The 57,671-nt window shown below is 63.7% G+C and carries 49 protein-coding genes, 3 tRNA genes and 2 pseudogenes (1 of these 54 running past the window's edge); 14 read left to right on the top strand and 40 right to left on the bottom strand.

Going from position 1 to position 57,671, the window contains the following annotated elements; translation table 11 throughout:
• Window positions 1-476 precede the first annotated feature (476 nt).
• A complete protein-coding gene (locus tag K1X41_RS11065; protein WP_220174634.1) occupies window positions 477-4,517 on the bottom strand; it encodes a DUF7507 domain-containing protein in 4,041 nt (1,346 codons plus the stop codon).
• 755 nt (window positions 4,518-5,272) lie between these two features.
• Between K1X41_RS11065 and K1X41_RS11060 the strand changes: the two genes are divergently transcribed.
• Window positions 5,273-6,481, top strand: coding sequence for a helix-turn-helix transcriptional regulator (locus tag K1X41_RS11060; RefSeq protein WP_220174633.1), 1,209 nt, complete (start codon window positions 5,273-5,275; stop codon window positions 6,479-6,481).
• A gap of 135 nt (window positions 6,482-6,616) precedes the next feature.
• On the opposite strand, the gene K1X41_RS16165 is transcribed toward K1X41_RS11060, so the two are convergent.
• From K1X41_RS16165 to K1X41_RS11040, 4 genes are all read right to left on the bottom strand, one after another.
• On the bottom strand, window positions 6,617-6,748 hold the full coding sequence (locus tag K1X41_RS16165) for a helix-turn-helix domain-containing protein (protein WP_220174632.1): 132 nt from the start codon (window positions 6,746-6,748) through the stop codon (window positions 6,617-6,619).
• 63 nt (window positions 6,749-6,811) lie between these two features.
• Window positions 6,812-7,207: a recombinase family protein gene (locus K1X41_RS11050; RefSeq protein WP_166644215.1), complete on the bottom strand. Its 396-nt coding sequence runs from the start codon at window positions 7,205-7,207 to the stop codon at window positions 6,812-6,814.
• Between the two features lie 388 nt (window positions 7,208-7,595).
• A tRNA-Met gene (locus K1X41_RS11045) sits at window positions 7,596-7,669 on the bottom strand.
• Between the two features lie 35 nt (window positions 7,670-7,704).
• Window positions 7,705-7,776, bottom strand: a tRNA-Thr gene (locus tag K1X41_RS11040).
• Window positions 7,777-7,898: 122 nt separating this feature from the next.
• Between K1X41_RS11040 and K1X41_RS11035 the strand changes: the two genes are divergently transcribed.
• Window positions 7,899-8,375, top strand: coding sequence for a hypothetical protein (locus K1X41_RS11035; protein WP_243735953.1), 477 nt, complete (start codon window positions 7,899-7,901; stop codon window positions 8,373-8,375).
• Window positions 8,376-8,524: 149 nt separating this feature from the next.
• Here K1X41_RS11035 and K1X41_RS11030 read toward each other — a convergent pair.
• The 3 genes from K1X41_RS11030 to serS form a co-directional block, all read right to left on the bottom strand.
• Window positions 8,525-8,615 (bottom strand) — tRNA-Ser (locus K1X41_RS11030).
• Between the two features lie 82 nt (window positions 8,616-8,697).
• Window positions 8,698-9,576, bottom strand: a complete 879-nt coding sequence (locus K1X41_RS11025) for an HAD family hydrolase (protein WP_132201428.1) — start codon at window positions 9,574-9,576, stop codon at window positions 8,698-8,700.
• Window positions 9,577-9,580: 4 nt separating this feature from the next.
• Window positions 9,581-10,852 (bottom strand): serine--tRNA ligase, encoded by a 1,272-nt coding sequence (gene serS / locus K1X41_RS11020; RefSeq protein WP_220174631.1) that lies wholly within the window; start codon window positions 10,850-10,852, stop codon window positions 9,581-9,583.
• 101 nt (window positions 10,853-10,953) lie between these two features.
• Here serS and K1X41_RS11015 point away from each other — a divergent pair, with 101 nt between their 5' ends.
• A complete protein-coding gene (locus K1X41_RS11015) occupies window positions 10,954-11,952 on the top strand; it encodes a diacylglycerol/lipid kinase family protein (protein WP_133615431.1) in 999 nt (332 codons plus the stop codon).
• Window positions 11,953-12,522: 570 nt separating this feature from the next.
• Here the strand turns inward: K1X41_RS11015 and K1X41_RS16160 are convergent.
• The 9 genes and pseudogenes from K1X41_RS16160 to K1X41_RS10970 all read right to left on the bottom strand — a co-directional run bounded on the left by K1X41_RS16160 (window position 12,523) and on the right by K1X41_RS10970 (window position 21,222).
• Complete coding sequence (locus K1X41_RS16160) at window positions 12,523-13,131, bottom strand: HAAS signaling domain-containing protein (protein ID WP_396426477.1); 609 nt, start codon at window positions 13,129-13,131, stop codon at window positions 12,523-12,525.
• Window positions 13,132-13,262: 131 nt separating this feature from the next.
• A pseudogene (locus K1X41_RS11005) lies at window positions 13,263-13,571 on the bottom strand (PadR family transcriptional regulator); the annotation flags it as partial.
• 235 nt (window positions 13,572-13,806) lie between these two features.
• Complete coding sequence (pheA, locus tag K1X41_RS11000) at window positions 13,807-14,757, bottom strand: prephenate dehydratase (RefSeq protein ID WP_220174629.1); 951 nt, start codon at window positions 14,755-14,757, stop codon at window positions 13,807-13,809.
• A 107-nt stretch (window positions 14,758-14,864) separates the two neighbouring features.
• Window positions 14,865-16,505 (bottom strand): phosphoglucomutase (alpha-D-glucose-1,6-bisphosphate-dependent), encoded by a 1,641-nt coding sequence (gene pgm / locus K1X41_RS10995; protein ID WP_220174628.1) that lies wholly within the window; start codon window positions 16,503-16,505, stop codon window positions 14,865-14,867.
• Window positions 16,506-16,589: 84 nt separating this feature from the next.
• Window positions 16,590-16,973: a RidA family protein gene (locus tag K1X41_RS10990; protein ID WP_166644214.1), complete on the bottom strand. Its 384-nt coding sequence runs from the start codon at window positions 16,971-16,973 to the stop codon at window positions 16,590-16,592.
• Window positions 16,970-18,001, bottom strand: coding sequence for a dipeptidase (locus K1X41_RS10985; RefSeq protein ID WP_220174627.1), 1,032 nt, complete (start codon window positions 17,999-18,001; stop codon window positions 16,970-16,972). Before K1X41_RS10985 ends, K1X41_RS10990 begins: the two co-directional genes overlap by 4 nt.
• Entirely contained in the window at window positions 17,998-18,708 is a 711-nt protein-coding gene (locus tag K1X41_RS10980) for a hypothetical protein (RefSeq protein ID WP_220174626.1), read from the bottom strand. The genes K1X41_RS10985 and K1X41_RS10980 overlap by 4 nt, the downstream gene beginning before the upstream one ends.
• Complete coding sequence (locus K1X41_RS10975) at window positions 18,705-20,426, bottom strand: hypothetical protein (RefSeq protein ID WP_220174625.1); 1,722 nt, start codon at window positions 20,424-20,426, stop codon at window positions 18,705-18,707. The genes K1X41_RS10980 and K1X41_RS10975 overlap by 4 nt, the downstream gene beginning before the upstream one ends.
• 28 nt (window positions 20,427-20,454) lie before the next feature.
• Window positions 20,455-21,222, bottom strand: coding sequence for an IclR family transcriptional regulator (locus K1X41_RS10970; RefSeq protein ID WP_132201406.1), 768 nt, complete (start codon window positions 21,220-21,222; stop codon window positions 20,455-20,457).
• A 299-nt stretch (window positions 21,223-21,521) separates the two neighbouring features.
• Between K1X41_RS10970 and K1X41_RS10965 the strand changes: the two genes are divergently transcribed.
• The 6 genes from K1X41_RS10965 to K1X41_RS10940 all read left to right on the top strand — a co-directional run bounded on the left by K1X41_RS10965 (window position 21,522) and on the right by K1X41_RS10940 (window position 27,756).
• The gene (locus K1X41_RS10965; RefSeq protein ID WP_220174624.1) at window positions 21,522-23,126 is read left to right on the top strand and encodes an ABC transporter substrate-binding protein; all 1,605 of its coding nucleotides are present in this window, start codon (window positions 21,522-21,524) and stop codon (window positions 23,124-23,126) included.
• A 19-nt stretch (window positions 23,127-23,145) separates the two neighbouring features.
• Window positions 23,146-24,231, top strand: coding sequence for an ABC transporter permease (locus K1X41_RS10960; RefSeq protein ID WP_133615421.1), 1,086 nt, complete (start codon window positions 23,146-23,148; stop codon window positions 24,229-24,231).
• Window positions 24,228-25,115 carry an ABC transporter permease gene (locus K1X41_RS10955; RefSeq protein ID WP_132201400.1) on the top strand — a complete coding sequence of 296 codons (888 nt, stop codon included), beginning with the start codon at window positions 24,228-24,230 and terminating at the stop codon, window positions 25,113-25,115. The genes K1X41_RS10960 and K1X41_RS10955 overlap by 4 nt, the downstream gene beginning before the upstream one ends.
• Window positions 25,112-25,918, top strand: a complete 807-nt coding sequence (locus tag K1X41_RS10950) for an ABC transporter ATP-binding protein (protein ID WP_132201398.1) — start codon at window positions 25,112-25,114, stop codon at window positions 25,916-25,918. Before K1X41_RS10955 ends, K1X41_RS10950 begins: the two co-directional genes overlap by 4 nt.
• Complete coding sequence (locus K1X41_RS10945) at window positions 25,915-26,748, top strand: ABC transporter ATP-binding protein (protein ID WP_220174623.1); 834 nt, start codon at window positions 25,915-25,917, stop codon at window positions 26,746-26,748. The genes K1X41_RS10950 and K1X41_RS10945 overlap by 4 nt, the downstream gene beginning before the upstream one ends.
• Window positions 26,749-26,964: 216 nt before the next feature.
• A complete protein-coding gene (locus tag K1X41_RS10940) occupies window positions 26,965-27,756 on the top strand; it encodes an HAD-IIA family hydrolase (RefSeq protein ID WP_132201394.1) in 792 nt (263 codons plus the stop codon).
• Between the two features lie 143 nt (window positions 27,757-27,899).
• Here the strand turns inward: K1X41_RS10940 and K1X41_RS10935 are convergent, their stop codons facing one another.
• The 10 genes and pseudogenes from K1X41_RS10935 to K1X41_RS10895 form a co-directional block, all read right to left on the bottom strand.
• Window positions 27,900-29,465 carry an MATE family efflux transporter gene (locus K1X41_RS10935; protein WP_220174622.1) on the bottom strand — a complete coding sequence of 522 codons (1,566 nt, stop codon included), beginning with the start codon at window positions 29,463-29,465 and terminating at the stop codon, window positions 27,900-27,902.
• Window positions 29,466-29,632: 167 nt separating this feature from the next.
• Window positions 29,633-30,079 carry a MarR family winged helix-turn-helix transcriptional regulator gene (locus K1X41_RS10930; protein ID WP_132201390.1) on the bottom strand — a complete coding sequence of 149 codons (447 nt, stop codon included), beginning with the start codon at window positions 30,077-30,079 and terminating at the stop codon, window positions 29,633-29,635.
• A 67-nt stretch (window positions 30,080-30,146) separates the two neighbouring features.
• Entirely contained in the window at window positions 30,147-31,667 is a 1,521-nt protein-coding gene (locus K1X41_RS10925; protein ID WP_220174621.1) for a carboxyl transferase domain-containing protein, read from the bottom strand.
• A complete protein-coding gene (locus K1X41_RS10920) occupies window positions 31,667-32,851 on the bottom strand; it encodes a CaiB/BaiF CoA transferase family protein (RefSeq protein ID WP_220174620.1) in 1,185 nt (394 codons plus the stop codon). Before K1X41_RS10920 ends, K1X41_RS10925 begins: the two co-directional genes overlap by 1 nt.
• The gene (locus K1X41_RS10915; protein ID WP_309478085.1) at window positions 32,848-33,780 is read right to left on the bottom strand and encodes an amidase; all 933 of its coding nucleotides are present in this window, start codon (window positions 33,778-33,780) and stop codon (window positions 32,848-32,850) included. Before K1X41_RS10915 ends, K1X41_RS10920 begins: the two co-directional genes overlap by 4 nt.
• Window positions 33,781-33,913: 133 nt before the next feature.
• Window positions 33,914-34,233, bottom strand: a pseudogene (locus K1X41_RS16010) (amidase family protein); the annotation flags it as partial.
• 54 nt (window positions 34,234-34,287) lie between these two features.
• Window positions 34,288-35,088, bottom strand: coding sequence for an ABC transporter ATP-binding protein (locus K1X41_RS10910; protein WP_132201382.1), 801 nt, complete (start codon window positions 35,086-35,088; stop codon window positions 34,288-34,290).
• Window positions 35,089-35,158: 70 nt separating this feature from the next.
• Entirely contained in the window at window positions 35,159-36,001 is an 843-nt protein-coding gene (locus K1X41_RS10905; RefSeq protein ID WP_133615414.1) for an ABC transporter permease, read from the bottom strand.
• Window position 36,002: 1 nt separating this feature from the next.
• On the bottom strand, window positions 36,003-36,806 hold the full coding sequence (locus tag K1X41_RS10900) for an ABC transporter permease (protein ID WP_220174619.1): 804 nt from the start codon (window positions 36,804-36,806) through the stop codon (window positions 36,003-36,005).
• Window positions 36,807-36,833: 27 nt separating this feature from the next.
• Window positions 36,834-37,841, bottom strand: coding sequence for an ABC transporter substrate-binding protein (locus tag K1X41_RS10895; protein ID WP_165875534.1), 1,008 nt, complete (start codon window positions 37,839-37,841; stop codon window positions 36,834-36,836).
• Window positions 37,842-38,003: 162 nt separating this feature from the next.
• Here K1X41_RS10895 and K1X41_RS10890 point away from each other — a divergent pair, with 162 nt between their 5' ends.
• Complete coding sequence (locus K1X41_RS10890) at window positions 38,004-38,981, top strand: AsnC family transcriptional regulator (protein WP_166644211.1); 978 nt, start codon at window positions 38,004-38,006, stop codon at window positions 38,979-38,981.
• Window positions 38,982-39,018: 37 nt separating this feature from the next.
• On the opposite strand, the gene K1X41_RS10885 is transcribed toward K1X41_RS10890, so the two are convergent.
• The 3 genes from K1X41_RS10885 to K1X41_RS10875 are packed head-to-tail and all read right to left on the bottom strand — an operon-like array spanning window position 39,019 to window position 41,747.
• Complete coding sequence (locus K1X41_RS10885; protein WP_220174618.1) at window positions 39,019-40,239, bottom strand: amidohydrolase; 1,221 nt, start codon at window positions 40,237-40,239, stop codon at window positions 39,019-39,021.
• 15 nt (window positions 40,240-40,254) lie between these two features.
• The gene (locus K1X41_RS10880; RefSeq protein ID WP_207907357.1) at window positions 40,255-40,977 is read right to left on the bottom strand and encodes a hypothetical protein; all 723 of its coding nucleotides are present in this window, start codon (window positions 40,975-40,977) and stop codon (window positions 40,255-40,257) included.
• Window positions 40,978-40,997: 20 nt separating this feature from the next.
• Entirely contained in the window at window positions 40,998-41,747 is a 750-nt protein-coding gene (locus K1X41_RS10875; RefSeq protein ID WP_132201368.1) for a DUF5058 family protein, read from the bottom strand.
• A 212-nt stretch (window positions 41,748-41,959) separates the two neighbouring features.
• Here K1X41_RS10875 and K1X41_RS10870 point away from each other — a divergent pair, with 212 nt between their 5' ends.
• Together K1X41_RS10870 and K1X41_RS10865 are read left to right on the top strand one after the other, a co-directional pair.
• Window positions 41,960-43,378 (top strand): amidase, encoded by a 1,419-nt coding sequence (locus K1X41_RS10870; protein WP_220174617.1) that lies wholly within the window; start codon window positions 41,960-41,962, stop codon window positions 43,376-43,378.
• A gap of 47 nt (window positions 43,379-43,425) precedes the next feature.
• Entirely contained in the window at window positions 43,426-44,379 is a 954-nt protein-coding gene (locus K1X41_RS10865) for an Lrp/AsnC family transcriptional regulator (RefSeq protein WP_133615408.1), read from the top strand.
• A gap of 9 nt (window positions 44,380-44,388) precedes the next feature.
• Here the strand turns inward: K1X41_RS10865 and K1X41_RS10860 are convergent, their stop codons facing one another.
• The 10 genes from K1X41_RS10860 to lysA all read right to left on the bottom strand — a co-directional run bounded on the left by K1X41_RS10860 (window position 44,389) and on the right by lysA (window position 55,792).
• Window positions 44,389-45,171, bottom strand: coding sequence for a sulfite exporter TauE/SafE family protein (locus tag K1X41_RS10860; RefSeq protein WP_220174616.1), 783 nt, complete (start codon window positions 45,169-45,171; stop codon window positions 44,389-44,391).
• 68 nt (window positions 45,172-45,239) lie between these two features.
• A complete protein-coding gene (locus K1X41_RS10855) occupies window positions 45,240-46,784 on the bottom strand; it encodes a gamma-glutamyltransferase family protein (protein WP_220174615.1) in 1,545 nt (514 codons plus the stop codon).
• Window positions 46,768-47,514, bottom strand: coding sequence for a FadR/GntR family transcriptional regulator (locus K1X41_RS10850; protein ID WP_220174614.1), 747 nt, complete (start codon window positions 47,512-47,514; stop codon window positions 46,768-46,770). The genes K1X41_RS10855 and K1X41_RS10850 overlap by 17 nt, the downstream gene beginning before the upstream one ends.
• Window positions 47,515-47,577: 63 nt before the next feature.
• On the bottom strand, window positions 47,578-48,291 hold the full coding sequence (locus tag K1X41_RS10845) for an ABC transporter ATP-binding protein (RefSeq protein ID WP_166644210.1): 714 nt from the start codon (window positions 48,289-48,291) through the stop codon (window positions 47,578-47,580).
• Window positions 48,292-48,293: 2 nt separating this feature from the next.
• The gene (locus K1X41_RS10840; protein ID WP_220174613.1) at window positions 48,294-50,150 is read right to left on the bottom strand and encodes a branched-chain amino acid ABC transporter ATP-binding protein/permease; all 1,857 of its coding nucleotides are present in this window, start codon (window positions 50,148-50,150) and stop codon (window positions 48,294-48,296) included.
• 2 nt (window positions 50,151-50,152) lie between these two features.
• Window positions 50,153-51,058: a branched-chain amino acid ABC transporter permease gene (locus K1X41_RS10835; protein WP_133615402.1), complete on the bottom strand. Its 906-nt coding sequence runs from the start codon at window positions 51,056-51,058 to the stop codon at window positions 50,153-50,155.
• Window positions 51,059-51,131: 73 nt separating this feature from the next.
• Window positions 51,132-52,298, bottom strand: coding sequence for an ABC transporter substrate-binding protein (locus K1X41_RS10830; RefSeq protein WP_220174612.1), 1,167 nt, complete (start codon window positions 52,296-52,298; stop codon window positions 51,132-51,134).
• A 25-nt stretch (window positions 52,299-52,323) separates the two neighbouring features.
• The gene (locus K1X41_RS10825) at window positions 52,324-52,821 is read right to left on the bottom strand and encodes a RidA family protein (protein ID WP_207907355.1); all 498 of its coding nucleotides are present in this window, start codon (window positions 52,819-52,821) and stop codon (window positions 52,324-52,326) included.
• An 883-nt stretch (window positions 52,822-53,704) separates the two neighbouring features.
• Window positions 53,705-54,259, bottom strand: a complete 555-nt coding sequence (gene pyrE, locus K1X41_RS10820; RefSeq protein WP_133615400.1) for an orotate phosphoribosyltransferase — start codon at window positions 54,257-54,259, stop codon at window positions 53,705-53,707.
• Between the two features lie 192 nt (window positions 54,260-54,451).
• A complete protein-coding gene (gene lysA, locus K1X41_RS10815; RefSeq protein ID WP_220174611.1) occupies window positions 54,452-55,792 on the bottom strand; it encodes a diaminopimelate decarboxylase in 1,341 nt (446 codons plus the stop codon).
• Between the two features lie 84 nt (window positions 55,793-55,876).
• Between lysA and K1X41_RS10810 the strand changes: the two genes are divergently transcribed.
• Both K1X41_RS10810 and K1X41_RS10805 read left to right on the top strand, forming a co-directional pair.
• The gene (locus K1X41_RS10810; protein ID WP_220174610.1) at window positions 55,877-57,535 is read left to right on the top strand and encodes a PucR family transcriptional regulator; all 1,659 of its coding nucleotides are present in this window, start codon (window positions 55,877-55,879) and stop codon (window positions 57,533-57,535) included.
• 75 nt (window positions 57,536-57,610) lie between these two features.
• Window positions 57,611-57,671, top strand: partial view of a Sir2 family NAD-dependent protein deacetylase gene (locus tag K1X41_RS10805; protein WP_220174609.1) — the beginning only. Its footprint extends 752 nt past the window's final position; only the first 61 of its 813 coding nucleotides appear in the window; it begins with the start codon at window positions 57,611-57,613; its stop codon lies off the right edge, out of view.

Below are 57,671 nucleotides of genomic sequence, written 5' to 3'. Positions count from 1 at the left end.
CTAGCTCACATCCAGCTGGTAAACCTGCCGTCTAGATGATCGCCAGCCTAAACTCCGGCCCGCTGTACTTAGGGAGGCTTCAGCCTCTGATGAGCAGCTGGGTGAAATCTGGTTGCGTCATCTCATCGCGCAGACAGATCAAGCTCACCCCGTGCGGCGATTTGGGTGCGCGATGCAAACACTGGCCCGGTTCGTGTTTCAGGCTTTAGCTGGAGATCGACTGCTCCTATAAAAGGTGTGTGCCCCGTATCGGACTAGGGTCCGATACGGGGCACACAAACGCCGCCTTGGCTCGCAGGGGGGGGAGACCCGGCGGCGTTGGACGCCACAATCAGCACTTATGGAACTCCACCAAGCGGCGGCGGCCATTGTCTGTGTGGCGGGTCTTAGCGCGGCTTTGACCCACGAGGCACCGACTCAAGCCCTTGCGGGGGGGGGAACCCGAGGGCTTGAGACGGTGCCCAATGAACTCGTTGCTAGCTCAGCTCAGTGAGCTCGCCAACTGCGCGGCGCTTGCGCACCATCAGCAGCAGGAGCGCTCCGCCGCCGAGCAGCAGACCTGTGGCGAGGATCCCCGTACCGACATAGTCAGAACCGGTGATCGCGAGCGACCCGACGACGATCTTCACGTCGTCTTCGTCGGTCACTGACTGTCCCGAGGGCGGGTTTCCGACAGCTGTGGCATGGTTGTCCACTCGCCCACGGTCTCGGTCAGCACGAGTGACCATGTACTCTGCGGAAGCAGTGACTTGCTCGCCCGGGGCGAGTACACCCGCTTCGGTCGGCCATACGCCGTAGGTGATCTCCGACAGGCCCGCGAGCTTGTCAGTGATTTCCACTCCAGTGAGCGTGACATTGCCAGTGTTGGTCACGGTGAAACCGTAAACGATCTTGTCACCGTTCAGCTTCCCGGTCTTCACCAGCTCGATGGATGGAGACTGCGGCAACGGCGTCTTCTCGTCGTCGTCATCGTCCACCGGGTCACCGGTCGGCGGGGTGCCGCTAGTGATCGCATGGTTATCCACGCTCCCAGCGTCTACATCAGCTTGGGTGAGCGTGTAGGTCGCTGTCGCGGTCACCTGCTCACCTGGAGCGAGAATCCCTGTTTCGCCGGGCCAGGTGTAGCTCAGCTCAGACAGACCGTCCATCTCATCGACGATCGTTACGCCTGTAAGCGTTACGTTGCCGGTATTGGTGGCGGTGAAGCTGTAGTTGACGGTATCGCCCGCAACTGACCCGGCTCCCTGTTCGAGGCTGCTCGACTTCCGCAGGTCGATCCCTGGGCCAGGGGCGACAGGTACGGTCACGTCGTCCGTATCCGTCACGTTCTCACCGTTCGGCGGGGTACCGGTCGCGGTTGCAGTGTTGTCTACGCTGCCCGCATCCACGTCAGCCTGGGTGAGGGTGTAGGCGGCACTGGCTGTGACGCTCTCACCCGGGGCAAGAACTCCAGCCGTTCCGGGCCACGTGCCGAACACGATGTCTGACAGGCCTTCCAGCTCGTCGGCAATCGTGACATCAGAAAGCGTGACATTGCCGGTGTTGGTGACAGTGAAACCGTAGTTGACCGTATCGCCTGCGAATCCTTCACCGTCGAGCTCGCCGGTCTTCACCAGATCAATCCCGGGCAGCTGTGTGAGCGGCACGTCATGCTCATCCTCGTCCTCAACTGGCTCACCTGTCGGCGGGTTGCCAGTCGACATTGCGGAGTTGTGGACAACACCCGCGTCGATATCGGCCTGGGTGATGGCGTATGTCGCGGTTGCAGTCACCTGCTCACCGGGAGCAAGGACGCCTGCTTCACCGGGCCAGGTGTAGTTCAGCGCCGACAGGCCTTCTAGCTCGTCAGCGATTGTCACGTCAGTGAGCGTTACATTGCCCGTGTTCTGCGCGGTGAACGAGTACTCGATGAGATCACCCGGGACTACGGTTGCACCGTCTTCCAGCCCACCGGCTTTCACAAGAGTGATCACAGGTGAGGGCTCAACGGGAACAATCACGATGTCGTCATCCTCCACCGGATCACCCGTTGGCGGGTTGCCAGTAGCGGTTGCAGTGTTCTCCACCCGCCCGCTATCTACATCGCTCTGCGTGAGGACATACGATGCGGTCGCAGTCACACTCTCTCCGGGTGCAAGCACACCAGCGTTAGCAGGCCACGCACCGTACGCGATCTCTGACAGGCCGTCGAGCTCGTCCGAGATCGTGACACCCGTAAGTGTCACATTGCCGGTGTTCGTTGCGGTGAACGAGTACTGAACTGTGTCGCCAGCCGCGCCGGTTGCGCCGTCTTCGAGACCGCCTGTCTTCACAAGATCGATCGCCGGGCTTGAATCCACAGGAACAGTCACGTCGTCCTGGTCTTCGACAGGTTCACCCGTTGGCGGGTTACCGGTGGCGGTGACAGAGTTGTCCACGCCGCCTGCATTCATATCTCTCTGGATAAGGACATAGTTGGCCGTAGCCGTGACGCTCTCCCCGGGTTCGAGAACGCCAGCCTCAGCAGGCCATGCACCGTACGTGATGCTGGACAGGCCGGGAAGCGGATCGTCGAGCTCGACACTAGTGAGGGTCACTGAGCCGGTGTTGGTGACAGTGAAGCCGAACTCCACAGTGTCGCCAGCTCGACCAGTCGCGCCCTGAGCAAGCGCACCCGTCTTTTCTACCACGATGCGCGCATCCTGCGGCAGCGGAACGATCGCATCGTCGGCGTCCGTAACGTTGTCGCCGGTCGGCGGGGTGCCAACAGTCGTAGCTGTGTTGTCCACAGCTCCTGCGTTCACGTCGGCCTGATTCACTGTGTAGTTCGCGGTGGCGGTGATGTTCTGGCCGGGCGCAAGAACACCTGTTTCACTTGGCCATTCGCCGTACACAATGTCCGAGAGGCCGGGCATTTGATCGGCGATCGACACATCAGTGAGGGTCACATTCCCGGTGTTAGTTGCCGTGAACTTGTACTCGATGGTGTCACCGGGCTTACCAGTCTGCCCCTCAGCGATAGCACCGGTCTTGACGAGGGTGATTGCGGGGTTGGACGCCAGCGGCACGTCGTGGTCAGCGGTGTCGGTCACGTTGTCGCCGGTAGGCGGGGTTCCGGTGGCGGTTGCGACGTTGTGGATGTTGCCAGTGTTCACGTCCAACTGCTTTACCGTGTACTTGGCGTTCGCGGTGATGCTCTGGCCGGGCTCGAGAACGCCCGGTGCGCCTGGCCATTCGACATAGGTGAGGTCCGACAGTCCAGGGAGCGGATCAGTGATTTCAACACCGGTGAGGGTCACCCCGCCGGTGTTCGTTGCGGTGAACGAGTACTCAACGATATCGCCGGCAACGCCGGTCGCGCCGTCAGAGAGGCCACCGGTCTTCACAAGCTCGATGGCAGGGTCGTTGGGAAGGAGTACCTCCGCGTCATCTTCATCCGTAACCGGAGGGCCTGTCGGCGGGTTTCCGGTGACGCTTGCAGAGTTCTGGACCACCTTGTTGTCCCGGTCCGACTCAATGATCGTGTACGTTGCTGTCGCTGTGACTTGCTGACCAGGCTCAAGCACTCCTGGCTCACCGGGCCAGCTGTATACCAAGTCCGATAGCCCTGGCTTCGGATCTGAGATCTCAACACCAGTCAGGGTGACGTTGCCAGTGTTCGTCGCGGCGAACGAATACTCAACGGTGTCTCCGGCAAGCCCGGCTGCCCCGTCGGCGAGTGCGGCGGTCTTCACGAGCTCGATCGCCGGATTCGATGCTGCAGCACAGTTGTCCGAGATGAGGGCGAGGAGAATGTCCGAGAGCCCCTCGAAGTTCGTTGACAGGTAGTCGCTGCCTTCACCGGGACCCGAGATCTGGGACATGTGCTCACGGAACTCGTTCATGTCAGTGATATTGTCCGTCAGGCCGACACCGACGACACGGGTGCCCTGAGCCTTGACAGCGTTCGCGCTCGTCACCGCAGCGTTAATCGTGGCAGTGTTGGTCGAGTTGCCCGGTCCCTGTGCGGGGCTGCCGTACTGCGTCGGGTTTCCGTCAGTGACGAACAGGAGCGCGTCATAGGTGTCGCTGCTGTTACCAACTGCAGCGAAGGCTCGGTCCCAGTTTGTGCCACCCTGCTGGCTGGAGGGGCGCTGGATCCCGTTGACCCAACCTGTCACCGCTTGCACGCCTGCGTTGTCGAGCGCTGTGATCGGCAACGGAGCGTTGCTGCCCGCGCTAGTCGCCGGTGCGTTCGAGGCGAAGTTTTGAAGCGACAACCGCACGGGATACTCGCTCAGGGACTCAGCCAGTTCTGCCACGCCGTCGCGCATCTGCTGCAACTGCGCGTCATCGACGCTGTTCGAAAGGTCGAGGCTCATGACGAGGTCGAGTTCGCACTGGGCTGGCATGGGTGGGTTGTCAGCGGGCGGTACCTGTGCTTGAACTGCTTGCGCAGCCCCTGCGCCGCCAAAAGTCAGAAGGGAGGCTGCAAGCGCAGTTGCGAGCACTTTCTTGATGCCTCGCCCAAACCCACGGTAGGAATGGTCGGACCCCATAGTCACCTCCTCCGCCGTAAAGGGCACTTCTTGGCCCCGCAAAGTATTCCGTTGCACGTTATTCCTTTCCACTTTCAGTGGAGGCTTTGGTTTGGGTTTCATCGAGGATCCTCATTTCGTCGGATTCGGAATCCAGAAACGACGTACCCTCTTTGAACCTCGATCGTGACCAGTGGGAACGCACGCAAGGCACGTCAACGCGCATGCGAGGGAACTGGATCTAGAGGTAGAGCCTCCGGCACCCAGTATTCTTGGATTTTTTGCTGCTGAGCAGGGATTTCACCCCTTCTCCGACGACTTCACCCTTACTTCACCCTGGGTGTTCCTCGCCCCCACCCCTGAGTCGTGTGAGCATGAACTCCAGGTTCAGCATGTGGAGAGGGGCGTGTGAATTGTCTGTCGAGGACATCGCGTTGAAGGGTAGTGCTTCCCGAACTAGCAGCCGGAGCATTGCCCCGGAATTAGAAGAGGCCCTGCGCTCTCGGGATTGGAGCAAGGCGGCTGAGCTGCTAGTGGATACTCCTTTGTCACTCGTACACACTCCTGGGGGCCTGTCCTTGATGCAACGCGCCTTGGAGCAAATGCCCATAGATTTTCGCCACGCTCGACCCGACCTGCGATTCCATTTGGAGTTCACTGGCCTAGTACCAATATCGGACTTCAGAGTTGAGGCTGCCAACTACCTTGCGCCCGGGTCCCCTACGTCACGCGCTGCGCTCGTGCGGGGTGTAACTCTTGCTGTAATTGCGCGCAGATTGAACGGACTAGTCGACGAAGCACTTGAAGTCGCTGGCTGCTCCGAGGCCTGGGTACTTGCCGAGGCAAACAAGATCGGATCTGCTGCCGAAAGTGCCGCGTCCGCATACTTTGCCCAAGTAGCCAAGACACACCTGTTAGCAGGAAACCTTGCGAAGGCGCTCGAAGCATATCTGCAAGCATGGCGCTGGAGGTATCAAGATGAATTAGGGTTCATAGCGCACGAGGCAGCAGGGAATATTGCGCTGATTCATGCGCTCATGGGCCGACTCGAACAAGGAAAAGAGTGGGTTGCCCGCTCGCGCGCATGGCCCTCATCGATTAGCCCGGACTACTCCCCTGTAGTGCAGTTTGCAGCTCCGCTTGCTGAGTTCATCATTGCCACCGAGGATTTAGATCTTGTGGAGGCTAAAGCCCTGTTTCCAGGCCTGGCGCAACCGACACAAGGATTCGAGTTCTATCATTTGGTTGTTGAAGCGCGAGTGAGGTTCTTGCTCCTTTCAGGACAAACCCTCCAAGCTCGGCAGCAAATCTCCGAAGCGTCTAGCTGGCTGCCGCATGACCTATTGCGGCGGTTGAACGCCGAAGTTCTCATCAGTTGCGGTGACCTCGAAGAAACTTCAGTGCAGCTGCATTCAATCCGTGACACTGCATTTATTCAGCTGTTTCGCGCACGAGTCGCGGCACTCAGTGGCGAGTACCAACTCTCGCTCGATGAGTTGGCGGCGGGCGCTATCGAGGCCACGGGCCGAGTGGAGCTGGACTATCTAGCCCTACAAGCGAGTTGTCATTTGGCGTTGGGCATGAGGATCGAGGCTAAGGAAACATTTGAGGCACTATTGATTCGCCTCAACGGCTGCATTGCGGTCTTCGCCTCAGCCCCATTGGATGCCACGCGGGCTCTATTTGATCTCGTTCCAGACTCTCCCTGCACTACCGCTATCTACGAGAAATGGCGGTCCAGTGGCGTTGGCCCCCAACTCAACTTTCCGAAGGACACTGCCCGAGCGCCATTGACTGGCCTCACGTCCCGCGAACTCGTCATTCTTCGGCAGTTACTGAAAGGTTCCTCGAGAAAGCAAGTTGCTGCTCGTGAATCAGTATCTCTAAATACCGTAAAGTCTCAGAGCCGTTCGGCGTTTCGGAAGCTCAGGGTTTCAAGCATCCAAGAGGCGCGTACTAAGAGTATTGAACTGGGGATTTTCTAACCCAGACCGCAAGCCGGGAGGCGTGTGGTGGTACCTCATGACAATAGAAGCTGGTGGAGGCGGGGAGGCACGCTTCAGAAAAGTGCGTCTCAACATTCTGCACCCGACACGTTGGAGATCAAGGGTTTCTGTACGCTACTCGACTTCCCCCTCCCTGTACCCACCAGCCCTCTTCAGCACTCGGTAGAGCGTCGAGCGCAATACTCCGAAGCGTGCGGCGATTCGCGTCTTCGGCGCTTGGGAAGCAACCAGCGCCTTCGCTTCCACGATCTGCTCCTGTGAGAGCTTTGGTGCCTGATCATACGCTCCGCGCTTCTTCGCGGCACGGATTCATTCTGCTTGGTGCTCCCGGATCAGCACGCACTCGAGCTGCGCGATGGCACCGAGCGTCGCAAGCATGAGTTGATCCATCGGTGGCTCATCGGTACCGGGCCCAAATTTGGGCCCTTCTTGCACGAACTCCACACCGATCCCCTCACCGGTGAAGAAGTGGATCAGCTCGTGTAGGCCATGGGTGGAGCGTGCGGGTCGGTCAATGCTCACAACACGGATCCGAACGCCAGCTCTCGCATATCCGATGCGTTTACGCAGTTCTGGCCGGCCGGTACTGCCGCCGGACGCGTAGTCAGTGAAGCTCCGATCAGTCGGACCGATGCTTTCGACCCGCCGTTCAGGGTTCTGGTCAGTGCTACTGACTCGTAGATATCCCACGAGTTGAACGGCCACGTCTAACCTCAATTCGAAAACGTGTTTTATTGCGGAATGCCACCCCGTAGAACACACCTTCAGGCAGCACGGTCACGAAGAAGACCACGGCACTAGGACATGTTCTCCGGGAAGAAAGGTCACAACAGCGGCCGCTCCGAGAAGAGCCCCATACGAAAACGGGCCGTGTGCAAGAAATGTGCACGCAATACATAACGGCGAGCATTTGACGCCCGCCACCCACATCGCACAAATCTGCGATCCTGCCGGAACCGGGCCGGAGCATCGCCCCGGGGAACGTTCGATATTCCGCCTCTTCGTGGAAGCAATCGCTGCCCCAGACAAACAGACAGCATCCCCGCAACGCAAAAACCCCCGGCGAAAACCGGGGGTTCTGTGTGACTCTCTGTAGCTGAGGCGGGGCTCGATCCCGCGACCTCACGATTATGAGTCGTGCGCTCTAACCAGCTGAGCTACTCAGCCAAACTGGCCCGCACAAGTGCGAGCCAGAGAGTCAGAGCCCCGACCGAGATTTGAACTCGGGACCCCTTCCTTACCATGGAAGTGCTCTACCACTGAGCTATCGGGGCGTAGCCACCTTGCGATGACAACCGTTTGAGAATAGCAGATTCCACATCGCGATGCGAAATCTGCTTGGCTAGTGGGGAGCGTCGCGCGAGTCGTCGCCAACATCGAGCACAAAGGAGCCGGCGTGAATAGCCGCGTAGTGGGAATCGTCGGGGTCGCATTGGCGCTGTGGATGGCGCTGGGGCGGTGGCCGTTCGGGATCGGGGGCTCACTCTCCTGGTGGTACGTGCCGACAATCGGCCTGATCTTTGCCGCGCTCCAGCTCTGGCTTGCGCACCGGATCGCGGTGACGCACGGGCGCGGCAAACGCACTGGGCGCAGCACCGTCGTGGCGCTGATCCTCGCGTGGGTGTGCGCTCTCGGCTTCGGGCTCACGGTGCCGGATCTGGCGGGCGGGGAGCTCGCATCGATCCTGAGCCTGATCTCCGGTTCCGCATTCTCCGCCGAGATGTCGATTGCGCTCTGTAACCCGCTGGGAATCATCGCGTTTGCGCTCGCGATCGCGGCCATCGCGTTCGCCTACGCGGACGCACGCGACCCGAAACCGGAAGAGGACGAGGACCTCGACGAGGTCCCCATGGCGCCCCACCCACTCGGGTAGGAGCCACTGCGCGGCGGGGCACACTCGAGTGGGGTCCCGCTGCTCCGGAATACCCGCGAGCGGCAGCCAGTCCCCGCGGGCAGCGCAGGTGACGCTGCGCACACTCCCGCCCACGAGAAAACCCCCTGTCGCGCGGCGAGAGGGGGTTTTGGCGGAGGGTAGGGGATTTGAACCCCTGATGCAGGGTTACTGCATGCTTGTTTTCAAGACAAGTTCCTTCGGCCGCTCGGACAACCCTCCGCGAAAGAGCCTAGCAAACTCCGAGGGGTTCCCGCGTCCACGTCCGCTCACGTCCGCCCGCGTCGCTCCCGCGAGAGTCCGGCTAGCCGAGTTCAGGGAAGCGTTCGCGCAGCGCGACGAGCAGGCCGTTCTCCTCAATACTGAGGGTGACACGCGAGGCGACCGCCTGCACATCAGGCTCTGCCTGCCCCATCGCGACCGCGTCACCGCGGTGTGCGGCCCAGCGCAGCATATCGATGTCGTTGCGGCCGTCGCCCGCCGCAAACACGCGCGAGCGGTCGATGTTGAGCCGCTCGCGTACGACTTCGAGTGCGCTTGCTTTCGTCACTCCGTCTGGCGCAATATCGAGCCAGGACGTGGTGCCCACGGCATACGAGACGTGCGTCAGACCGAGCGAGTCAACTGCCCCGAGGAACTCCTCGAGCCGGTGATCCGGCGATACCACTACGACGCGCGAGGCTTGCACCCCGAGCAACTCCTCGAACGGCACTCGGCGCTGCTGCGACGGCAGCGTTCCCGTGGGGATGTCTTCTGTGTAGAGGAATCCACCGTCGGCAAGCTCCACCGCAAATCGTGCGGTCACGAGCTGCGTGCGGATCTTGCGGAGCGCGTCACTCGGATCAAAGGACTCGACCATTTCGCGGCGGTAGGCCCGCGGCGCGAGCGCATCACGCTTCAACGTGACGGCGCCGTTCGCCGCGATCACCCACTCGGGCCGGATCTTCAGCCGCTCCACGATCGGGAGCGTGGCGTCGACCGAACGGCCTGTTGACACGATTACCTCGTGACCTGCTTCGTGCAGCGCACGGACGGCGGCTCCGAGATCCGGATCGATCCGCCCGCCTTCAGGATCGTCGCCCGCGCCCTCCCCAAACCCGTGGCTCAGCACGGTCCCGTCCAGGTCGAGCGCGATGAGGTGCCGATCAGCCGTGGCCACGGGAGAGAGGGAGGGCGTCGTCATAGAGTTAGGCTCCTGCGATTGGGGTGAGTACTTCAAGGCCACCAAGGTAGGGGCGCAGCGCTTCTGGCACGGTCACACTGCCATCGGCGTTCTGGTGCGTCTCAAGGATCGCCACCAGCCAGCGGGTCGTTGCGAGCGTGCCATTCAGCGTCGCGACCGGCGCGGTCTTGCCACTTTCGGTGCGGAACCGCGTAGCGAGCCTGCGCGACTGGTACGTCGTGCAGTTGCTCGTTGAGGTGAGCTCGCGGTACGCATCCTGAGTCGGAACCCAAGCTTCGATGTCAAACTTTCGGGCGGCACTGGATCCGAGATCTCCCGCGGCCACATCGATGACCCGGTAGTGCAGTCCGAGTGACTGCAGCATGTCTTCCTGCCACCCGACCAGTCGATCGTGCTCCGCCTCGGCATCGGCAGGATCGGTGTAGACGAACATCTCCAGTTTGTTGAACTGGTGCACCCGCAAGATGCCGCGGGTGTCTTTCCCGTGCGAGCCGGCTTCGCGCCGGTAGCAGGTTGACCACCCGGCATAGCGCAGCGGCCCCGGAGTCAGGTCGACGATCTCGTCCGAGTGGTATCCCGCGAGAGCAACTTCGCTCGTACCGGTGAGGAACAGGTCGTCCTCCGGCAGGTGATACACCTCAGCGGCGTGCTCCCCGAGGAAACCGGTTCCGCGCATGATTTCGGGCTTCACGAGGGTCGGGGTGATGAGCGGCGTAAATCCATGGCTCAGGGCCCGATCCAGTGCCAGATTCATGAGCGCAAGCTCGAGTCGTGCCCCGATTCCGCGCAGGAAGTAGAACCGGGCGCCAGAGACCTTCGCACCACGCTCCATGTCGATCGCACCGAGCAGTTCACCGAGATCGAGGTGATCTCGGGCTGGGAAATCGAACTCGGGCCGCGCGCCAACTTCTCGCAGCGTGACGAAGTTCTCTTCGCCACCCTCGGGAACGCCGTCGATGATGATGTTCTCAATGCGCAGCGAGAGTGTGACGAACTCGGCCTCAGCCTCCTTGGCGCGGGCGTCGGCGGCCTTCACGGCGGCAGCGAGCTCCTGTGCACGAGCGATCAGTGCGGGTTTGTCTTCTTTCGAAGCGGCCTTCACCTGCTTCCCGAACTCGTTCTGTTCGGCGCGCAGCGTCTCGAACTCGGTGAGAGCGGCACGGCGGGCAGCATCAGCGGCGAGTGCAGCGTCTACGACCGCCTCATCACTTCCACGCGCGCGCTGCGAGCGCTTTACGGACTCAGGATCAGTGCGGAGCAAGACTGGATCGATCACGCTCCCAGCTTAGTCCTGCTGGCCTGGGCTGTCGCCGGATCGCTTCCGGGGCTCCACTGTCAGTGCTCCGAAGAGCCACGGGCTAGCACTACGCTGGTGCCATGTCCGTCTCCCCCGCGCGCCACCAACCCAGTGCGGCGGTCGTCTATCACCCGTTCAAGACCGACCTCACTGCGTTGCGCGCAGCGATTACCGAACACGAGCGACAGGCAGGGTGGGCGCCAACGCAGTGGTACGAGACTGAGGCGGAGGACGCCGGTGTCGCGGCTGCGAAGAGCGCGATTGAGCATGGCGCAAGCGTCGTACTCGCCAGCGGCGGAGACGGCACGATCCGCGCGGTCTCCGAAGCGCTGCGTGGTTCCGGTGTTCCGCTCGCGATCATTCCGCAGGGCACCGGCAATCTGCTGGCGCGCAATCTTGGGATCCCGCTGAACCGGATCGCGGACGCGGTCCGCGCTGCATTCTACGGCCGCAATCGCGCGATTGATGTTGGGATCCTTACCATTACCCGCGAGGACGATTCGGAGAGCGATCACCTCTTCCTCGTGCTCGCCGGCATGGGCCTCGATGCACGCACCATCTCTGCGACGCGCGCCACCCTCAAGCAGCGCCTCGGATGGCTCGCCTACGTCGACGCCGGGGTGCGCACGATGCTGCGCGATGGCCCGCTGCAGATCCTCTACTCGATCGATAATTCAGAGGTCAAACCGCTTTCGGTGTACACCGTCATGATCGGGAACTGCGGCCTGATGCCTGGCGGCGTGCTATTGATTCCCGACGCCAAACTCGACGACGGGAAGCTCGATGTGGTGGCACTACGCCCGCTTGGCGCGTTCTCCTGGCTCCGGATCTGGAACAAGATCGGTTGGGAGAACGGCGTGCTTCGGAAGTCGAAGGCTGGCCGAAAGATCATCGACCTCGTCAACGACACTCGAAGCGTCAACTACCTGCAGGCGACACGGTACGCTCTCGCCGTGCCGAGGCCGGAACCAGTCCAGCTCGACGGCGACGACTTCGGCCTCGCGCTCGCCGTGAGCGGCGTGGTGGATCCCGGAGCGCTCGTCGTCCGCGTACTGCCGGAGTGGAACGCTCAGTCCTGACGGATCCTCCGCCGAGTTCGCGACGTGGCTGCGCGCGCTCACTGGGGAGGTCACGGGGCGTCCTGTGCGGCCGCTGCGGCCTGAGAGGGTGCCGGATCCGATGCGCCCTTCGACTCAGCGCGCTCCCGGGCTGTCTGTTCATCCTGGGCACCCTCGGAGTCCGATGCAGCTTCGTCCGGTACCGTCGCTGCGCAATCACCGAGCACTGGCACCCGTTCGTAGGGCGCGGTCGGCTCCGCTCCCTGTTGTGTGGCCGGGTCGGTGTCTTCTTCTCCCGTCATCAGATCACTGGTGCTGAGTTCCCGGAGCGGGAAGACGTTCCACTCATCTGGCATGGTGGCTGCAGCGTTCCGCCGGTAGTCGATCCACTCGCCGTTGGCGTCGGAACCTCCCATGGGCAGCCAGTCCGCATATGATCCCGGCTGCCCGTCACCAGTGTGCAGCGGACTGCCATCCTGTGTGAACAACTGCACAGCACCAAGGGGCTGCCCATCGCAGTCGTAGGCGAAGATATTGGTCACGCTCTCCCCGTTCGAGGTCAGCCCCGGAGGAAGAAACGTTTCCAGGTCATCACCGGTACTCGCATGTGCAAAGCTGAGGCGGTCGAGCGCGATGCCCGCGAGCGGCAGCAGGGCGAGGATCGCGACGACGCTGCCGATCCGGCGTAGCCAGACGGCCCAGGCGCCGGGGAGCCATGCGCCGCGGCCCCACTGCACACTGAGCAGCGTCGCTGCCCCGGTGACAAGCAGCCACACCACCCCCCGATGAGATCCCGAAGAGGAGGCAGAAGACCGTAGCGACGGCGACACCGCGCAGGACCCACCAGACCGAACGTAGCGAGAGCACGAAATCGCGCACTCCACGCCGCCCGCTCGTCTCATCCCACCATTCGCGCCAGCGGCTGGCAAGCGCACGGCCCTGGTCCATGAGCCCCTCCCGTGGCTGGGGTGCGGACTCCGGCTCAACGCGCTCGGGAAGGCCTGCGGCCTGCCGCAGTTCCTCGGCGTAGCTGCGAGGATCCCCCAGCTCGTTGCCGTCACTGAGCCGGTCCACGAGATCCGCGGCGAGTCCGTCGGTGAGTTCATCCACTTCGTCTCGCGGCAAATCGGACAGCCGGTCACGCACGGCAGCAACGAATTCGGCGGCACGCTCCTCGTTGGTGCGGGTTGCGGTGCTCATGCGTCTGCTCCTTCCGGAGTTCGGGCGGCGGAGGCCGACATGGGGTCTGGAGGTGGGGCGGGTGTGGATCCTGGCGCGGGGGCGGGTGTCGTGACGGATCCGGGCCCCGCCTCTGCACTTGCACTCGGCGCAATGAGCCGGGTGAGCGTTTGCGAGAACTGCTCCCATCCGGCCCGCTGCTCTCCGAGCAGTTCGTGGCCGGCCGGCGTGATGCTGTAGTACTTGCGGTGCGGCCCGCCCTCAGACGGAACCACATAGGTCGAGAGCGCCCCGGCCGCGTAGAGCCTGCGCAGTGTGCCGTACACCGAAGCGTCACCCACCTCCGCAAGCCCAGCGTCTCGGAGACGGCGGACGACGTCATAGCCGTAACCGTCTTCGCGCTGCACGACCGCGAGCACGGCGGCGTCCAGCACTCCTTTGAGTAGCTGCGTGGCGTCCATACGCTCCTCACCTCGATCATCGGGGAGAACTTCCCCATGCGCACTAGTGTGCATTACACACTAGTGCGGTGTCAAGAATGTGCATCGAGCTCCGCGGTCCCCTCCAGGCTGGGCCTCTGCCGCGGGCGCGAGTGAGCACTGAGTGCGGAGCCCCGGGCGTGGGCGTCCCGAGCGGTGGTACCTCAAGCGAGAGTGCCCCGCGCCTCAGCGCACCGCAGCAACGCAGCGCCGAACGCTACGCGTCTTCGCCTGAGATGATCCCACGCAGCCAGTCGCGGGCGTCGCGGAATGCGTCGTCATCGTGGGCGGCGCGGGTCGTCGCGACTACGCGATCTGCGCGCGGGTAGGAGCCCAAGAACACAACGTTGGGGCTGAAGCGCTTCACCCCGAGCAGCGCATCGGCCACACGCGCGTCTTTCACATGCCCCTCAGCGTCGATGACGAAGCGGTACCGCCCCATCCGATCGCCGATCGGACGGGACGCAAGGAGCGTCAGGTTCACGCCACGTGTGGCGAACTGTTCCAGCAGGTCAAGCAGCGCACCAGAGCGATCCTCCGGCAGCTCAACGATCAGCGACGTCTTGTCTGCGCCGCTGGGCTCTGACACTGGCACGATCCGGCTCACGAGCACGAAACGCGTCACCGCGTCGGGGTTCTCCGCGAGCCCGTCCGCAAGCACGTCAACGTCATAGTGCTCGTCAATTCCAGGCGGGGCGATCGCTGCGTCGATCCCCTTCTCAGGGTCAAAGAGATCCGCCGCCGACTGCACGTTCGAGGAGGCAATGAGGTGCCGATGCTGTGTCGTGTGTGCGTCCAGCCAAGTGCGGCACTGCCCATACGCGACTGGGTGCCCGGACACGACTGTGACATCCTCAAGGCGAGTCCCCGGGCGCGCTACGAGGACGAAGCTCACCGGCACCAGGTATTCACCCACGATGCGCAGCCCGGGGATGGTAGCGAGCGCGTCCTGCGCGACCGTCACCCCGCCGTCAATCGAATTCTCGATTGCGATCATCGCCGCGTGGCTGCGCCCAGAAACAACCTCTTCGAGGGCTGCGCCGAGATTGTCGACCGGGTTCCAGTCCTGACCCACAGCTTCAGGCACCTGTTTCAGGGCCGCCTCCGTAAAGGTTCCCGCTGGCCCGAGATAGGAGTATCGGCGGACGGGTGCGGGACTCTGTGACATGCTCACCAGGGTACCGCGAGGGTGGAAGCGACCGGATAAGCCGCGCCACTGCGGGTGGGTACCGCGCTCCGGACCCGTCGCGCCAGCCACGCCCCGCAGCGGCGCCCTTACCCCAGCACGCGAGCGACCAGCGCCTGCGCCTCCTCCTGCACGAGCGCGAGGTGTTCGGGACCACGGAAGGATTCCGCATAGATCTTCATAACGTCCTCAGTGCCGGAGGGACGGGCAGCGAACCACGCGTGCGCGGTCTGTACTTTCAATCCGCCGATCGCAGCATCATTGCCGGGAGCGCGGGTCAGGATCGCTGTGATCGGATCCCCCGCCAGCTCCGTCGCGGTCACATCACTCGGAGCAAGCGCGCCAAGCCTGGCCTTCTGCTCAGGTGACGCCGCGGCGTCGATCCGCGCGTAACTCGGCTCCCCAAACTCGGCAACGAGCTCACGGTAGCGCTCAGACGGCGATTGCCCCGTGACCGCCTGGATCTCCGCAGCAAGCAGCGCCAGCAGAATCCCGTCTTTGTCCGTGCTCCACGCACTCCCATCGAAGCGCTGGAACGAAGCACCAGCGCTCTCCTCGCCGCCAAACACGACCGTGCCGTCCGCGAGGCCGGGCACGAACCACTTGAACCCCACCGGAACCTCGAGCAATTCACGCCGGTGAGACGCCACCACTCGGTCGATCATGCCCGAGGACACGAGCGTCTTGCCCACCCCTGCAGACTCCGGCCACTCTGGCCGATGCCTGAGGAGGTAGTCGATCGCGACGGCGAGGTAGTGGTTCGGGTTCATCAGCCCGTCTGCGGTCACAATTCCGTGCCGGTCCGCGTCAGCGTCATTGCCCGTAATCAGCGCATACTCGTCCCGGAACGCACTCACGGTGCTCATCACATGCGCAGACGACGGATCCATTCGGATCTTGCCGTCCCAATCGAGATGCATAAACCCCCAGCGCGGATCCACGCCGTCGCCGAGCACCGTTACATCGATCCCGAGCCGGTCTCGAATCGCGGCCCAGTAGGCAACGCTCGCCCCGCCAAGGGGGTGGGCTGCGAAGGAAACACCAGCGTCCCGGATCGCTGCCAGATCGATCACCTCGTTTAGGCATTCGATGTATCCCCCGAGAAAATCGAAGCGGGGGGCCGCGGCCACCGCTTCGCGCGTTGCGCGCGGAATGTTGGGGGTCCCGCTCGCGAGCAGCTCATTCGCACGCGCTGCGATCCAGTTCGTGGCGTCGGTGTCGGCCGGGCCGCCATGCGGTGGATTGTATTTGAACCCGCCGTCGGCAGGCGGGTTGTGGCTCGGAGTCACCACGATTCCGTCTGCGCGGGATGGGTCATCCGCCGCGAGGCCACGGTTGTGCGCCAGGATTGCGTGGCTCAGGGCAGGAGTGGGTACGAACCAATCGTCGCCGTCGCCGGCCGCCGCGCGGACGTCGACTCCGGCGGCGAGGAGCACCTCGACCGCGGTGCGCTCGGCTGGCACTGAGAGCGGATGCGTGTCCGCGCCGATGAACAGCGGACCGCTGATCCCCTGCTCCGCACGATACTCAGCGATGGCTGCGCTGATTGCCGCGATGTGCGGCTCGGTGAAGGCCCCGGTGAAGGCTGAGCCGCGGTGTCCGGAGGTACCGAATACGACCCGCTGCGCGGCAATCGCGGGATCCGGCACCGTCTCTGCGTAGGCCAACAGGAGTGCTGCGACGTCAATCAGGTCGTCAGGACGGGCAAGGGTGCCGGCGCGTTCATGCATGTGTCCATCCTCCCACGCAGAGCTCCTGTGAGCGCCGGAGCCTGATGTTGTCGCCCGGACAAGAGACCGGGCGACAACATCAGGCTAGGCGGCCGCTGGCACCGCCGCGATTGCGGTGAGCTCCACGAGCATTGACGGGCGTGCCAGCTCTGCAACGCCGACGGCGCATCGCACGGGCACGGCGGCGCCAAACCTGCGTGCGTACACCTCGTTGAAGACGGCACGCGTCGTGCTGAGGTCGCGCAAGTAGATGGTGAGGTGGGCAATGTCTCCCAGCCCCGCTCCCACCCGCTCCAGTTCGGTCTCGAGTGAGTCGATGACGAGCTCCGATTGGGCCTCGATTCCCTCCGCAAGCACGCCGCTGTCGTCTACGGGGATCACCGTGACGTAGGCGGTCTCACCAATCACGGTGACGTCAGCCGAAAGCGCGCCGGCCGTGGGCTCTGGCACCCGCAGAACGGCGCTCACTTCTCTGCCCCGTTCCCGGCCCCTGATTGAGCATCCAGCGGCACAAATCCTTCGTCGTACACACGTTTCCAATTGCCGTAGAAGACCTGTTCAGCCTCATCCGAGGTGAGGAGTCCGCGTTCGACGATGCGATCCCGGACGGCGCCGAATTTGTGGAAATCGAAGTTGTCAATCCACGCCTCGGGCGGCGGTGCCAGATCGGGGCGGGACGCACCATGCTGCGTTTTCCGGCTCCACCGCCCCTGTCGCATCCAGGGGATGTTGTCAGCGGGTGCGTTCGGATCCAGGTCAGAGCCATAGGCGACATGATCGACGCCGAGCAACTCAACGTGCTTCGCGATGAGTTCCGCAGACCCGTCGAGGGTTGCCGCGTAGTCCCCTGCGATGTTGTTGTACGTGCAAACCCCCAGTACCCCGCCGCGTGCAACCAGCGCGTCGAGCACTTCGGTCCCCTTGTTGCGAGCGTGGTCATAAATCGACCGTGCGTTCGCGTGATTGATGATCACCGGTCTGCTGGAAGCGATGATGGCCTCAAGCGAGGTACGCTCGCCGACGTGTGAAAGGTCAACCAACATGCCAACCCGATTCATCTCCTCCACGATCTCGTGCCCGAACCGAGAGAGCCCCGAGTCATGCGGCTCGTAACACGAGGAGCCCACCGCGTTTTGGATGTTGTAGGTGAGTTGGACGATGCGCACGCCCATGTTCCAGAAGTGTTCCACGAAGCCGATCCGGTCGTTGAACAGCGATGAGTTTTGCGTCCCGAGGACAATGGCGATTCGGTTCGAAGCAACTGCCTCGTCAATGTCTGCTCCGGTGCGCGCGATCAGCGCCACATCGGGAGCGTTGCGCACGGTGTCGTTCCAGCGGGTGAGGGCGTCCATGGTTTCCATCGCGTCTTCCCAGAATGACGCAGTGATCGTCACCGCCCGCACTCCGCTGTCTCGCATCTGAGACAGGAGGGCCGCGTCGTAGCGGCCGCACTGGAGTCCGTCGATCACGCCGGTAGCGCCGGAACCCGCGCTCATGCGAACACCGCCGAATCCGGGGTACCCGAGGCGCTTCGCAGATGCTGGTAGACCTCTTCGCTGGCCTCGCCGAGCAGGTTCCCATCGGCGTCGTAGATCTGCGTGCCAGCGTGCCGGCGAGAAAGCTCCGAATCCGGAGTCAGTGCCTCGTTCGACTCGTGGAACAGGCGCCAGAATTGATCGGCATCCATTTCATACCCGTCCCGCAGAATTCTCTGCATCGCGGGCCCTGCGGCGAGCGCAGCCGGGTCCGTCGCAAGGGGCGGCACGGCAGAGGCTGCAATCGTCGCAGCGTCGTCAGCGATACGGGTGAGCGTCACGGAGACCCCGCGTACGGCTGCGTACTCTGAGAGCGCCGCGAAGAGCGTCACACCGGGCACCTTGTGCACCCGAACGCTGCGTGCGCCGGCTGCGACCGCGAGCGCGAGTTCGTCGATGAGCGCTGGGGCGAGCAGCGGGGCGGGTGTATTGGCACCATCAAGCACGATCTCATCCCCCTGGAGCTCGGCCACGAATGACGTCCGTGCTCCCGCATAGTGCTCTCGGACATCTTCCATATAGCTCACGGCGTCATAGCCCTCGGCCTGCGCCGCCATGATGGCGTCACGAACCGCGTTCACGGCATATCCGGGGCAGTTGCGAGCGTGCAGGTATCGGCCCACCATGTGTCGCATTTCGCGTGCGGAAGCGCGCATCTGTGTCGTCATCGGGTGGCTCCAATCGGAAGAGCTGGCATCTGTGGGTAGCGGGTTTCGACGGCAATGCCCTCGTTGATGTCCGCGGCAGTCGGGGCACCCAGGTAGATCAGTCCGAGGACGTTGCGGTCGTCGCCCTCGTCCACCGTGCGCAATAGGCCGTGCACTGCAGAGTTCATGAAGCGCACGATGGACACCGGCACAAACTCGTCCGACAGCATGTTCATGTGCGGTGAGTGGTAGCGGAAATCGCGCAGTGATTGGATCCGCTCGATGGCGGCGCGCAGCTCAGGGAACTGCCGGAGGAGCTCGCCCACCGTTGCGACCTCACTGCCTGCAGCAGCGAGCGCCCGTGCGACGGCCTGCACGTCACTCGGGAGATCGAGAGCCCAGTTGCGTCCTCCGACCACTTCCGAGGCGAGGCCCCGCCGCGGCTCTTCGGCGTCCGCGGATTTGTACCAGACGAAGCTCCGCGCACCGGGCGCCGACATATCGGTCTCGAGTGCCCAGCGGTAGTCGCGGTCCAGAATCTCACGGAGCTCGGCCAGGGGCATCGTCGGTTCGCAGATGAACTGCTCCGATCGAATCCCGCCCTCAATCGCAGCGACCACGCGTTCGTAGGGAAGCAGCTCGAGCAGATTCGCGGCGACCAGTTCCCACGCCTCATCGCTCACCACTCCATCGAGCAGATTCAGTAGCGCCGCACCCGTCGTTGCCCCCTGGGCTGCGAGCTGATCCAGTTCGGCGATCGCGCGGTCCAAGTGCTCGGCCACCAGATGTGGATCCTCGAACCGGGAATACACATATGGGTCCACGCGGGAGAATTCTGCGGCGCGGACGAGGATCCCACGATACTCCTCACAGGCATCTCCACCCGCCTGAAGCTCGATCTGGCAGGCTTCGGCGAGCAGTGTCTGGCGTTGTTCCAGCCAGGTGCCGATGAGCATCGGATGCGTGTTCACGAAGAACAGCAGCCCGAGCGCAGAGCCGTTGCCAATCCCCACCATTCGACGGACCTCCCGCGCGAGGGGCACCGCGCTTGGGCTCTGGTGCGCTGCCATCGCTTCGACGAGGTCAGCCGCGAACTCGCGCATGATGAACGCCGACAGCAATTGCGCGTGCAGCGGGAGCCGCAGCGGGTGATCGGTCTCAAGTGTCAGGAACGATCTCGTCAAGAATGTTCCGTTGCCGTCGAGTCCGGTGTTCCGCATGAGGTACCCGACCTCCCACAGCGCTTCGATATCGGGCTGCTCACCCGCGGCCAGCGCGGAGACCGCGTGGTTGAATGCGCGAAAGCTCCGGTTGGATCTCGCCCACGTCAGGGTTCCCGGCGCTGCACGCCCCGCATACAGTTTGGGGAGTTCGGTCCGTGTTGTCTCGCGATCCACCGCAGTGGTGGGGCCCTCGATGAGCGCGCCCATCATGTCCCAGTTCTGCCCGGTAATCCGACCGGTTCGCCCGTCGAGCCTCGGCTCGAAGCTGTAGACCACAAAATCGAACACCCAATCGCCCGTCGCATGCACCCGGTAGAGCGCCTCGCCCTCGGCACGATCGTTGATATCGAAGTGCACCCGCTCGAACGTCCAGGCTTCACGCTGCATCTTTTCGAGCAGCGTCCGTCCCGCCGAAATTCGGCTCGCGGGCAGTGACTGCAGCCGCTCAGGCTGCAGCAACAGGTCTGGATCGAGGATCCGGCGTGGCACCGGAGCAATCGGCGGGATGGTGGTCATCAGCACTCCTTTGTGAAGGGGAAGGTGGTCAGGTAAGGAGAATTCCGGCGCTCTGCTCGGTGAGGTCTTCGATGGTTCTGGCGCCGGCCTCTAACAGTGAAAGCACGTGGTCCGGCTTCGTGCGCCCCTGCGGCCAGTGCGCGGAGAGTGCGAATCGCACGCGTCCCGTCGAGCGTCCGACGGGAACGGCGATGATCTCGATGGGGTCATAGTCGCTGTCCACGAGCACCGCGAACCCGTCGGCCCGCACGCGCGCGCATTCGGCCTCGCTCGGAAGCTCATCGTCGATGTCGCGCAGGCGCGCGGTTTCGGCCTCGGGGAGGTAGCTCAACAGCACCGAGCCGAGTGCGCTCCCGCCGATTCCAAACCGCTGACCGTGTTTGAGCGAGACGTGCACGTTGCGGGGCGGAAGCCCTCGGCCAACAATGGTCACGGCGTCGCCGTCGAGTGTGCCGAGGGAGACGCCCTCGCCCAGCTCTCCTGCGAGTCGTGTGAGCTCTTCGGCGATGCGCACGTCGACGCTGGCGTGACGCAGCGCGGCTTGACCGAGCCGAACCGGCGAGAACGTGAGCGAGTATGAGCCCTGCGAATTCGCGCTCAGCCACCCGGCCGCAACGAGTGTGACGAGCTGCCGGTGCACCATTGACCGCGACCCTCCCACTCGACGCGCAATTTCCGAGACCCCGAATGGGGCGTCAGTCTTTGAGATCTCCTCGAGCAAGCGCAGCATCTTGAGGTTCGAGGTCAGTGGTGCAGTGCCACTCGTTTCCGTGATCGGATCCACCTTGTTCTCCATTCAATGTCATCTATACGGTGACATAGTTGCGCATTGCGTGACACGAAACTATCCACCGTCATTCGATCTGTCAACTCAGAATTCCCCGGCTTTCCCCATCACGCACACTTGCGCTGAGTGACAAAGATTCTCCATCACGCACTTGACGCGACTGACAACACCGGTAATATCGCTCTCACTGCTTCTCAAATAAGTTGCAGTTGTCACGATATAGTTGACACCCTACCCGACAGTGAGGTCGCATGTCCTCACCTGGTGTGGTGCAACCACAGTCACCACACACTGAAAGGAACTGCGATATGACATCGAAGTCACCTCGGAGGGCCGCCGGGGCCTCCGCGCTCGTCCTTGCGGCGGCGCTCGCCGTCACAGGTTGTGCGACGGGAGCCCAATCGAGCACGGGCGGAACCGCGGCAGCCAAAACGGGAACCCTCGTGATCGATCAAGCGTTCACCGCGCAATCCATCGATCCGGCCACACTATTCCAGGTCACTGATTCGATCGCCGCAAGCGGGCTCTACGAGACCCTGTTCACCTACATCGACAACGTTGCAGAGCCACAGCCCCTGCTCGCCAAGTCACTCACGGCGAACGAGACTTCGACCGAGTTCACCATCACCCTGCGAGACGACGCAACGTTTGCCAACGGGAGCCCCGTCACCGCGGCCGACGTCGCATTCTCCTTCAACCGCCTGAAGAACCTGGCGGCCAGCCCCGCGTACCGCATGGAGGGCATCACCGTCACCGAGGTCGATCCGACCACCGTGAAGCTCACCACTGAGAACCCCATGCCCTACATAGAGCACACTCTCACGGCACCGCCGCTCGCCGTCGTCGATGACGAAACCGTGCGCGCAGCAGGCGGCACTGACGCAGCCGATGCAGCGGAGACCGACACTGCTGGCAATCTCTTTACCGAACCCGGCAACGGTGCCGGCAGTGGCCCGTACACGCTCGACAGCTACGACACGAACTCGCAAATCGTGCTCGTGAAGAACGAGGAGTATTGGGGCGAGGCAGCCGCATACGACCGCATCGTGCTGCGCAACGTCAACAACGCTCAGCAGCAAAAGGCCAACCTCGAGGGCGGCGACAGCCAGATCGCCCTGGACATCCCGGGTCGCACCGCAGAGGGCATGGCGTCGGACACCCTGAAGGTACAGTCCTCCAGCTCCCCCGAGGTGCTGTACCTCGCACTCTCTCAGAAGGAGGGCGCAGCAACGGCCGATCCCGACGTCGTCAAAGCGATCAAGGCCGGCATCGATTACGAGGGGCTGCGCACGATCGTCGGCGCTGGCGCAGTCGAGGCCACCGGCATTATCCCCTCGATGATGAGCGGCGCACTGCCCTCAGGGAAGGGCCCGAAATCAGACCCTGCCGCAGCGAAGAAGATCCTGGCTGATGCGGGCAAGACCGGCACCGAGGTGACCCTCGACTACGCAAACGACTACACGCGTCTCGCAGGAATCGACTACAACGTCCTCGCGCAGGGGATCCAGACTCAGCTCAACGCGATCGGCCTGAAGGTGACGCTCAGTCCCACACCGACCTCGACCTCGCTGCAGCGGTATGTCGATGGCGATACGGAAATGGCGCTGTGGTCCTGGCCGCCGGACACGGCCGACCCCTCGGATGTTCTCGTGTTTGCGCCGGGCGATCTCATCGGAACCCGCGTGCACTGGCCCGCGGAGGCCGCGCCCGAGGTCGCCGCGCTTGCTGAAACCGCTCGAGTCGCCACGGGCGAGGCCCGTGGCGAAGCGTTCACGGCGTGGAACGCGGCTATGAATGAGGAGGCGCCGTTCGCGTACCTGCTCGAGCCGTCGTTCTTCCTGGTCGCTTCCTCGTCAGTCGAGCACGTCAGCCACGATCCGCTCGCGTCGATCAACCTCTCACAAATCCGCTAAGCGTTCGGATATCAGCACCGTGACTCACACACTCTCTGAAACCGGGGCGGACGCGACAACGTCCGCCCCGGAGAAGGGCGGCGGGAACGGCTACGGCCGATTCATCCTGCGCCGCCTGGGCACTTCCTTGATTACCCTGTTCGGCATCACGATCGTCTCGTTCGGGCTCGGAGTGATCGTCCCGCTTCGGCCGGAGACCGCGAATCTCAGCCAGCAGGCGCTCGCCAACCCCGAGGCTGTCGCGGCCTTCCGCGAGAAGTTTGGCCTGAATCTGCCGATTTGGGAGCAGTATCTGCGCTACCTCGGCGGCCTCGTGCGCGGCGATCTCGGCATCTCGCAGCAGACTGGGCAACCGATCGCAGCAGATCTCGCCAAGTACGCGCCGGCGACGCTGGAACTGGTGGTGTGGGCCACGGTGCTGTCCGTGCTCATCGGTGTCTCGCTCGGGATCATCGCAGCCAACGCACGCAATCGGTGGCCGGATCAGGTCGCGCGCCTGATCTCACTCCTTGGCGTCAGCCTGCCGACCTACTGGATTGCGCTCGTTGGCTCGACCGTCTTCTTCCGGCAGCTCGGATGGTTGCCGGGGAGCGGGCGGCTCGATGCCAGCGTCACCCCACCACCGACGGTGACCGGCTTCTACACAATAGACGCGCTTCTCGTCGGAGACTTTGCGGCGTGGGGATCCGCGATCAGCCACCTCATCCTGCCTGCCACCGTCCTGGCACTGTCAAACCTCGGCATGGTGCTGCGCTTCACCCGCAGTGCGGTCCTCGACGGTCTCAACACGGACGCGGTCAAGGCCGCGCGCGTGAAAGGCCTCCCCAGCACTCGCGTGCTGATGCGCTACGCGGTACGGAGTGCATCAAGCCCGATCATCACGGTCACCGCGCTCTCGTTTGGTTTTCTCCTCGCCGCAACCGTGTATGTCGAGCAGATCTTCGCCTGGGGCGGCCTCGGCCAGTACGCCTACCGGTCCGCCACGAACCTCGACATCACTGCCATCACTGGCATCTCCGTGGTGATCGCGGTGATTTTCCTCGCCGTCAATTTCCTCGCCGACATTCTCGCCTCGGCATTCGACCCAAGGATCCGGATCCAATGAGCCGCACAGACGTGATCTCGATGATCGCCGCCCCCCAGGCTCGCGATCCGCGCCGGCGTATCCCCAAGTGGCTACGCACTCCCACGATGGTCGCCTCAGGGGTCGTACTCCTGGGCTGGCTCGTGATGATCCTCATCCCGGCCCTCACCCCGTATGATCCACTCGCGACCGTGGGCCCCGCGCTCACCGCACCCGACGGGAATTTCCTGCTCGGAACTGACGCGCTCGGTCGCGACAATCTCAGCCGCACGCTGGCTGCCGCACGCACGTCGGTTCCGAACGGTCTCATGATCGTCGCCGCCGCCGCACTCATCGGTACAACGATCGGGCTCATCGCCGGATTCTTCGGCGGCTGGATCGATGAAGTCTTGATGCGCATCGCTGACCTGGTGTTCGCATTTCCTGGCATCATTCTCGCCATGGCGATCGCCGCAGCGCTCGGCCCGAGCATCCAGAATGCGGTGATTGCCGCGGCAGTCAGCTGGTGGCCCGCGTACGCACGCGCGGTCCGATCGATAGTGCTCGCCCTGCGCGAATCGGAGTTCGTGCTCTCCAACCGACTCTCGGGAGTCGGCCCCTTCCGTTCGATCTTCGTCGATCTTCTCCCAGCGGTCAGCGGGTCAGTTCTCGTGCTCGCGATGCTCGACATCGGCTCAGCGATCCTGTTTCTCGCAGGCCTGTCGTTCCTGGGGCTCGGTGCTGTTCCTCCTGCCCCGGAGTGGGGTTCGATGATCTCGGGCGCAGTGCAGTACTTCGACCAGTGGTGGCTGGCTATCGCGCCGGGCATCGCCATCGTCACGGTCGTGCTGGCGTTCAACATCATCGGCGACGCAATTCGTGACAACCTCGAACCACGTCTCACTGAGAGCGGAGGCGCCGCATGACGCTCCTGAGTATTGACCGCCTTCGCATCCAACGCAGCAGCGGCCTGGGCGACCCGCTCGTTTCCGATGTGTCGTTCACTGTGGAAGCCGGCGAAGTCGTCGGCGTCGTCGGCGAAAGTGGCTCCGGAAAGACGCTCACCGGTCTCAGCCTCCTCGGCCTCTTGCCCGACGGCCTCTCCGCATCCGGGTCCCTCGTGTTCAACGGCCGCGAACTCTTGACACAGAGCCGCCGCGAGTGGGAGCGCACACGCGGGCGCGAAATCGCCATGGTGCTGCAGGATCCATCCTCGAGCCTCCACCCGATGCTCAAACTCGGGGAACAGCTCACCGATCACCTGCGCCTGCACCTCGGTCTGAGGAAGGCGCAGGCGGAAGCACGCGCGATCGAGCTCTTGGAACGCGTGCACTTGCGGGAGCCCAAGCGGCTCCTCGGTCAGTATGCGCACCAGCTGTCTGGCGGCATGAAGCAGCGCGTGTCCATTGCGATTGCGCTCGCGTGCGGCCCCAAACTATTGATCGCCGACGAACCCACGACCGCGCTCGACGCCAATATCCGCACCGGGATCATCGCGCTCCTCGATGAGCTCCGCCGCGAGAGCGGCATGGGCATCATCTTCGTGACCCACGACCTCGCGATGCTCAGCTCGATCGCGGACCGCCTTAACGTGTTCCGCAACGGGGAAATCGTCGAAGCTGGTCAGGCCGATTCGGTGTTCCGTAATCCCCAGCATCCCTACACGCGCGTGCTGCTTGACGCCGTCCCGCAGGTCCCCTGGCCCCTTCCCAAGGAGATTCACTCATGACCGCTGCAACACTCAGCACAGCTGTCACATCCGCGGAACCCCTGCTGGAAGTCCAGGATGCGGTCGTGAGCTATCGCATCAAGGGGAAAGGACGGTTCATCGCCGTCCAGGGAGTCGGCCTGACCGTGCGTCCCGGGGAGATCCTGGGCATCGTTGGTGAGAGTGGCTGCGGAAAATCGTCGCTCGCACGGGCGCTGGTCGGAATCAACAAGCTCAGCAGCGGATCCATTCGCTTTCTGGGCAATGAGGTCTCGCCGCTGCCACTCAAGCGTCGCGCCAGCCAGTTGATCCCGCTCCAGATGGTGTTTCAGGATCCCTACGCCTCACTCAACCCACGCCGCAGGATCGTGCAACAGCTCGAAGAAGTGTGGAACGCAGCGGCGCGGGCACGGGGCGAGCGTGGCACCTCCGAAGCGCGCCTCGCCGAGATCACCGACGTGCTCGAGCGGGTGGGCCTCGATCCCACGCTCCGGGATCGCTACCCGCACGCCCTCTCCGGCGGGCAGCGGCAACGCATCGCGATCGCGAAGGCGCTCCTCACGAGGCCGCGCGTCATTGTGGCAGACGAGCCGATCTCCGCGTTGGACGCGTCCTCGCAAAAGCACGTCGGCTCACTGCTGCGCAAGCTCGTCGATGATCTGCAGATTGGGATGGTGATCATTTCACACGATCTCGCCGTCGTCGCGACCATTGCCGACCACACCGCTGTGATGCGAGCTGGAAAGTTCGTCGAGCAGGGCCCGACTGAGCGTGTGTGGACCGCGCCGGAGAATCCATACACTCTGGAACTGTTGAGTGCGGTGCCGGAGCTCGTGGGACGCGCGGTCTAAGAAGCGGAGCATGCGCGCGGGTGGGCCGGGGAACACGGCGCGGCGGGCGCGAGGGGCGAGGGGCGAGGGGCGAGGGGCGAGGCCGTCCTTATCAGAGCCCCGGGTCCCCGGGTCCCCGCCCCGCGTGCCCCACTTCGCGATCCGCCCGCCGGACATCTCGCGGCGCCGCGCGGCGTGGGCAACCTTCCGTTAACGTGCGCGGACTACGCTGAGGGCATGACCGAGAGAGCGATCCACCCCCGTCGCGGCGACATCGAGTGCTGGCTCACCGACATGGACGGCGTGCTCGTCCATGAGAACCGGGCAATTCCCGGGGCAGCCGAGTTGCTCGAGCACTGGCGCGAGCAAGAGATGCCCTATCTCGTGCTCACGAACAACTCGATCTTCACCGCGCGGGATCTCAGCGCGCGGCTCTCGAGCTCTGGGATTGACGTCCCGGAGGATCGGATTTGGACGAGCGCGCTCGCAACGGCTGCGTTCCTGAAACAGCAGAAGCCAGGTGGCACCGCATTCGTCATCGGTGAAGCCGGGATCCTCACCGCGCTGCACGATGCCGGATACGTCATGACGGAGACCGACCCGGACTTCGTGGTGATCGGCGAGACGCGCAACTACTCGTTTGAGGCGATCACGAAAGCGATCCGGCTTATCAGTAGGGGCGCGCGCTTCATCTCAACCAATCCTGATGCGACGGGCCCCAGCCAGGACGGCCCGATGCCCGCGACCGGCGCAATCAACGCGCTCATCACGAAGGCAACCGGCATGGAGCCGTACATCGTGGGGAAGCCAAATCCGATGATGTTCCGCTCGGCGCTGAACAAGATCGGCGCGCACTCACACAACACCGGCATGATCGGCGACCGCATGGACACCGACATTGTGGCCGGCATGGAGGCTGGGCTGCACACCGTGCTCGTGATGACCGGAATCGCTGACGCGGCCGAGATCGAACGCTTCCCCTTCCGGCCTGACGAGGTTCTGACCTCCGTCGCCGAGCTGCTCCAGTAGCGGCCAGTCGGCGCGAGCGGCGCTGCCCCTCCCACGAACGCGTGCGCGCGGCACGAGGGAATGGGGGTGTTCCGAGAGAATGGTGATTTCACCGTAATTCACCCCTTCCCTCGAGAATCCCCCATGCTCCCGTGGCCACCCGCTTAGTCCTGCTCGGCCAGCACCGCCTCGGCCCGCTCCTCGCTCCCCTCGGCCAGGCCGCGTTGAATCCCGGCTCGCGCAAGCAGCCACAGCACGAGCGCGGCCACGAGCACCAGCGCTTCGCTGATCGTGAGTGCCCAGATGATCCCGGCGAGCCCAAACCACAGGTTTCCCACGAACACGATGGGAAGAAACAGCACTCCCTGCACGATCGACAGCACGATCGTCGGCGTGACCCGGCCAGCTGCCTGGAAAAGCGATTTCAGCAGCCCGGTGCAGCCGTTTGCAAGGGTCGCCACGAGCTGCGCGGTCAGTACGGTCACCCCGATCAGGAGCACCGCCGGGTCCGCGGTGAACAGACCAAGCAGCGGCTCCCGGAACAGGAACACCACCGCTGAGAACAGCACCACGACCGCGGCGACCGAGATACCCGAAGCGCGCAGCGCAGCGGACAGTCTCGCGCGGTCCCCTTTGCCATACGTGTAGGCCAGCAGCGGCAGCACACCGATTGTGATTCCCATGACGAGGAATTCGGGGACCTGCGCGATCCGCACCCCGATGCCCATTGCGGCGAGCGCCTGCTCACCATGCCCGGCCGCGAGGTTGTTGAGCACGAGCGTAGTCAGGATCATGAACGCGGCCTGCAGCAGTTCGCCAACGCCGATGCCGAACACGGGGCGCAGCACGTCTGGCGAAAGTGTGAACCAGCGCGGGGCGAGCCGCACGTGTGCACTGTTGCGGTGCAACCAGGTCGCAAAGTACCCCACGAGGATCAGGTTTGCCAGGCCCATTGACAGCGCAGCTCCCGCCACGCCCCAGGGCAGCACCAGGATGAATACGATATCGAAGAGCACGTTCATCGCGGTAGCAGCGATCAACCCGATCATCACTTGTTTGGCAGCGCCTTCAGCGCGCACGAGCTGTTCGAGGCAGAACGCTGCGGCAAGCACCGGCACGAAGATGAGCATTACTGTGGCGTACTCGCGGGTGGCAGGAGCGGTCGCGGCATCCGCGCCGAGCAGCGTTACGAGCGGGTCGAGGAAAAGCAGACCGGCTGTCGCCACGAGTGCGCCGCTGATCACTGCACCCCAGAACGAGAACGCGGAGACGTGCTTGATGCCCTGGGCTGCGGCTGGATCGCGTTCGCCCTCGCCGAGCTTGCGGGAGATCAACGCGCCGCCGCCCACCCCAAAGATGCCACCTACAGCCATGACGAGGGCGAGCATGGGGGTGCCGAGTGTAATCGCGGCGAGCAGCGCGCTGTCGTGCAGGGAACCGAGGAAGCCTGCATTCACCACGTTGTAGAGCGCTGAGACGATCATCGCTGCCGCCATCGGGATACAGAGATGGATGAGCGAGCGCAGGATCGGTGCGCTGGACAGGTACCAGCGGTTGCTGCCCACAGCGGGGGGTGCGTCTGGCGCACGAGTCAGAGCGGGGACGGTGCCCGTGCCCGTGTCTGTGTCTGCGTCTGTGTCTGTGTCTGTGTCTGTGTCTGTGTCTGTGTCTGTGTCTGTGTCTGCGACGGTGCCGGTGCCGGTGCCGGTGCCTGCGGAGGGGTCGATCATGGTGGTTCCTTTCGGGCAGCACGAATCGAGCTCCGACCGGTGTCGGTGCCGAAGGGTCTGTCAGTGGTGGTGGTGAGAGTCGTGGGGTGAGATCGGAGATTTTTGGCGCGCCAGATCAGCCTCCGCGACAGCGGGATCGGCCGCGCGGACGGGTGCTGCGCCCTCCGCTAGTCGCGCGTGGGCTGCGGGAGTTCCGCGGTTACCTTGCTGAGTAGCGCGTGGAGCGTCGCGCGCTCGGCAGCATCGAGCGGGGCGAGCAACTCATCTTCGATCCCTTCGAGCGCGGTATCGAACCCGGCAACGAGCTCGCTGCCCGCTGCCGTCGCGAAAACCAGCTTGCGGCGCTCGTTTGCGGGGTCGGTGCGGCGCTCAATCAAACCGCGCCGTTCAAGCCCCTGCAGGAGACTTGACACGCTTGCGGCACTCGTGCGGGTGACCCGCGCGAGCTCAGCCTGGATCGTGCCTGGCTGCTGAGTGAGGTATCCGAGCGCGAAGCCCTGTTCGTGGCTGAGCTCGCGCTCGCGGATCCAGTCTTCGCCAGCCTTGCGCTGTGCCCATCCCAGCCAGCGCAGCTGGCCCAGGATGCTGGTGAGTTCCGGAGGCGATTCGGTCATAGTTAGAAGACTAAGTGTTAGATCTCTAACTGTCAACTTGCGTCGCTGTCGATCCGTCTTTTCGGGGCTACACCCCAAGCGTTCGGTATCGTTCCAACCGCAGGATTCGGCGGCGCTCGGGGAGCTGCAGGCTGAGTGCCGCAAGCTCTTGCGCGATTGCGTCACCGAGGCGGCCGCAGAACGCCGTCGCCTCGACCGCGGCGTCTGGCAGCTCGGCGACGATCCGATCCACGATCCCGTTCGCTCGCAACCGCGCAGACGCGACGCCCTGCTGCTCAGCGAGTTCCGGCGCGTGCTCGATGTCACGGTGCACAATCGCCGACGCCCCCTCGGGTGGGAGGGGCGAGAGCCACGCGTGCTCAGCTGCGAGCGTGCGGTCGGCTGGCAATAGGGCCAGCGCTCCGCCCCCGGTCCCCTCTCCGAGCAGCACAGACAGCGTCGGGCTGGTGTGCGTCACCAGATCCGCGAGGCAGTGTGCGATCTCCGAAGCGAGGCCGCCCTCCTCTGCGGTCTGCGACAGCGCGGCGCCAGGAGTGTCGATCACGGTCACGAGCGGGAGCTTGAGTTCCTCCGCCAAGTGCATGGCCCGCCTCGCGGCACGCAGAGCACCTGGCCCGAGCGGCGCGTGTGAGCGCTGCAGTCGACGATCCTGCCCCACCACCACGCAGGGCACGCCTCCGAACCGCGCGAGGCAGAGCGAGAGCCCTGGATCGCGTTCGCCCTGACCGGTGCCGGACAACGGCACCACATCGGTGGCCGCGTGGCGCAGCAGATCACGGAGCCCAGGCCTCGCCCGATCCCGCGTCCGCGTCACCGAATCCCAGGTGTCAGCGGAGCCAGCCGGATCGGAGGCTGCCGTGCCCGGATCTGCCGCGCGGGCCACAAGCGCAGCGTGCGTCGGCTTCTCCAGCAGTCGGAGTGTCCGCGAGATCACCTCGCGCAGATCTTGCGGCGGGAGCACCCCGTCGATGATGCCGTGCTGGGCAAGGTTCTCCGCTGATTGCACACCGCTCGGAAACGCTTCCCCGTAGAGGGCCTCATAGACTCTCGGGCCGAGGAAGCCGACGAGCGCGCCCGGCTCGGCAACGGTCACCTGGCCGAGCGACCCGAAGGAGGCAAGTGCGCCTCCCGTGGACGGGTGCCGTAAATAGGTCAGGTATGGCAAGCCCTCCGCCTGGTGTGCGGCAACTGACGCGGCAATCTTGACCATCGCGACAAACGCGACCGTGCCCTCCTGCATGCGGGTGCCGCCCGATGCGACCGCGGCGAGCACCGGGAGCCGCTCGGCGGTGGCCCGCTCCATGGCGAGCACGAAACGTTCGGCAGCCGCGGTGCCCACGGAGCCAGCGAGGAACTGGAACTCGCAGGCGATCAATACGACGCGACGCCCGTCCACCAACGCTTCCCCAGTGACGATCGACTCGTCGGTTCCGGACTTCGCGGCTGCTGCGGCGAGTTCGGCGCGGTACGCGTCGCCGAGATCCGGTTCAACGGGCGGAGCATCCCAGCTGAGGTAGCTGCCCTCGTCAGCGGTGAGCGCGATGAGTTCAGCGGCGGACAGTCGGTGGGGGCGTGCCGGGGTGTGCATTATTCCTCCTCGAGCCAGGCGCGGATCACGGCGTCGTGCTGATTCAACACGGGTGGGGCGACATGCTTGGTGCGGGAGCGCTCAGTCTCCCCAGACGTGCCGACGTCGAAGAACCGGATCGGAGGGCCTGGCAGGGTAATTCCCCCGAGCGCGGCGTGATCAACATCAACGAGCAATCCCTGCGAGGCTACCTGCTCCCACTCATAGACCTCCGGGAGCGTGCGCACTTTGCCCGCGGGGATCCCGGCGGAGCGCAGCCGCTCGAGCAGCGGTGCGGCGTCGTGCTCGGCAAACGCAGCCGAGACGAATTCCAGTGTCTGCGAGTGGTGGGCCACCCGTTCGGGATTCGAGGCGAGACCGGGTGTCGCTGGATCCAGCTCAAACTCGCCGCACAACGCCGTCCAGAGTCGCTCGTTCCCGACGCTGATCTGCACCGCGCCGTCCCTGCATGGGAACAGCCCGTATGGCGCGATGGACGGGTGGTGGTTGCCCTGCGCCAGTGGAGTCTCTCCAGCCACGGTAACCCGGGTCCCTTGAAATGCGTGAACGCCGACGAGTGACGAGAGGAGTGAGGTGCGCACCACACGCCCGCGCCCGGTCTTGGCGCGCTCTACCAGCGCTGCGAGCACACCGACCACGCCGTGGATCCCGCCCAACAGGTCCGCGATCGGAGTGCCGACGCGTTGCGGGTCTTCGGCTCCGGATCCGGTGAGCGACATCAACCCGGCCTCCCCCTGCACGATTTGGTCGTAGCCAGCGCGATCAGCTTCTGGTCCGTCGTGTCCGAAGCCGGTAATGGAAAGCTGCACCAGGCTCGGGTTGAGCTCGGCCAGGGTCGCGGTGCCGAAACCCAGCCGTTCCATCACCCCGGTGCGGAAGTTCTCAATCACGACATCGGCGCGCGCTATCAAGCGGCGCAGCACATCGCGACCATCATCACTCTTCAAGTCGAGCGCAATTGATTCTTTGTTCCGGTTGCAGGAGAGGAAATAGGTGGAGTAGCTGCCACCGTCGGCCCCTTCAACAAACGGCGGGCCCCAACCGCGGGTATCGTCGCCAGATCCCGGAGCCTCGACCTTGATTACTCGAGCCCCCAAGTCCCCGAGCATCTGCCCCGCATGAGGACCGGCAAGTGCCCGACTCATATCGATCACGACGAGACCGTCGAGTGAACCTTCGCTCATCGCTGAGCCTCCACTTCTTCGAGCATTCGCGGCCGCACCCGCGACCAGCGAGTGCGTTGTTCGTACGCGTGAGCTGCGCGCAGCAGCAGGGCGTCGCCGCCGTGGGGCGCGACGAGCTGGATGCCGACTGGCATGCCGCTCTGCGAGAATCCGGCAGGGATCGAGAGCGCTGGCACACCCATCGCGGAGACGACGCACACCGAACTGATCCAGTCGAGGTAATCGCCCATGGGCTGCCCGGCGACACGTTTCGGCCAGCGCTCCGCGAGCGGGAACGGCACCAGCTGCACGGTCGGGGTGAGCCACAGGTCGTACCGATCAAAGTAATCGCGAGTGTGCCCCTCGAGCCTGGTGCGCGCGCGGGCCAGCTCGCGCAATTCTGCCGCAGTTTGCCGCTCGCCGACAGCGACGTTTTCGAGCATTTCTGGTTTCACGAGCTCTGGCTGCGAGCGCACGAGCTCGCCCCAACCAAACTCAAAGTCGAAAGCGCGCGTCTGCCGAAACACGGTGTCGGCCTCCCGCAGATCCGGCTCCGCTTCCTCGACGATGGCGCCAGCCTCGGCAAACACCGCGAGCGCCTGCAGCGCGACCGTGAGCACCTCAGGTTCGACGGGGAGGCCGAGACCCAGATCAGGCGACCACCCAATGCGCAGGCCGGTAATGCCGGAGCCGAGGCCAACACGGAAGTCCAGCCCTGGTTCCTGGATCGAGGTCGGCACTCGCGGATCCGGCCCCGAGAGCACGTTCATCATCAGGGCGAGATCACCCACCTCCCGCGCCATCGGGCCAGTACGTCCGAGCCACGCCCACGAGTTCGCCCCGGGGGTCGGGATTCGTCCGAGCGAGGGGCGCAGCCCCAACACATTGCAGAACGCCGCGGGAGTGCGCAGTGACCCGCCCATGTCCGAGCCGTCGCCTACGGCCTGGATCCCGGCTGCCAGCGCCGCCGCAGCTCCGCCGCTTGACCCCCAGCGCTCCGCGTAGGATCGTACGGATTGCCCGTCGCCCGAACACCTCGTTAAAGGTGTGGCCTCCTGCCGCGAATTCCGGCACGTTCGTCTTGCCGGTCATGATCGCCCCAGCCGCGCGCATCCGCTCAACGATCAGGCTGTCGCTCGTGGGAATCACGTGCTGCAGCAGCGGTGACCCCACGTGTTCGGCATCCCGGCCGTTTCATTCGTGTCCTTATTCGTCAGCGGAAGCCCGTGCAACGGGCCGAGCTCAGCGCCAGCGGCCTGCCGCTCGTCTGCGGCGAGCGCCTGCGCGAGCGCGGACTCGCGATCCTCGTAGATCACCGCGTTCAGGATCGGGTTCACCTCATCGATCCGGTCCCAGTGCGCCTGGAGCGCCTCGCGGGCGGACAGTTCGCGTGCGCGGATCATGCTGGCGAGTTCAGTTGCGGGGAGCCACGTGAGTTCGACGGACATCTGTCTCCCCTACGCTGCAGCGCTCGGCGCGGTCGTGATCGCGCCAGCCCGGATCAGTTCGAAAATCTCGGTGCGCAGCTCAGCGAACTCGGGCAGCGCGCGCGTGGTGATCTGGTCGCGCGGTGCGGGCAGCTCGATGTCGATACTGCGGGTTACCACGGCCGGCCGGTGCCCGAGCACCACCACGCGATCCGAAAGATACACCGCCTCATCAATGTCGTGGGTGACGAGCAGGATCGTCATTCCAAACTCGTCACGGATCTTGAGGCAGAGGTCCTCCAGTTCGAACCGCGTCTGAGCGTCAACGGACGCGAACGGTTCGTCCATCACTAGCACCTCGGGGCGATATGCGAGCGCGCGGGCAATCGCGACGCGCTGCTGCATGCCGCCCGAAAGCTGCCACGGAAAGCGATCAGCTGACTGGTCGAGCCCGACAGAGGCGAGCGCCGACGCCACTCTGGCGTCCGCTTCTCCCGCGGGAAGCCGCAGGTGACGCAGCGGCAGCCGCACGTTCTTCTCAACGGTCAGCCACGGCATCAGTGAGCGGGTGTACTCCTGGAACACCAGCGCCATCTCCTCTGGCGGCCCGTCAATCGGCTTGCCGTGGATCTCGGCGGTCCCCGAGCTGATGCTCTGCAGCCCGGTGAGGCACTTCAGCAGCGTGGTCTTGCCGATACCGGACGGCCCAACAATGGCAACGATCTCGCCGGCGGTGACATCAAAGGTGAGGTCGGCGATGATCTGCACCTCCGCCCCGCGGACAGTGTAAGTCTTCGAGAGGTGCTCAACGACGAGCTGGGTGGTGGACATGGAGTTCTCCGATTTCACTGCGGTCACGGGTGAGACAGGGGTGGCGGGTAGGCGGATCGAGTCCTGCGTGCTAGTCAGCCGAGGCGGCTTTCTGGGAGCCGAGATACCAGGCAAGCGCCCGGCGTCGCACGAGGTTGAAGCACAGGTTCGCGAGGAAACCGAGGATCCCCAGCAACAGGATCCCCGCCCACATCCCGCGCACGTCGAAGCTCTTCTGCGCGAGCAGTGTGAGGGCCCCGATCCCGCGCGCGGCCCCGAGCATTTCGCTCGTGATCATCACGATGAATGCGACTTGCAGACTCACGAGCGCGCCGGCGAAGATCTGCGGTGACGCCGCCGGCAGGTACACCCGGCGCAGCCGCTCCCACGCGCTGAGGCGATACACTCGCGCGGTTTCGAGTAGCAGCGGCTCCGTGCCGCGCACGCCATCAATCGTGGAGATCAGGATTGGGAACAGGGACGCGAGCGCAATCGCGAAGACTCGGACCTCGTTCCCAAAGCCCATCGTCGCGACAAAGATCGGCAGCAGCGCAACGGCCGGGATCGACCGCACAAACTGCACAATGGGATCAAGGATCCAAAACAGGGGCCTGATCAGGCCAAGCGCAGTCCCAAGCGCGACACCGATGAGGCACGCGATCACGTAGGCCGCGAGGAAGTTACCGACGCTGGGGAGCACATCGCTGAAGAACTTGTCGAACAGCCACAGCCGCTGAAACTCGATCACGATGTCGCGCAGCGGCGGGAAGAACGGGTCAGCTGAGTTCAGTGAGCCAAACCACCAGACCGCAATCAGCAGCGCAGGCACTCCGATTTCGAGGGTGAGGAGCAACGGCCTACGGTTCCGCGCTTGTTTGACGCGGGCCTGAGTGCGAATGGCCGTGGTGGTCGGAGCCAGCTCAGTGGTCGCCATCTCAGCTCTCCTTTCGGTAGGAACTGTGCCAGTGCAGCATCCGCCGCTCCGCTCGAGCGGCGGCAGCCTGCACGAGGAGCCCCATGCATCCGAGCACAACCACGTAGGCGAAGATGTCTTCATTGCGGCCGGCGATCTGGGCCACGGTGAGCGAGTTTCCGAGCCCTGGGGCACCGCCGAGCATGCCAGCGACCACGGCCATAATGAGCGTGACCGGGGCGGCAACGCGCATCGCGGTGCCGATGTAAGGCGAGGCCCCCGGCAGGATCACGCGCCACAGAATCGCGCCTGGTCGCAGCCCGAACGAACGCGCAGTGTTCACCATGACGGGGTCGACAGACTCCACCCCTGCTGCGGTCTGCGCGGCAATCGGCAGCATGATCCCGAAGATCACGAGGAACACCCCCATCTCAGTCGTGGGTCCCAGCACGAGCATGGCGAGCGGCAGGATTACGATCGCGGGGATCGGGCGTAGGAACTCGAGCACCACCCGCGTCGCGGCGTGGACGATCTCCGAGGTGCCGACGAGCACCCCGATGGCGACGCCGATCGCGGCGGCGACGATCCAGCCGAACAGGGCGATACTCAGTGTCGTGCCGGCCTCAGCCCAGAAGCTGCCCTGCGTGATGAGGGCGCCGAGGGCCTGTGTTACAACTGGAACACCGGGCAGGGCGCTTTCAGACGCGATCTGAATTGATCCCCACTGCCAGGCGGCAAGGAGGAGGGCGATACCGAGAACCCCGAACGCTATTGGCACGAGCACGCGGCGCCCGCTGCGCGATCCGAGTTGAGTGGATGACGTCATCGTCCCTCCTCCGTGTCTGGCGTGCCGCTAGTTGGCGCGACTGGTGAGGATTTCGGAGACGTCGATGGGCTCGTCAAAGAATCCGATGGCCACGAGCTTCTTGTCGACTTCTTCGAGCTGCGCAGGATCGATCTCGCTTGGCCAGTACGACTGCGGCATATCTGCCGGCTCGATCTTGAGCCCGGCGCGATCAATTACGTGCTGCTTCGCATCTTCGAGGTTGTCACTCGCCCATGTAGCGGACTTGGCGATTGCCCGCTGGAACGCGGCAACGGCGTCAGGGTTCTCGGCGGCCCAGGTGTCAGACGCCGCCCAACCGGTCGTGGCCGAGCCGCGCGGGAAGAAGTCGACGCTCGGGTTCATCACGCGCGCCAACCCTTCGGCGTCCGCCTCAAGCGAGAACGGGCTGACCAGGAACGCTGCGTCGATCTGATCGCCCTTGAGCGCCTCAAGCGCCGGGACGAAGCCGAGATTCATCCACTCGATGTCCTTCGTTTCAACGCCGGCTTCATGCAGCACAGAGGTGATGGTGCCGTCCGGCTGGCCTTTCAGCTCCGGCACCGCGATTTTGGCGCCTGCGAGACCCTCAATGTCGGTGATCCCGCTGCCCTTGCTCGTGTAGATGCCAACGGAAGTGTAGTCGCGCTGCTCCTCGAGCGTTGCGTCACTCGCGGCCGGGTTGATGCCGTCAGAGGCGGCGATCAGCGTGATTGGCACGTTCTGGCGGGCCATCTGCAACGCGGAGATTGTGGGTACAAAAGCGAGTTCGAGTTTCCCTGCCTGCAGCGCCGCGGTGGCCGCTGCGATGTCTGGCAGGTCAACGACCTCAATATCAAGGCCCTCGTCCTCGAAGAAGCCCTCTTCAATACCCATGTAGAGCGGTTCGGCGGCGATCGAGTTCTGCGCCTGGACTCGAATCTTGATGGGTTCATCGCTGTTGGCGTCAGCTGTGGTTTCGGGGGCCGATGAGCAGGCGGCGAGGGAGAAGGCCGCCGCTGCGGCGAGTCCTACAAGTGCCAGTTTGCGAATCTTCATTGAGTGCATTCCTTTGGTCGGGCTGTGGGCAATCTCTGCGAGCGCGCCGATCGCGGGGGATATCCGACCGGCACTGGTTGAATCAGCTATCACTCTAGGTTTGAGTGGAGCGTGTAGTACATGAGTATTGTGATTTTGAAGAAATCAGCAGAGAATGATGCCATGAATGTCACTGAGCTACTGGACGACCTCGATCGGAAGATCGTGGCGGCGCTCCAAGTGAACGGCCGGGCTGGGTGGCGCCGCATCGCGTCGGTGCTCGATGTACCTGAACGCACCGTCGCCGCGCGTGGCTCCGAGCTGCTGCGCACTCAGCAGGTGCGGATCACCGGGTTCCCCGTGCTGCCGCAAGGAGGTGTGCTCGACAGCGCGATCGCGAGCGTGCGCTGCGTTTCGGGAATGAACCGGATGACGGCAACCGCGGCCGCCGCACGCGCGAGCTCCGTATTCACCTACCTCACTACCGGCGACGCCGACTGCGTGTTCGAGTTGATCAACGAGCGTTCGCAGTCCCTCACAGTGCTGCTCGACGAGATCCCCGGCCTGCCCGGCGCCGCCGGAGTCGACACCGCGACGATCCTGCGGCTGTACAAGGGCATTCACCAGTGGCTGCCCGGTATTCTCGACGAGTCCCAGGTGCTCGCACTCACCGACCGCGAGCAGAGCTGGGAGCCAACCGGCGCTGTCGAGCTTGCCCCGCTGAGCAAGGAAGAGCAGGAGATCGCGCGCCTGCTGGCGCTCGACGGTCGTACCACCGTCGAAGAGTTGGCCCGCGCGACGGCGCTGTCGCCTGCTTCGGCCCGTCGCCGCCTCGCACACCTGCAGGCGAGCGGGCGACTGTTTGACCGCGCGGTGATCGAACCGGCGGCGCTCGGATTTCCGGTCGAGGCGATCCTGCGCATCCGCACCTATCCCGGCCGCACCGAGTCTGTGGCGCAGCGCCTCACCGAGGTGCCCGAGGTGCGCTACCTCGCCTTCACTACCGGCCGGCATCAACTGTTCGTCGACATCGCCTGCGTCAGCCACGCCGCGCTCGCGGACTTTCTGATGCGCGCGGACTGGACCGAGGATGCTGTCGAGGTCGACACTTCGATCGTGTTGCAGGCGCTCAAGCGCAGCGGCATGCGGATGGACGTGTAGCCTCGCAACGCTGAGCGCACGCGGACTGCCGGCGACGCTACGCAGCCGCTGGACCATCGAGATACTTCCGGATCGCGCTCACCGCGGCCCGCACCCCCGTGCTCAGCGTCGGCTCCAATTCAGGCAGGAAGAAGGGCGAATGATTCACCGGCGGCGCGGCCACGTCTGCGGGGAAGCCACCGAACACCCAGTACACATTGGGCACCCCGATACTCTCCGCGAGCCAGCCGAAGTCCTCGGACCCCATCGCCGGCGGCAGCGCCACAACCTGCTCGGCTCCCAACTCGGCGCTGAGCGCCTCGGAGACCCGCGCGACGTGCGCGGGGTCGTTGTATAGGAGTGGGAAGCGGTAGATTTCCTCCACGCTGGGCCGGGGCGCGTCCGAAGCGTCAGCCTCCGCGTTCAGGATCCGGGTGATCGCTCGCAGCACGCGATCCCGCACATCTTCCGACAGCGTGCGAATGTTCAGTGTGAATTCCGCGCGATCCGGAATGATGTTTTCCTTCAGCCCCGCGTGGAACGTGCCGCACGTGACGACGGCCGGATCCTGCGGTGAGAGTTCTCGGGACACGATCGTTTGGAGCCGCACCACCATGTGCGCGCCGAGCACGACGGGATCGATCGCGTTCTGCGGCTGTGATCCGTGCGATTGCGTGCCGAACACGGTCACCCTGAGCGAATCTGCCATCGCCATTGCACTGCCGGACGCGACTCCGACCGCTCCGGCAGGGACGAACGGAATCACGTGCTGGCCGAGCACGATCTCAGGCTTCGGTGCGCGTTCCCACAGCTGGTCTGCCACCATCGCGGCGGCCCCCTCAGCGGTTTCCTCCCCGGGCTGAAACACCCACACGATCGTCCCGCTCCAGGCTGCGCGCTCGCGCACAAAGACCGCAGCGGCTGCGAGGGCAGCGGCGACGTGGGTGTCATGCCCGCAGCCGTGCATGACGGGGACCACGGTGCCATCCGCGAGTGCGCCAGTGGCGATAGAGCGATATTCCGCCCCGGTGTCTTCCTCAATTGGAAGACCGTCTGTGTCAGCGCGGAACGCGACGACCGGGCCAGCTCCGTTGCGGAGCACGCCCACCACTCCGGTCCCCCCGCAGCGGAAGTGCTCGATCCCGAGCCCGGTGAGTCGTGTCTCAATGAACTCGGCGGTGCGATGCTCCTGCATTGAAAGCTCGGGGTTGCGGTGCAGGTGCCGGTAGGTATCGTGCAGAGAGGCGAGCTCGGCCTCAGTAAGTTCTGTGTGCAGCATGGCGACAGCCTCCCGTTAGTTGACAGAGATGGATTCGGTGTTGGTGCGCTCGCGCACGACCCAGGAGATCGCGATCGAAGCGACGACCGCGGCCGCCGTCGCGAACATGGCGACCTGTGGCACCAGCGGCACGATCACGAACTGCAGCAGGAGCGCGACGCAGATCGCCACGATCGTGGTGCGGCGCTGCTTCATCGCGACGATGCTCTGCACCAGCACTGCGCCGAGCAGTGACGGCAGGATGTACGTGCGCGCAACTTCAACAAAGTCAGCGGGAATGATGGACACCAGCCAGGTGCCAAAGATTCCGACGAAGATCAACAGGCTGAGCAGGTGCACTGTCGCTGCGCCACAGATCGCCATCACCGCGGCAATGTCTCCTCGGCGTGTGCCAGGCTTTGCGTTGATGCTCGACTGGGCGACGATCGCGGCTGGCAGCAGCTTGTTCGAGATGTTGCCGATCATGAAGGCCTGGTACATCGCGGCCGAACCGAGCACGGGGTAGTAGGTGAGCGGTTCCACAATCCAGAACACTCCGAAGGTGGCTGCGACGGCGAGAAACGCGATCCACACCATCGAACCGGTGATTTCCAACTGCCCGGCCACCAACAGGTAGAGCGGGCCGAGCAGCGACAGTACGAGCCCGGCGAGCATTGTGAGCGAGCCGTAGCGCGTGGTTTGCTGATCGAACTTGAGCATTGCGTCATCGGCCCGCGTGGCCGCAAGAACAGTAGTCATGGTCATACTCCCGGTGTTCGTCAGGATCCGGATTGGATCAGGTAGGCCGCAAAAAGCGACACAAGAATGGCGATCCCAAGGGCCCACTCCTTCAGCCACCTGGCTGCGAGCAGGTGCGAGATCAGGAGGCAGAGCCCCATCACCGCGGCCGAAATACACACGATGATGATGTGCGTCCCCGATTTCCCTGTCTCAGCAATCGTCAACATCGAAAACGCACCGAGCAGCGCCGCCGTGGGGATGAGCGCCATGGCCGCGGGGTTCCGCTTTGCGAGCGTGGCGCTGCCTCGCTTCAGGACGGGAGTCAGGATCAGCGTCGCGAGCATCCACATCCCGCCTGACAGACTCATCGCGAGGAAGGCGACCGCAAACACTTGCTGCGTGTAGTCAGGGCCCCCAAGCTCCGCTCCCATCGTGGAGGCAGCGATGCCGGCTGAGGCGGTTTCCGTCGCGGCGGAGCCGATCAAACCAATGCGCACCAGCACGGCAGGCGTTCCGAACAGGGCGAGCAGCGACACGGCAACGATGACGACTGCGAGCGACGGCCCAATCGATGCCACCGCGCCTGCGCGGAACGACTCTTTGACCTCGGCGATCGGCATGTCGATTCCCGGGGCAACCTTGCGCGCGGCGCGCATATACAGGATCGTCTGCAGGAAGATCACGGCGAAAACACCGAGCGCGCAGATCCACAGAATCGGTGAGTTCGCGATAGCCCAGATATCCGTGGACCCCGGGTCCCGGGTCAGCAGAATGGCTTGATACGGCATGTGTGCTCCTTTGCAGTTCATGCTGGTGAGGGTGTGAAGGCCCCCAAAGCTCACCCTGCGGCAGACTCCGACCCTGAACAAGTGCGCGGCCGAACTCGCCAAGATTCTGGCGAAATCACCCGATTTGCCTGATTTCGCGTAGACGTCTTCCTCGCCACCAGGGAATCTGGGGATGATGCTCGCAGGGCACTTCACTGGCGAAAGGCACACACATGGACGACATTCAGCACCTCTCTGCAGCCGCGATCACGCGCCTGATCAGGTCCCGAGAACTCTCGGCCCGCGAGGCGCTCGAAAGCCACGTCGCCGCGATCGAAGAGCACAATCCCGCAGTGAACGCGGTGATCACCACTGACTTTGAGCGGGCAAGCACGCTCGCCGCCGCCGCCGATGAGCGCACCGCCAGCGGAGCGGCCACCGGGATCTTGCATGGCCTCCCAATGACCCACAAAGACACGTTCGCGACGGCCGGATTGCGCTCCACTCAGGGTTCGCTCGCACTGCGAGATCAGGTCCCGGAGGCGGATGATCTCCAAATTGCCCGACTGACCGCGGCGGGCGTGATCCGTACGGGAAAGACGAATGTGCCGGAGTTTGGGGCCGGATCACACACGTTCAATGAGCTGTTCGGGACGACGACGAACCCGTATGATCCCACGCTGTCCGCCGGCGGTTCCTCTGGCGGAGTTGCCGCCGTGGTCGCCGCGCGAATCCAGGCTATGGGAGACGGGTCCGACATGGGCGGCTCGCTGAGGATCCCGGCCTCCTTTTGTAATCTGTTCGGCTTCCGACCGTCATACGGGGTGATCCCGATGGAATCACCCCGCAACGCATTCACCTGGCTGGCCCGGTCCGGTCCCATCGCCCGGACCGTTGAAGACGTCGCCTTGTTCATGCGCGCGACCGCGGGTCCGACGCGGTTGCCCACCCCCAGCACAGTAGCGCCCACGGATTTTCGCGCGCCGTGGCCCGATCTCCGCGGGGTCCGAATCGGATACAGCTTTGATTTCGGAATCGGTGTGCCCGTCGAGGCCGAGATCATTGCCACCCTGCGCGATCAGCTGCGAGTCTTTGAGGAAGCCGGCGCAATCCTCGAGGAAGCGAGCATCGATTTCAGTGACGCGGACGAGGTGTTCCAGGTGACGAGAGCATACGATTTCGCGACGGGAATCGCACCGCTATTTGCTGAGCACCGTGACGTGATCAAACCCGAGGTGGTGTGGAACGTGGAGAAAGGGCTCGCACTCACTGCATCGGACATGATCTCCGCCGCCGCTGCACGAAGCAGACTGGAAGCCGCGGTGCAGCGCTTCTTCGCGCGCTACGATGCGTTCTTGAGCCCAGCGGCCCAGGTGCTCCCCTTCGATGCACACTGGCGCTGGCCACACACGATCGCCGGCACCCCGGCGGAGAGCTATCTCGACTGGATGCGTTCTGCCTGCCTCCTCTCCGCCACGAGCCTGCCGGTCCTCGCGATGCCAGGCGGCTTCACTGCGAGTGGGCTCCCAGTCGGATGGCAAATCGCGGCAACCCACTACGACGACGTCCGAATGCTGGACTGGGCGGCGGCGTATGAGCAGGCGACCGGCTTCGCGCAGACGGCGCCGCGAGCGGTTGTTTCAGCGCCATAGGATGAGAACTCGCGGCCAGAACGGTCTGGGTGCGAAGGAAGGGCGAGATGTCGGGCCAGGCCTTCACTGAGCTGCAACGCAGGATCGCCGCTGCCCTCCAAGTCGACGGGCGTGCGTCGTGGCGACGCATCGCCGACGCGCTCGGCGAGCCCGAACGGACAGTTGCCAGGCACGGCACGGATCTGCTCGCCTCGGGTGCCGTCGCCGTCGCCGGGATGAACCACGCCGAGAACCAGATGATCCTGGCCTGCGAGAGTGTGCTCGGGGCTGCTCAGCTCGTGAGTGAGGCGCTCGCGCGCCGCGACGACGTCGTCTACAGCTACCGCACCACAGGCGAACTGAACATCGTGGCGGAGCTCGGCTATGAAGAGAACCTCGATGAGTTGCTGACGCTGCAGCTCCCGGCAACGCCCGGGCTCCGGCGCCTCGAGGCGTTTCCCGTGCTGCGGTACTTCAAAACGATTCGTGGCTGGCGATGCGGTGCACTCACCCCCGCTCAAGAGGAGACACTGGCTGCCGGTGGCGGAGCGGACCGCACGGAGTGGTCGCTGCCTGAAACGCGCGGCGCGAACGACGCACTCCTCCTGCAGGCGCTACGCGAGGACGGCCGCACGAGTATCGAGACGCTTGCCCGGCTCGTAAAGATGAGCGAGACTTCGGTCGCGAGGCGGATCGATTGGCTCCTGAGCTCCGGCCAGCTCTCGATCCGGGCGCTCGTTGAGCCAGCTGATGTGGGGTACCCAGTTGAGGCCATGCTGTGGGTGCAAGCCCCGCCGCAGCGCGTCGAACCGCTCGGTCGGGCGCTGCAACTGTGGCCGGAGGTACGCTATGCCGCGGCGGTCGCCGGCAAGTTTCAGATGATCGTGAACGTCACCGCGATCTCGCATGCGCAGCTCTACACCATGCTTTCCCACCCCGTCTGGGCGGAGCATCACACCGTGGTGCACACCGACCTGGTGTACGCAGCGCGCAAGCGCGGCGGGAGAGTGCTGTCGGTGTAGCGACCCCGGCTACTTCTCTTTTCGGTTCTTCAGGGTCTTCAGCAGCATTTGCCCGAGAACGAATGCGAGCAGCAGCGAGAACGCGACGTTGGACCAGAATGGCGGAATGTGAGTCGCGATCACTGAGCCGAGCGGCGAAAGAATGCTGGCCGCGATCCCGAGAATTGCCGCTGCACGGAGGTCGACGTTGCGCCTGCGCGCGTTTCCGAGCGTGCCGGAAATCGAGCCGGGAATCAGCATGATCAGCGACGTACCTTTGGCGATCAGGTCGCTCGCCCCGAAGAAGAACATCAGGATCGGCACCACGACCACGCCGCCACCCACGCCAAGGAGCCCCGAGAGCACACCCGTCACGAGGCCGGTAATGACGAGCAGCACGATGACGAGCGTGGTCTTCTCGATCTCAGCATCACGCTGCGGCACCACGAACCAGAGGCTCACCACGACCACCGCGAGAAAGCCCATGAACAGCCAGCGCAGAAACCCGGTCGGCACACGCGAGAGCAAGTAGCTCCCGATCTGGGCGCCCACGATCACACCTGCGGCGAGCGCGATTGCAGCGATCCAATCGACGTTGCCCTGCACTCCATAGCCGATGCCGCCCACGATGGCAGCGGGCAGGATCGCGGCAACTGAGGTGCCTGCGGCGAGGCGTTGCTGGAAGCCGAGGAACATCACCAGCATGGGCACGAGTACCACTCCGCCACCGATGCCAAACAGGCCGGAGAGCAGGCCGGTGGCGGCACCGAGGAGGGCGAGCACGAAAACACTGGAGCGTGGAGTCTGAGTCATGAAGCGTCGATTCTGCGAGTTTGATCGTGGTGCGAAAGTGGAGCGCGGGCGCATGCTGCCCGCCCGGCCTAGCTGGGCGCCGGAACGATCATTGCGGAACCGTCGGAGCGGGGATCACTCGCGGCCTCATAGCCGGCAGGGGTGACCCGGATGAGGTTGGAGTGGCCCAGGTCTTCGGTGTACGGCGGCACTTCAGTGATGGCGTAGCCGGCTGCGGCGATCGCGTCGCGTGTGTCCTGGGGCACATCGGATTCAGCCATGACAGTGGCCGGTCCAATACCCGGCCACTCTTCCACCATCCACCGCGGCGCGTGGGTCGCCTCGTGAGGTGTCGCTCCTGCGAGGGATCGGATCAGGAGCTGGGCGTGGATTTGCGGCTGCGCAGCCCCGCCCATCGTGGCGGGCACCCAGGCAACCTCATCACCGCGCAAGATCAAGACGGGCATGAGGGTGTGGCGCGGCCGCTTGCCCGGGCCGAACGCGTTCGGCGAGTTGGCATCGAGTGCGAACGAGGTCCCGCGATTCTGAAACAGGATCCCTGTGTGAGGTTCCAAAATGTGCGCACCAAAGCTCCAGTAGACGGAGTTGATGAATGACACGGCCCAGCCATCGTCGCTGATCGCGGCGAATCCTACGGTGTCGCCGCTCGCCTTCGGAGCCCCGGGCACGGGACACGTGGGGGCGGGGAGCCCGATGAGGTCAGCTCCGGAGGCGCCTCCGAAGCGGGGATCGGCGAGGTGACTTGCGCGGATGGTGTTGGCGTGGTGGAACGCATCGGCGAGTTTGCCCGCGCCGCTGCCCAGCGGATCAACGATCCCAGCAGCGACTTCTTGCAGGGCGCGCAGCAGCATGAATCCGGAGGTGTTCGGCGGGCCAGTGAGCACGCGGTGCCCCTCGAACTCACCCTCAATCGGTTCGGCCCAGTACCCCTGGTACTCGGCTGCATCCTGCAGCGTGATCTTTGAGCCGAGCGCTTGCAGGCCAGCGACCCACTGCTGGGCCGTTTCACCCTCATAGAACTCGGCGGATCCGCCAGCGGCGATCCGTCGCAGCGTCTGCGCGAGTGCTGGCTGTATCAGCGGCTCGCCCTCGGCGATGGGCTCGCCGCCAGGGTAGAACACTGCGCTCGCGCCAGGATCTGCTGCGAGCGTCTCCCGATCTTCCACGAGCGCGGCGGCGACAGAGCGAGAGTTCGGGAACCCCTGCTCGGCATGCCGGATCGCGGCCTCAAAGTGTGCCGCCCACGGCAATGTCGCGCCGTACTCGTGCAGCGAGTTCCACCCGCAGACCCCGCCAGGCACGGTCACGGTATCGATCCCACGCAACGGCAGCGCGTCACCGTGTGCCTCGCGCAGTGCCGCGAGCGTCTGCCCCGCCGGAGCAGCTCCGGTCGCGTTGAGAAACCGTACTTCGCCGTCTGGGCTCCGCACGAGCGCCACCAGGTCGCCGCCAAGGGCGACGTTGTTCGGATACACGACGCAGAGTGTGGCGGCCGCGGCAAGTGCGGCATCGATGGCGTTGCCTCCGGCCTCAAGCGCGGCCGCTCCTGCGGCGGTCGCCAGGTGGTGGGACGTCGAGATTGCGCCGCCGGTGGGCCTACTCGTCAAGACCATCGCGGAGCTCCTTCGGCTTGGCACTCGCATCGGCGGCGCGCGCGATCTGACGGCTGATGTCGTGCACGTGTGCGCGAGCTTCTTCCTCGGCAAGTGCACCGTCTCGGGCAGCAATTGCTTCGAAGATTCGTCGGTGCGCCACGCTCGAAGCTTGACGCCGCGCTTTCGTTTGGTAGCGACTTGCCCGGCTCGGGGCAATCTGATTAGCGATCTGTTCGTTGATGAGTGAGAGCAGTGGGTTATGGGTGTATTGCGCGATCGCCTGGTGGAACGCGCGGTCAAGCTCGGCGTAGCGTTCTTTGGTCACATCCAGTTCCATTGCTTTGACAAGCTCTTCAAGCTGGGTGAGATCGCGCGTTTGAGCACGGCTAGCAGTGATGCGCGCAATTGGGGGCTCGACAATTGCGCGGAGTTCCATAATGTCGGTGAGCTCGGAACGCGTCGCGGAAAACGCCTCGATCACGTCTTCAGCCGCGTTTGCAGTCTCTCCTGGGGCGAGAATGATCGTTCCTCGACCGGGTTTTCGGTCGATCAATCCGCGATTCTCCAATTCGCGAAGCGCCTCTCGGATCGATACCCGAGACACGCTCAGAAGCTGTGCGAGTTCGCGTTCAGCTGGGAGCTTCTCGCCTGGCGCTAGATCTCCCTCGAGAATCAATCGCTCAAGGTCGACCGAGAGCCGGTCAGGTACGGAGAGGGTCTCTCCCCGACTCATCGAACCCCAGTCCATGTTGTCCACCTAATCTCAATTCTTCGATTGCCTTGCAAGGCGCACGTTGCTGCGTTGCGATACCTAATCTTCGCTGGTGGCGCTCTTGCCGAAATAGGCCTCGTGAAGCCGCTCATCATCAAGCATCACACGTGCGTCACCGCCGCCAGACAGAGTTCCTGTTTCCATGAGGTACCCGCGGTTCGCAATTGACAGTGCCATTCGAGCGTTCTGCTCGATCAGGAGCACGCTCGTCCCTGCAGCGTTGATCTCCCTAATGATCTCAAACATTTGAGCAACAATCTTCGGAGCCAATCCCATAGAAGGTTCATCGAGCATGAGCAAACTCGGCTGCCGGATCAGTGCTCTGGATAGTGCAAGCATTTGTTGCTCACCCCCTGAGAGTGTCGCTGCGGTCTGGTGCTTCCGCTCGTCAAGCCTTGGAAAGCGGGCAAACACGTCCGCAATCTCCGCATTGCTGTTCGTGCGCGATCCCCAATTCGCGACTTGCAGATTTTCGAGCACGCTCATTCTTCCGAAGATATGACGCCCTTCTGGAACTAAAGAGAGGCCAAGCTTCACGCGTTGCTCCGCACGCAATCCGGAGATTGCCTTTCCTGCGAACTCAATCTGACCGCGATGCTTGTTGAGGCCAGCGATCGCTCGAAGCAGGCTGCTTTTCCCTGCCCCGTTCGCACCGACTACAACTACGAGCTCGCCGTCGTTGACGTGTAGGTGAGCATCGAGCACCGCCCGGACCACGCCATAGCGCACGTTGAGCTCTTGGATATCCAGCATTTTCACTTGGTATCACTCCCCAAATAGGCTTCGAGCACCGCCGGATTCGTGCGGATCTCCGCTGGAGTACCATCGGCGATGATAACCCCGTGGTCGAGCACCACGATTCGGTCGGACACGCCCATAAGCAGGTCCATGTCGTGCTCGATGAGAATCACATCGACTCCGTGCTCACGGATCCGCGCGATTACCCGTGAGAGATCTCGTGTCTCACTCTCATTGAGTCCGGCCGCGGGCTCGTCGAGTAGCAGTACGCGTGGCCTCGTCATAAGCGCACGTGCGATTTCCACCTTTCGTTGCTGGTACGCATCGAGAGAGGAGGCTCGACGGTCGCGGCATTCCCACGCATCAACAAACGCGAGCACTTCCTCGGCCTCCGTGACAGTGAATCGCTCGCTACGACGCACGAATGGGAACGGTGAGAGGAACTTCGGAACGAAGCCAGCGAGCCGCGAATGGCCTCCAACGAGCAGGTTCTCGAGGACGGTCATGTCCCAAAACAACCGGACGGTCTGAAATGTGCGCGCAATGCCGCGAGTCGAGACTGAGCTCGATTCCAGTCGTTCGGTGCGTTCACCATACAGTTCGATCGTGCCAGACGTGGCGCGCGTGACGCCGGATATAGCGTTGAGAAGTGTAGACTTCCCCGCACCGTTCGGCCCCATCAACCCGAGCACTTCACCGTGATTCAAGTCGAAGGTGACTGCCTCGAGCGCGGTGAGCCCCCCAAACACCTGCTTCACGTCAGTGACTCGCAGCACTGGAGTGCCATGGGCCGCACCGACATCTCCGGGCACCTTCAATTCACCGAGCGGCGGCGTGGTTCCTCCACGAGCGCGAGTAAGTTCAAGGCGTTTTGAGACAATACCGCCTGGCCGCAGGATCATGAGCACGACGACGATCAAGGCAAGAATGCCTGTTCGAAATTCAGGGTGGGCCTGGATCAGCGGGATGTCCTTGGCGACTGCTTGGAAGAAGATCCACAACACAGCGCCAGTAACGGGCCCCCACAGCGTGCCAGCACCGCCGAGAATGACAAGGCTTAGCACGATGAAGTTATCCTCGAGCGTGAAACTATCGGGGTTCACGAACTGGTTCATATGCGCGAAGAAGACACCAATCACGCCCGCGGTCGCGGCTCCCACGACATATGCCAGGAGCTTGTAGCGTCGGGTCCGAATCCCGATGGAAGAGGCCACCAATTCGTCTTCACGGATCGCGACCCAGGCACGGCCAACCGGTGAAGCGATCAGCGAGGCGAGCGCCACCACCAGAACTACGACGACGGTGAGAATGATGTAGTAGGTCGTGGTCGGTGGCACCATGCTCGCGTCAGCGAAATTGAGTGGTGGGATATTGCGGATCCCCACTGCCCCGCCGGTGAATTCCGTCCAGTTGATCGAGACGATCCGTACGATCTCACCGAATGCAAGGGTCATGATGGCGAGATAGTCACCGCGCGCACGGAGAGTCGGATAGCCGATTATGGATCCGGCGATTCCAGCGAACACGATCGCCGCGACCACGCTGATGGGAAGCACCCACGCAAGCGCAGCCGGGTTCTCAGCGAGCAGTGGTCCGAACGTACTGACCGTGAATATCGCTGCGGTGTACGCGCCGACGATGAAGAAAGCAATGAATCCGAGATCCAGAAGTCCGGTCAAACCGACCAAGATGTTTAGCCCAGACGCGAGCGCAACGTAGACGAGGGCGAGAGCCGCGACTCGGATCCACTTGTCACCGGGAAGCACGAGCGGGGCGATGAGCCCGAGTACCAAGAAGATTGCCGGCCAGAGCCAACGATGAAGGCCGAGCTCGGGCTTGATGACCACAATGGGGGTCGTGTGCGTATTTGACATAATTAGACCTTCTGCACCTCTCGACGGCCGAGCAGGCCCTGCGGTCGCAGCCACAGGATGATTACGAGGATCCCAAATGCGATGACATCACGGTACGCGGAGCCCTGCGGGACATATGCAGCCGCGAATTCCTCACTGATCCCGAGAACCAGCCCGCCCACGAAGGCACCTGGGATGCTTCCGATACCGCCGAGTACTGCAGCGACCAGCGCTTTCAGACCAGGCAAGAAGCCCATCGTTGCCGCTGCGAAGCCGTACCGTTGTGAGTACAACAGACCTGCGATCGCAGCCATGGCGGAGCCGAGAATGAAGGTGGTTGAGATCACGCGGTCAACGCCGATCCCCATCAACCTGGCAGCGTCTTTGTCCTCCGCCGTCGCTCGGATCGCTCGGCCGATCGGCGTGAACCTAATCACTGCCCAGAATGCGAGCGTCACGAGCACTGCGACGGTTAGCACCACCACGTCAATGCGTTGCACTCTGGCGCCAAGGATGATGAGCGGATCACCGAGATCGGGACGTTCGACCGGCACCTGTGCGGCGCCAAACAGGAACGTTGCGACGGCCCGGAGGAGCATCGACACCGCAATAGCGGTGATGAGCATAGAAAGTATGGGAGCGTTTCTGAGTGGGCGATAAGCAATTCGCTCGATGAGCCATCCGACCACGGATCCAACGATCACGCCGATGAAGATCGCCAGCCAAGCCGGGAGCGCCGCTCCCTCAACGTTATTGCCTGCGATGACGCTGTTTGTTTGGCTGGCAACGAGGCCCCCAAACGCGCCGAACATGAAGATCTCGCCAAACGCGAAGTTGACCATGCCCAGCACGCCGTAGACGACGCTGAAAGCAACGGCGAGGAGGCCGTAGATCCCACCGACCGCAAGTCCATTAATGATTTCCTGCATCACTTGTCTCCGTAGTGAGTAGTGGGAGGGATAATTATCGGTGGGTGCCAGAGCTCGACACCCACCGAATCAACTAGTCGGTAATCACAACAAACTTGCCGTCTTCGACTCGTTGGAATGTCAGATCGCCAACGCGGTTGCCCTCGTCGTCGAAGCTGATATTCCCCGAGACACCGGCGAAGTCCTTCGTGTTTTGGATAGCCTCAGCCACGGCTGCGCGGTCGGTGCTGCCAGCAGACTCGATCGCGTCAGAAACCACATATGTGGCGTCATATGCGAGCGCCGCCCACGAGCTGGGCTCTTTGTCGTACTTCTTCGTAAACGCTTTCACGAAAGCAGACGACTCCGCACGCGGATCGCTCGCCGAGAAAGCAGCGTATACTTCAACACCTTCAGCGTTTGCGCCGGCCAGATCGAGGAACAGCGGACTTGCCGCCCCGTCCGAGGCGAAAATCGGGATATCCGACCCCGCATCTCGAATCTGATTCACGATCTTGCCTGCTTCAGTGTAAAAGCCACCGATGAAAACAGCATCAGGATCTCCCTTGAGTGCGGTGTCCACCGTGCTGCCAAAGTTGACCGTGCCGAGCTGGTACGCCTGCGAACTCGTTACTTCGCCGCCAGCTTCCTCAATCCCCGTTGAAAAGGCATCAGCGACGCCCTTGCCGTAGTCGTCCTGTTGATACAGCACTGCAACTTTCTTGACGCCTCGGTGTTCCGAGATGAAGGACGCGGCTTCTGCTCCTTGGTAGGCGTCGGTGAAGACAGTCCGGAAGAAGATATCGCTTGCTCCACTCAACTCGGGTGACGTGACTGCGGAGGCCACGATCGGGAGCCCACACTGGGTATAGATCGGGAGTCCCGATAGCGCGACGCTTGAGAAGCTAAAGCCGAGTACCGCAGGGATCTCTGCGTTGTCGCACATCTCCTGCGCGATGACCGGGCCGTTGGCAGGCTTCCCTTCGTCATCGACAACCTCAGTTGTCAGATCACGTTCCAGCACGCCACCGTCAGCGTTGATTTCCTCGATGGCGAGATCAATCCCCTCGCGCATTTCCAAACCATAACTCGCGAAATCCCCTGAGAGTGTGGCCGTATACCCGAGCGGAATTGCGCCCTCAGAAGATCCCCCGCCCTCGCCTCCGCCGCTTGCGTCGCCGGAAGAACACGCGCTCAATACGAGCAACGCTGCCCCAGCCGCCAACGCGAGGCCGACAGTTCTCTTACTTCTACTTCCCATGATCATCACGCCCTTCAGTGGACGATCAGTCGATCGTCTCGATGGTCATCCAGTTCTCGAAGCAGTGGTTCGCCGCGAGAGATGTGACGCCGATTGTGGCACGGCCACCCAGGCCAGCTTCGTCACCGAAAACGTCACGGAACAGGTCAGTAGCGCCCGATGACACGAGGTTGACATCAACGAAATCGGGCGCGGACACGACAAAGTTGAGCGAGTTGACGAGGCATTTCACATTGTCCAGTGATCCGAGCGCGAGGCGCATTGTGCCCAAACAGTTCAGCGCCGTACGGCGAGCTGCCTGGTAACCCTCCTCAATCGTCACCTCCGCTCCGAGGCGGCCGGCATGGATCGGGCTTCCGTTCTTCCCGAGCGCATCTTCAACATGGCCCGAAAGGAAGAGTAGATTGCCGGTCTTATGGAACGCTTTCATCGACCCGTAGAAGGTCCCGTGGTAACCGCCCTGGCTGTAGTCGGGGATCTCGAGACCGAGCTCAGCAACACGGGCTTCAAACGAAACAGACACCATTATCTCCTTCATATACATCTCTACATTGAGTGTTCACGTCAGCTCTGATCAGTTAGTTGGTCTGACCAAATGACCGACTGATGATGATGCTAGCAATGTGTTCGTCCGAATGGAAGAGGAGACAACATGGAAGGAATTGCCCTTCAGTTTGTTGATTCTGCACAACTCCCGGCCGATTGCTTCGATCTTCTGGGCGCTTGCACCGTAAAGACGTAGGCAAACGGGGTCACTCCGCCGTCGTTTCGCTCACATATGCGCAGCCTCTATGAGAACTGCGCACCTGTGACCCTCTGAACAGTGCTTGAGCGATCGAAGCTCAATTCGGGGCAAAGCGGCGCGACTGACCTCACGATGTTGCGCCATCCCAGGCGCTTTCTCTCCCGAGCCCGACGCCTCCCTCACCACGAGTGAGGCGAAACGGCGGCCAGTATCGCACACTTCTGAGCAGACGCTCCCACGAACCGAGTCAGCGCACATCAACAGCCAGCGCGCATCACCGAATCGCGCTCGCCACCGGACATGCACCTGCGTGCATACTCGCTCGATTTCGCAGATGCAATCGCTCAACCCCGCGTTGAGGGCTTGAACGAAGTCAGCAAATGACAACTGGGCCGCGCCCTCGCCGCCCACCTGGCACTCAAGCCACTCACTGGAGTCGTACGGGAAACTCAGCAGGAGTAGTGCTTCACTAGCCCATTCGTCCTGCGCCTAGTCCGGGGGCCAGATCTCCCTGGATCGGGCATGCTGACTCTGGGTCGAGACATCCCGGTCACCAAGGCCCAGCACCCCGGTGCCTGGCGGCGGGCATCTCAGCCCAGAGTTCTTCACGCCAGGTATTTGAGGCAGGGGTGGGGCCTTGCCTCGTGCGCCCCTGCAGACCCTACTGTGGCAGCAGGCCGAGGTCTTCGAGGCCGATCGCGAAGCGGTACTCGTAGCCAGCCTCTTCAATGCGAGCCTTTGCCGGCGCCTGCCGGTCGACGACTACCGCGACACCAGCGATGATTGCGCCGACCTTCTCGAGCGCTTCGATGGCCTGCAGCGGTGATCCGCCTGTCGTGGACGTGTCTTCAACCACGATGACACGCTTCCCCTCAAGGTCGGGGCCCTCGACCTGGCGGCCACGGCCATGGTCCTTCGGCGCCTTGCGCACCACGAAAGAGTCGTAAATCTGCCCTCGGGCAACGCCCTGGTGCATGATCGCTGAGGCAATCGGGTCGGCACCCATCGTGAGGCCCCCCACGGCAACTACGCCGTCGACATCGGCAATCAAGTCGAGCATGACCTGGCCGATGAGCGGGGCAGCGCGGTGATCCAGGCTGAGCTTGCGCAGGTCGATGTAGTACGTTGCCTTTTTCCCGCTCGTGAGCGTGAAATCGCCGTGGAACACGGCCTCGGTCTTGATGAGGTCGATGAGTTGTTCGCGCGCGGTGGTCATAGGAGCGATTCTACCTGCAGCGGGGCACCACCTGGCGCGACTCGGGCGCATTCCCGGCCGCACCGCAAGCCCCGGGGGCCCTCACCTTCCCCAGATGTCCGCCCCACCTTGTTCATGGGTCGATTTTCGGGGCTTCAGAGCCCTGAAGGCCCGAAAATCGACCCATGAATGCCGTTTAGGCCGCCGATGGGGCTACGCCCGAGCGTCCGCCGCGGCGGCTGCCTCGATCGCTGGTGCATGGAGCCGCAGGAGGTCCTCATAGGTCTCGCGGCGCGCGACCAGCCTGGACTCGCCCTCTCCGACGAACACGATTGCCGGGCGCAGCGCCCCGTTGTAGTTGTTCGCGAGTGTGTAGGAGTACGCGCCGGTGGTCGCGAGCACGACGAGGTCACCGGTTCGCGCGGCAGGGAGCTCGGCACCGTCGACGAGCAGGTCCCCTGACTCGCACTGGCGGCCGACGAGCTGCACCGACTCGGTCCACGGCTCCGTAACGCGGTTCGCGAGCACGGCCTCGAAGCGCTGATCGGTCAGGGCGACGTCGAGCATGTCGGCCATTCCGCCGTTCACCGCGACGAACGTGTTCCCGGTGCGCTTCACCGAGAGCACGTCGTAGAGCGTGACACCCGCGCGGGCGACGATCGAGCGGCCTGGCTCGATCATGATCCGCGCCCCTTCGGGCAGGTGTTCGCGCGCCGCGGCGACGATCTCGTCCAGGTACGCGTCGACGGTCGGCGCCTCGTCAGCATAGGTGTACTTCACGCCCAACCCGCCGCCGACGTCATATGTGGCGAAGGTGCCCGCCGTGGAGATTTTCTCCACCGCTTCGGCGAACTGGCGCGTGTTCAAGATCTGCGAGCCGATGTGCAGGTGCACACCCTCAAACTCCATGAGCGGGTGCGCGTTCATACGCTCGATCGCGCGCAGCGCCTGATCCATGGGGAGGCCAAATTTCGACTTCGCCCCGCCCGTTGCTTGGGACGCGTGGGTTTCGGCTTCTACTCCGGGGATTACGCGCAGCAGGAGTGCCTGTGGCTTGGTCAGGAGGCGCTCGAGCCGGTCGAGTTCGTCCTCGTTGTCGACGATGATTGCGCCAATGCCGACACTGAGCGCCATCTCCAACTCGGCGTCGGACTTCGCGTTCCCGTGGAAGTGCAGCTTCGCGGGATCGACACCGGCCGCGAGGGCGAGCTGCAGTTCGCCGCCGCCTGCGATATCTACTGAGAGGCCTTCTTCTTTGGCGACGCGGTACATGCCAACGACCGGCAACGACTTCGAGGCAAACAGCACCTCGGAGTTCGGCCAGCGCTCGGCAAGTCCGTCAACAAAACGGCGGATCTGGCGCCGCAGTCCGACCTCGTCGAAGATATGGAGCGGCGTGCCGTACTGCGCGGCGAGTTCAGTCACGGGGATCCCACCGATCGTGAGGACACCATTCGCGTCCACACCGGATTCCTCGGGGAGCACGTCCCACAACTCCCCCAGTCGAGTGCCCTCCGGGGCGGGACGCAGGGTGGTGGCGGTGTGCTGAACCATGGTGTGCTCCTATCAATTCCAGACTCCACCACACTATGGGAGCGTGCGTGCTCGAGCATTGTCGATTTCGGATAGATTGGAGGCATGGAGCCAAAGAATTCTCCAATAGAGGCACACGAGCGCGCCGGAGCCCTCAAGTCGGCGCTGGACGCAGCGCCCGCCTCCGCACTCGATTTCCGCACAACCTTTGCCGATCTTGTCGACGGCCTCGGCAGCGACGCGGTCACCGTGCTGGGCCCCAGCGATCCGGCACGCGCCATCGCAGGGGCCGAATTCTACGATGCGCTCGAGGGATTTCCGCCTGAGGCAGACCTGATCCTCCTCGCCCCATCTGCCGGGGGCGCCCCGGCAGCAGAGCTCACGGCGCTCCTGCAGGAAGCGGCCCTGCACCGTGTCGCCGCATTCGCCGTCAAGTTTCGCGACGCTGACGCACCGGCATTCGCGGCGGTCGCGGATGCCTCCGGGATCCCAATCCTCCGTGTGGCCGAGCGCGTCAGTTGGCGACTCTTCGACGCGGTCCTTTCACGATTGCTCGGAGAATTGCCCCATCGCGAGGATGCCCAGCGCGATCGTGGATCAGAACCACTCTTCGCTCTCGCCAACGAACTCGCCGGCTACTTTGGTGGCTCCGTCGCCATCGAAGATCTGGAGCGCAGGATCGTCGCCTACTCCTCGGTACCGGGCCAGGTGATCGACGGGGTGCGCACGCAGGGAATCCTCACGAGGCGTGTCCCGGATTCACCGCTCAACGATGATCAGTACCGCACCGTGCTGCGCTCGGATCACCCCGTCATCTACCCGCGACAAGAAAACGAAGAGCCACGGGTCGCAATCGGCGTGCTGGCAGGCACCTTGCCGCTCGGCACGATCTGGATCATCACGGCACAGCCGAACCCGGAGCTGACACCCGAACAAGAGGTCCGCGTGCGGGCTGCCGCTGCAGTTGCCGCCGGGCACATGCTGGATGATGTGCGCGCGCGAAAGGCCCGGCAGTTACCCCGCGAGGATCGACTCCGTACCCTATTGGAGGGCACCAGCATAACCGGATCGGAGCTTGCCGAGCTCGGTCTTTCTGAGGAGCGCGGAGCGACGATCATGGCGTTCGAGCCGTTCAGCGATCCCGGTCCCCTTCCGCTCGCCCAGCTCCGCTCGACCGCCCACCGGCATCTCGCGCTGCACCGTCCAGAGGCTGTGACCGTGATCCGGGATCGTCGCGTGTTCGCGCTCATTGCTTCGGACGCGACGCGCGATCCGACAGAGCTCCTCCTGCCGTTGCTCCCGCTCCTCGATCGACTCATCGGCCCAGGGACCCGAGCCGCGATCCCAGGGACTGCCCACCGCTCCGGCGACGTCGCCGAACTGCGGCAGCTTGCTGAGCGCCTTCTTGACGCCGCAGCCCGCGCGGGAAGCGAGATCTCCGAGCGCATCCTGACAATCCCGGCACTGCGTCCACGACTTGCGCTTGAACGCTTCGCCGCGGTGCTCAACGCGGAGCCCGAGCTGCGAGCGCCCGAAGTGGATCGACTCTGGGAAGACGAGCCGAGCTATGCCGCAACACTGGTGAGCTGGTGCGGGCACTTCGGCAACGTCGCGCGCACGGCCAGGGACCTCGGCGTGCACGAAAACACCGTACGGCACCGGATACGGCAGGCCGAAGAACGGTTCGGAGTGCGAATTGACACGGCAGACGAGCGGCTGAGCGCCTGGGTGCAGCTGCGCACACGGTTCGCTCAGGGCACGTAGCCGCCGAGGAATACCGCACACGACGGCGCGTTGATTCCAATGGTGCACAGAGACTGCACCCCAGAGGGAGGGCACATGAAGCAGGTGGGAGATCTCGCCGCGCTGTTCGCGCACGGACCCGTCGCCGTACTCACGG

Origin of the sequence: Leucobacter luti, from assembly GCF_019464495.1 — a bacterium.
GTDB classification, from domain to species: Bacteria; Actinomycetota; Actinomycetes; order Actinomycetales; family Microbacteriaceae; genus Leucobacter; species Leucobacter luti_A.
The sequence above is the reverse complement of the archived record's forward strand: the minus strand, read 5'-3'. Positions and strand labels throughout refer to the sequence as shown.

Bases quoted from the DNA above. Each gene is read 5' to 3' on its own strand.
- K1X41_RS10875 (WP_132201368.1), bottom strand. From the start codon at position 41,747: ATGCCGTATCAAGCCATTCTGCTGACCCGGGACCCGGGGTCCACGGAT.
- K1X41_RS10935 (WP_220174622.1), bottom strand. From the start codon at position 29,465: ATGATCGACCCCTCCGCAGGCACCGGCACCGGCACCGGCACCGTCGCA.
- K1X41_RS10940 (WP_132201394.1), top strand. From the start codon at position 26,965: ATGACCGAGAGAGCGATCCACCCCCGTCGCGGCGACATCGAGTGCTGG.
- K1X41_RS10895 (WP_165875534.1), bottom strand. From the start codon at position 37,841: ATGAAGATTCGCAAACTGGCACTTGTAGGACTCGCCGCAGCGGCGGCC.
- K1X41_RS11015 (WP_133615431.1), top strand. From the start codon at position 10,954: ATGTCCGTCTCCCCCGCGCGCCACCAACCCAGTGCGGCGGTCGTCTAT.
- K1X41_RS16160 (WP_396426477.1), bottom strand. From the start codon at position 13,131: ATGAGCACCGCAACCCGCACCAACGAGGAGCGTGCCGCCGAATTCGTT.
- K1X41_RS10910 (WP_132201382.1), bottom strand. From the start codon at position 35,088: ATGTCCACCACCCAGCTCGTCGTTGAGCACCTCTCGAAGACTTACACT.
- K1X41_RS10925 (WP_220174621.1), bottom strand. From the start codon at position 31,667: ATGCACACCCCGGCACGCCCCCACCGACTGTCCGCCGCTGAACTCATC.
- K1X41_RS10955 (WP_132201400.1), top strand. From the start codon at position 24,228: ATGAGCCGCACAGACGTGATCTCGATGATCGCCGCCCCCCAGGCTCGC.
- K1X41_RS10985 (WP_220174627.1), bottom strand. From the start codon at position 18,001: ATGAGCGCGGGTTCCGGCGCTACCGGCGTGATCGACGGACTCCAGTGC.
- K1X41_RS10870 (WP_220174617.1), top strand. From the start codon at position 41,960: ATGGACGACATTCAGCACCTCTCTGCAGCCGCGATCACGCGCCTGATC.
- K1X41_RS10945 (WP_220174623.1), top strand. From the start codon at position 25,915: ATGACCGCTGCAACACTCAGCACAGCTGTCACATCCGCGGAACCCCTG.
- pheA (WP_220174629.1), bottom strand. From the start codon at position 14,757: ATGTCACAGAGTCCCGCACCCGTCCGCCGATACTCCTATCTCGGGCCA.
- K1X41_RS10855 (WP_220174615.1), bottom strand. From the start codon at position 46,784: ATGGTCTTGACGAGTAGGCCCACCGGCGGCGCAATCTCGACGTCCCAC.
- K1X41_RS10810 (WP_220174610.1), top strand. From the start codon at position 55,877: ATGGAGCCAAAGAATTCTCCAATAGAGGCACACGAGCGCGCCGGAGCC.
- K1X41_RS10880 (WP_207907357.1), bottom strand. From the start codon at position 40,977: ATGACTACTGTTCTTGCGGCCACGCGGGCCGATGACGCAATGCTCAAG.
- K1X41_RS10860 (WP_220174616.1), bottom strand. From the start codon at position 45,171: ATGACTCAGACTCCACGCTCCAGTGTTTTCGTGCTCGCCCTCCTCGGT.
- K1X41_RS10950 (WP_132201398.1), top strand. From the start codon at position 25,112: ATGACGCTCCTGAGTATTGACCGCCTTCGCATCCAACGCAGCAGCGGC.
- K1X41_RS10840 (WP_220174613.1), bottom strand. From the start codon at position 50,150: ATGTCAAATACGCACACGACCCCCATTGTGGTCATCAAGCCCGAGCTC.
- K1X41_RS10930 (WP_132201390.1), bottom strand. From the start codon at position 30,079: ATGACCGAATCGCCTCCGGAACTCACCAGCATCCTGGGCCAGCTGCGC.
- K1X41_RS11025 (WP_132201428.1), bottom strand. From the start codon at position 9,576: ATGACGACGCCCTCCCTCTCTCCCGTGGCCACGGCTGATCGGCACCTC.
- K1X41_RS10845 (WP_166644210.1), bottom strand. From the start codon at position 48,291: ATGCTGGATATCCAAGAGCTCAACGTGCGCTATGGCGTGGTCCGGGCG.
- K1X41_RS10830 (WP_220174612.1), bottom strand. From the start codon at position 52,298: ATGGGAAGTAGAAGTAAGAGAACTGTCGGCCTCGCGTTGGCGGCTGGG.
- K1X41_RS10975 (WP_220174625.1), bottom strand. From the start codon at position 20,426: ATGACCACCATCCCGCCGATTGCTCCGGTGCCACGCCGGATCCTCGAT.
- K1X41_RS10890 (WP_166644211.1), top strand. From the start codon at position 38,004: ATGAATGTCACTGAGCTACTGGACGACCTCGATCGGAAGATCGTGGCG.
- K1X41_RS11065 (WP_220174634.1), bottom strand. From the start codon at position 4,517: ATGGGGTCCGACCATTCCTACCGTGGGTTTGGGCGAGGCATCAAGAAA.
- lysA (WP_220174611.1), bottom strand. From the start codon at position 55,792: ATGGTTCAGCACACCGCCACCACCCTGCGTCCCGCCCCGGAGGGCACT.
- K1X41_RS10885 (WP_220174618.1), bottom strand. From the start codon at position 40,239: ATGCTGCACACAGAACTTACTGAGGCCGAGCTCGCCTCTCTGCACGAT.
- K1X41_RS10970 (WP_132201406.1), bottom strand. From the start codon at position 21,222: ATGGAGAACAAGGTGGATCCGATCACGGAAACGAGTGGCACTGCACCA.
- K1X41_RS10905 (WP_133615414.1), bottom strand. From the start codon at position 36,001: ATGGCGACCACTGAGCTGGCTCCGACCACCACGGCCATTCGCACTCAG.
- K1X41_RS10900 (WP_220174619.1), bottom strand. From the start codon at position 36,806: ATGACGTCATCCACTCAACTCGGATCGCGCAGCGGGCGCCGCGTGCTC.
- K1X41_RS10835 (WP_133615402.1), bottom strand. From the start codon at position 51,058: ATGCAGGAAATCATTAATGGACTTGCGGTCGGTGGGATCTACGGCCTC.
- pgm (WP_220174628.1), bottom strand. From the start codon at position 16,505: ATGCATGAACGCGCCGGCACCCTTGCCCGTCCTGACGACCTGATTGAC.
- K1X41_RS10965 (WP_220174624.1), top strand. From the start codon at position 21,522: ATGACATCGAAGTCACCTCGGAGGGCCGCCGGGGCCTCCGCGCTCGTC.
- K1X41_RS10850 (WP_220174614.1), bottom strand. From the start codon at position 47,514: ATGGACTGGGGTTCGATGAGTCGGGGAGAGACCCTCTCCGTACCTGAC.
- K1X41_RS10980 (WP_220174626.1), bottom strand. From the start codon at position 18,708: ATGACGACACAGATGCGCGCTTCCGCACGCGAAATGCGACACATGGTG.
- K1X41_RS10865 (WP_133615408.1), top strand. From the start codon at position 43,426: ATGTCGGGCCAGGCCTTCACTGAGCTGCAACGCAGGATCGCCGCTGCC.
- K1X41_RS10920 (WP_220174620.1), bottom strand. From the start codon at position 32,851: ATGAGCGAAGGTTCACTCGACGGTCTCGTCGTGATCGATATGAGTCGG.
- pyrE (WP_133615400.1), bottom strand. From the start codon at position 54,259: ATGACCACCGCGCGCGAACAACTCATCGACCTCATCAAGACCGAGGCC.